55 protein-coding genes (2 of these 55 cut by a window edge) are annotated in these 57,671 nt (G+C 54.1%); all 55 read left to right on the forward strand.

Going from position 1 to position 57,671, the window contains the following annotated elements; genetic code table 11:
* Positions 1–22 carry the 3' end of a flagellar motor switch phosphatase FliY gene (gene fliY / locus ACFPQ4_RS23860; RefSeq protein WP_378114426.1) on the forward strand. It extends 1,220 nt beyond the left edge of the window, so only the last 22 of its 1,242 coding nucleotides appear in the window; its start codon lies off the left edge, out of view; the stop codon is at positions 20–22.
* Between the two features lie 21 nt (positions 23–43).
* The gene (locus ACFPQ4_RS23865) at positions 44–406 is read left to right on the forward strand and encodes a response regulator (RefSeq protein WP_378114427.1); all 363 of its coding nucleotides are present in this window, start codon (positions 44–46) and stop codon (positions 404–406) included.
* A gap of 21 nt (positions 407–427) precedes the next feature.
* On the forward strand, positions 428–961 hold the full coding sequence (locus tag ACFPQ4_RS23870) for a flagellar biosynthetic protein FliO (RefSeq protein WP_378114428.1): 534 nt from the start codon (positions 428–430) through the stop codon (positions 959–961).
* On the forward strand, positions 961–1,710 hold the full coding sequence (fliP, locus tag ACFPQ4_RS23875) for a flagellar type III secretion system pore protein FliP (protein ID WP_378114429.1): 750 nt from the start codon (positions 961–963) through the stop codon (positions 1,708–1,710). Before ACFPQ4_RS23870 ends, fliP begins: the two co-directional genes overlap by 1 nt.
* A 33-nt stretch (positions 1,711–1,743) precedes the next feature.
* Positions 1,744–2,013 (forward strand): flagellar biosynthesis protein FliQ, encoded by a 270-nt coding sequence (gene fliQ / locus ACFPQ4_RS23880; protein WP_378114430.1) that lies wholly within the window; start codon positions 1,744–1,746, stop codon positions 2,011–2,013.
* 6 nt (positions 2,014–2,019) lie between these two features.
* Positions 2,020–2,802: a flagellar biosynthetic protein FliR gene (fliR, locus tag ACFPQ4_RS23885; protein WP_378114431.1), complete on the forward strand. Its 783-nt coding sequence runs from the start codon at positions 2,020–2,022 to the stop codon at positions 2,800–2,802.
* Between the two features lie 24 nt (positions 2,803–2,826).
* Positions 2,827–3,921, forward strand: coding sequence for a flagellar biosynthesis protein FlhB (flhB, locus tag ACFPQ4_RS23890; RefSeq protein ID WP_378114432.1), 1,095 nt, complete (start codon positions 2,827–2,829; stop codon positions 3,919–3,921).
* Positions 3,922–4,255: 334 nt separating this feature from the next.
* Positions 4,256–6,289 (forward strand): flagellar biosynthesis protein FlhA, encoded by a 2,034-nt coding sequence (gene flhA, locus ACFPQ4_RS23895; protein ID WP_378114433.1) that lies wholly within the window; start codon positions 4,256–4,258, stop codon positions 6,287–6,289.
* A complete protein-coding gene (flhF, locus tag ACFPQ4_RS23900; protein WP_378114435.1) occupies positions 6,286–7,716 on the forward strand; it encodes a flagellar biosynthesis protein FlhF in 1,431 nt (476 codons plus the stop codon). The genes flhA and flhF overlap by 4 nt, the downstream gene beginning before the upstream one ends.
* Positions 7,709–8,572, forward strand: coding sequence for a MinD/ParA family protein (locus ACFPQ4_RS23905; protein WP_378114436.1), 864 nt, complete (start codon positions 7,709–7,711; stop codon positions 8,570–8,572). Before flhF ends, ACFPQ4_RS23905 begins: the two co-directional genes overlap by 8 nt.
* Positions 8,573–8,636: 64 nt before the next feature.
* Positions 8,637–10,127, forward strand: coding sequence for a chemotaxis protein CheB (locus tag ACFPQ4_RS23910; RefSeq protein WP_378114437.1), 1,491 nt, complete (start codon positions 8,637–8,639; stop codon positions 10,125–10,127).
* 42 nt (positions 10,128–10,169) lie between these two features.
* Positions 10,170–12,239 (forward strand): chemotaxis protein CheW, encoded by a 2,070-nt coding sequence (locus ACFPQ4_RS23915; protein ID WP_378114438.1) that lies wholly within the window; start codon positions 10,170–10,172, stop codon positions 12,237–12,239.
* Between the two features lie 31 nt (positions 12,240–12,270).
* Positions 12,271–12,732, forward strand: a complete 462-nt coding sequence (locus tag ACFPQ4_RS23920; protein WP_378114439.1) for a chemotaxis protein CheW — start codon at positions 12,271–12,273, stop codon at positions 12,730–12,732.
* A gap of 36 nt (positions 12,733–12,768) precedes the next feature.
* On the forward strand, positions 12,769–13,353 hold the full coding sequence (locus tag ACFPQ4_RS23925; RefSeq protein ID WP_378114530.1) for a chemotaxis protein CheC: 585 nt from the start codon (positions 12,769–12,771) through the stop codon (positions 13,351–13,353).
* Positions 13,353–13,847, forward strand: a complete 495-nt coding sequence (locus tag ACFPQ4_RS23930; RefSeq protein WP_378114440.1) for a chemotaxis protein CheD — start codon at positions 13,353–13,355, stop codon at positions 13,845–13,847. Before ACFPQ4_RS23925 ends, ACFPQ4_RS23930 begins: the two co-directional genes overlap by 1 nt.
* A gap of 3 nt (positions 13,848–13,850) precedes the next feature.
* Positions 13,851–14,276, forward strand: coding sequence for a hypothetical protein (locus ACFPQ4_RS23935; RefSeq protein WP_378114441.1), 426 nt, complete (start codon positions 13,851–13,853; stop codon positions 14,274–14,276).
* Positions 14,277–14,292: 16 nt separating this feature from the next.
* Complete coding sequence (locus tag ACFPQ4_RS23940) at positions 14,293–15,081, forward strand: FliA/WhiG family RNA polymerase sigma factor (protein WP_378114442.1); 789 nt, start codon at positions 14,293–14,295, stop codon at positions 15,079–15,081.
* Between the two features lie 17 nt (positions 15,082–15,098).
* Complete coding sequence (locus tag ACFPQ4_RS23945; protein ID WP_378114443.1) at positions 15,099–16,511, forward strand: DUF342 domain-containing protein; 1,413 nt, start codon at positions 15,099–15,101, stop codon at positions 16,509–16,511.
* Positions 16,512–16,563: 52 nt separating this feature from the next.
* On the forward strand, positions 16,564–16,887 hold the full coding sequence (locus tag ACFPQ4_RS23950) for a hypothetical protein (RefSeq protein WP_378114445.1): 324 nt from the start codon (positions 16,564–16,566) through the stop codon (positions 16,885–16,887).
* A 27-nt stretch (positions 16,888–16,914) separates the two neighbouring features.
* Complete coding sequence (locus ACFPQ4_RS23955) at positions 16,915–17,505, forward strand: hypothetical protein (protein ID WP_378114446.1); 591 nt, start codon at positions 16,915–16,917, stop codon at positions 17,503–17,505.
* Positions 17,498–18,091: a hypothetical protein gene (locus tag ACFPQ4_RS23960; protein ID WP_378114447.1), complete on the forward strand. Its 594-nt coding sequence runs from the start codon at positions 17,498–17,500 to the stop codon at positions 18,089–18,091. The genes ACFPQ4_RS23955 and ACFPQ4_RS23960 overlap by 8 nt, the downstream gene beginning before the upstream one ends.
* Positions 18,092–18,292: 201 nt before the next feature.
* Entirely contained in the window at positions 18,293–18,991 is a 699-nt protein-coding gene (gene rpsB / locus ACFPQ4_RS23965; protein ID WP_378114448.1) for a 30S ribosomal protein S2, read from the forward strand.
* Between the two features lie 137 nt (positions 18,992–19,128).
* A complete protein-coding gene (gene tsf / locus ACFPQ4_RS23970) occupies positions 19,129–19,779 on the forward strand; it encodes a translation elongation factor Ts (RefSeq protein ID WP_378114449.1) in 651 nt (216 codons plus the stop codon).
* 196 nt (positions 19,780–19,975) lie between these two features.
* Positions 19,976–20,704 (forward strand): UMP kinase, encoded by a 729-nt coding sequence (gene pyrH / locus ACFPQ4_RS23975; RefSeq protein ID WP_378114450.1) that lies wholly within the window; start codon positions 19,976–19,978, stop codon positions 20,702–20,704.
* Complete coding sequence (gene frr, locus ACFPQ4_RS23980) at positions 20,704–21,258, forward strand: ribosome recycling factor (RefSeq protein ID WP_378114451.1); 555 nt, start codon at positions 20,704–20,706, stop codon at positions 21,256–21,258. The genes pyrH and frr overlap by 1 nt, the downstream gene beginning before the upstream one ends.
* Positions 21,259–21,344: 86 nt before the next feature.
* Positions 21,345–22,139: an isoprenyl transferase gene (locus tag ACFPQ4_RS23985; RefSeq protein WP_378114452.1), complete on the forward strand. Its 795-nt coding sequence runs from the start codon at positions 21,345–21,347 to the stop codon at positions 22,137–22,139.
* 4 nt (positions 22,140–22,143) lie between these two features.
* Positions 22,144–22,935 (forward strand): phosphatidate cytidylyltransferase, encoded by a 792-nt coding sequence (locus ACFPQ4_RS23990; RefSeq protein ID WP_378114453.1) that lies wholly within the window; start codon positions 22,144–22,146, stop codon positions 22,933–22,935.
* A gap of 68 nt (positions 22,936–23,003) precedes the next feature.
* A complete protein-coding gene (locus ACFPQ4_RS23995) occupies positions 23,004–24,143 on the forward strand; it encodes a 1-deoxy-D-xylulose-5-phosphate reductoisomerase (RefSeq protein ID WP_378114454.1) in 1,140 nt (379 codons plus the stop codon).
* Between the two features lie 90 nt (positions 24,144–24,233).
* On the forward strand, positions 24,234–25,487 hold the full coding sequence (gene rseP, locus ACFPQ4_RS24000) for an RIP metalloprotease RseP (protein WP_378114455.1): 1,254 nt from the start codon (positions 24,234–24,236) through the stop codon (positions 25,485–25,487).
* 64 nt (positions 25,488–25,551) lie between these two features.
* Entirely contained in the window at positions 25,552–27,009 is a 1,458-nt protein-coding gene (gene proS / locus ACFPQ4_RS24005; protein WP_378114456.1) for a proline--tRNA ligase, read from the forward strand.
* Between the two features lie 165 nt (positions 27,010–27,174).
* On the forward strand, positions 27,175–31,506 hold the full coding sequence (locus ACFPQ4_RS24010) for a PolC-type DNA polymerase III (RefSeq protein WP_378114457.1): 4,332 nt from the start codon (positions 27,175–27,177) through the stop codon (positions 31,504–31,506).
* 393 nt (positions 31,507–31,899) lie between these two features.
* Positions 31,900–32,361: a ribosome maturation factor RimP gene (gene rimP, locus ACFPQ4_RS24015; RefSeq protein WP_378114458.1), complete on the forward strand. Its 462-nt coding sequence runs from the start codon at positions 31,900–31,902 to the stop codon at positions 32,359–32,361.
* Positions 32,362–32,444: 83 nt separating this feature from the next.
* Entirely contained in the window at positions 32,445–33,542 is a 1,098-nt protein-coding gene (nusA, locus tag ACFPQ4_RS24020; protein WP_378114459.1) for a transcription termination factor NusA, read from the forward strand.
* 50 nt (positions 33,543–33,592) lie between these two features.
* Entirely contained in the window at positions 33,593–33,913 is a 321-nt protein-coding gene (gene rnpM / locus ACFPQ4_RS24025) for an RNase P modulator RnpM (protein WP_378114460.1), read from the forward strand.
* Complete coding sequence (locus ACFPQ4_RS24030) at positions 33,897–34,229, forward strand: L7Ae/L30e/S12e/Gadd45 family ribosomal protein (RefSeq protein WP_378114461.1); 333 nt, start codon at positions 33,897–33,899, stop codon at positions 34,227–34,229. Before rnpM ends, ACFPQ4_RS24030 begins: the two co-directional genes overlap by 17 nt.
* Positions 34,222–37,263 carry a translation initiation factor IF-2 gene (infB, locus tag ACFPQ4_RS24035; protein WP_378114462.1) on the forward strand — a complete coding sequence of 1,014 codons (3,042 nt, stop codon included), beginning with the start codon at positions 34,222–34,224 and terminating at the stop codon, positions 37,261–37,263. The genes ACFPQ4_RS24030 and infB overlap by 8 nt, the downstream gene beginning before the upstream one ends.
* A gap of 34 nt (positions 37,264–37,297) precedes the next feature.
* Positions 37,298–37,654, forward strand: coding sequence for a 30S ribosome-binding factor RbfA (gene rbfA, locus ACFPQ4_RS24040; RefSeq protein WP_378114463.1), 357 nt, complete (start codon positions 37,298–37,300; stop codon positions 37,652–37,654).
* 17 nt (positions 37,655–37,671) lie between these two features.
* Positions 37,672–38,658, forward strand: a complete 987-nt coding sequence (locus tag ACFPQ4_RS24045; protein WP_378114464.1) for a DHH family phosphoesterase — start codon at positions 37,672–37,674, stop codon at positions 38,656–38,658.
* The gene (truB, locus tag ACFPQ4_RS24050; protein WP_378114465.1) at positions 38,651–39,613 is read left to right on the forward strand and encodes a tRNA pseudouridine(55) synthase TruB; all 963 of its coding nucleotides are present in this window, start codon (positions 38,651–38,653) and stop codon (positions 39,611–39,613) included. Before ACFPQ4_RS24045 ends, truB begins: the two co-directional genes overlap by 8 nt.
* A gap of 15 nt (positions 39,614–39,628) precedes the next feature.
* Complete coding sequence (locus ACFPQ4_RS24055; protein WP_378114466.1) at positions 39,629–40,621, forward strand: bifunctional riboflavin kinase/FAD synthetase; 993 nt, start codon at positions 39,629–39,631, stop codon at positions 40,619–40,621.
* A 175-nt stretch (positions 40,622–40,796) separates the two neighbouring features.
* Positions 40,797–41,066 carry a 30S ribosomal protein S15 gene (gene rpsO / locus ACFPQ4_RS24060; protein WP_378114467.1) on the forward strand — a complete coding sequence of 90 codons (270 nt, stop codon included), beginning with the start codon at positions 40,797–40,799 and terminating at the stop codon, positions 41,064–41,066.
* A gap of 250 nt (positions 41,067–41,316) precedes the next feature.
* A complete protein-coding gene (pnp, locus tag ACFPQ4_RS24065) occupies positions 41,317–43,419 on the forward strand; it encodes a polyribonucleotide nucleotidyltransferase (protein ID WP_378114468.1) in 2,103 nt (700 codons plus the stop codon).
* Between the two features lie 215 nt (positions 43,420–43,634).
* A complete protein-coding gene (locus tag ACFPQ4_RS24070; RefSeq protein ID WP_378114469.1) occupies positions 43,635–44,621 on the forward strand; it encodes a polysaccharide deacetylase family protein in 987 nt (328 codons plus the stop codon).
* Between the two features lie 62 nt (positions 44,622–44,683).
* The gene (locus ACFPQ4_RS24075) at positions 44,684–45,964 is read left to right on the forward strand and encodes a M16 family metallopeptidase (RefSeq protein WP_378114470.1); all 1,281 of its coding nucleotides are present in this window, start codon (positions 44,684–44,686) and stop codon (positions 45,962–45,964) included.
* Entirely contained in the window at positions 45,927–46,370 is a 444-nt protein-coding gene (gene dut, locus ACFPQ4_RS24080) for a dUTP diphosphatase (protein ID WP_378114471.1), read from the forward strand. Before ACFPQ4_RS24075 ends, dut begins: the two co-directional genes overlap by 38 nt.
* A gap of 363 nt (positions 46,371–46,733) precedes the next feature.
* Positions 46,734–47,633 (forward strand): dipicolinate synthase subunit DpsA, encoded by a 900-nt coding sequence (gene dpsA, locus ACFPQ4_RS24085; protein ID WP_378114472.1) that lies wholly within the window; start codon positions 46,734–46,736, stop codon positions 47,631–47,633.
* Positions 47,630–48,226, forward strand: coding sequence for a dipicolinate synthase subunit B (locus ACFPQ4_RS24090; RefSeq protein ID WP_378114473.1), 597 nt, complete (start codon positions 47,630–47,632; stop codon positions 48,224–48,226). The genes dpsA and ACFPQ4_RS24090 overlap by 4 nt, the downstream gene beginning before the upstream one ends.
* A gap of 37 nt (positions 48,227–48,263) precedes the next feature.
* Entirely contained in the window at positions 48,264–49,301 is a 1,038-nt protein-coding gene (locus ACFPQ4_RS24095) for an aspartate-semialdehyde dehydrogenase (protein ID WP_378114474.1), read from the forward strand.
* Between the two features lie 68 nt (positions 49,302–49,369).
* The gene (gene dapG, locus ACFPQ4_RS24100; RefSeq protein ID WP_378114475.1) at positions 49,370–50,587 is read left to right on the forward strand and encodes an aspartate kinase; all 1,218 of its coding nucleotides are present in this window, start codon (positions 49,370–49,372) and stop codon (positions 50,585–50,587) included.
* 28 nt (positions 50,588–50,615) lie between these two features.
* Positions 50,616–51,494 carry a 4-hydroxy-tetrahydrodipicolinate synthase gene (dapA, locus tag ACFPQ4_RS24105; RefSeq protein ID WP_378114476.1) on the forward strand — a complete coding sequence of 293 codons (879 nt, stop codon included), beginning with the start codon at positions 50,616–50,618 and terminating at the stop codon, positions 51,492–51,494.
* Positions 51,495–51,715: 221 nt separating this feature from the next.
* Positions 51,716–53,395, forward strand: coding sequence for a ribonuclease J (locus ACFPQ4_RS24110; RefSeq protein WP_378114477.1), 1,680 nt, complete (start codon positions 51,716–51,718; stop codon positions 53,393–53,395).
* A 185-nt stretch (positions 53,396–53,580) separates the two neighbouring features.
* On the forward strand, positions 53,581–54,339 hold the full coding sequence (locus ACFPQ4_RS24115; protein WP_378114478.1) for a ClpP family protease: 759 nt from the start codon (positions 53,581–53,583) through the stop codon (positions 54,337–54,339).
* Positions 54,336–54,596: a YlzJ-like family protein gene (locus tag ACFPQ4_RS24120; protein ID WP_378114479.1), complete on the forward strand. Its 261-nt coding sequence runs from the start codon at positions 54,336–54,338 to the stop codon at positions 54,594–54,596. Before ACFPQ4_RS24115 ends, ACFPQ4_RS24120 begins: the two co-directional genes overlap by 4 nt.
* Positions 54,597–54,662: 66 nt before the next feature.
* Entirely contained in the window at positions 54,663–57,335 is a 2,673-nt protein-coding gene (locus ACFPQ4_RS24125; protein WP_465251455.1) for a DNA translocase FtsK, read from the forward strand.
* Between the two features lie 165 nt (positions 57,336–57,500).
* Positions 57,501–57,671, forward strand: partial view of a spore cortex-lytic enzyme gene (sleB, locus tag ACFPQ4_RS24130; protein WP_378114481.1) — the 5' end (the start) only. 609 nt of this gene lie beyond the right edge of the window; 171 of the gene's 780 nt are visible here — the first part of the coding sequence; its start codon is at positions 57,501–57,503; its stop codon lies beyond the right edge, outside the window.

Below are 57,671 nucleotides of genomic sequence, written 5' to 3' on the forward strand. Positions count from 1 at the left end.
TCGCGTCCAAAAAATCCAATAAGCACACCGGGAGGAAATTGAAATGGCAAACCGCATTTTAATCGTAGACGACGCAGCATTCATGCGCATGATGATTCGTGACATTTTGACGAAGAATGGATATGAAGTAGTTGGGGAAGCACAAGACGGATCGCAGGCAATCGAGAAATTCAAAGAATTGCATCCGGATTTGATTACGATGGACATTACGATGCCTGAAATGGACGGCATTACCGCGCTTAAAGAAATCCGCAAGCTCGACGCGAACGCAAAAGTCATCATGTGTTCCGCAATGGGTCAACAAGCGATGGTTATCGACGCGATCCAAGCCGGCGCCAAAGACTTCATTGTAAAGCCGTTCCAAGCTGACCGCGTCATCGAAGCGATCAAGAAAACATTGGGTTAAAGTCAGGAGCGTTGAACATCGATGCGTGAAAATCGTCTGTCCGAAGGTTTCCAGTCTGCGGGCTCATCATGGGATTTAATCTGGGTGTTGTTCGTTCTGGGCATCATCGTCGGGCTGATCGTTCTATCGCTGAGATTTCTTGCGAAACGCAATCGCGGGTGGTGGATGAACCGCTCGCTTCGTTCGCTCGGAGGGTTGACGTTAGGCACGAACAAGTCGATGCAGATCGTCGAGTGGAACGGACGGATCTACGTGCTAGGTATAGGAGACGACGTCACGCTGCTGGATTCGATCACCGATACAGATACGGTGGCCTCAATGCTCGCAGAACACGATACCTCTGAGCTCGCGAAGGGGAATCCGCTGCCCGCATGGCTGCGCAAATTCAGTGGGCGCAACAATGCGCAAGGCGAACAAGACCATGGGCCGTCAGCGAACGACTCGAATAGCTTCGAGAAGTCGCTTGAAAGCCGTCTCCGCCAGTTGACGGAGAGAAGGCAGCGAGTGGAGCAGCTGATGGAAGAACGCCGCGCCGAAGATCGGACGGATGAGTAATGAACAAAAAACTGCTATACAGTTTCTTTGCTTTAATGGCGGTATTTCTCGTTGCAGGGAGCACCGCTTACGCCGAAGGCTCGATCATTCAGATCTCAACGGGCGGCACAGACGGGGAAGTCGGAGCATCGGCTTTATCTCTCATGCTGCTTATCACGGTACTTAGTTTAGCGCCTGCTATTCTTGTGTTGATGACAAGCTTTACTCGGATCGTCATCGTGCTCGGCTTCGTGCGCACGTCGCTCGGAACGCAGCAGATGCCTCCGAACCAAGTGTTGATCGGGCTAGCTCTCTTTTTGACGCTGTTCATTATGGCGCCGACGTTCTCGCAAGTGAACGAACAAGCGTTGCAGCCGTATCTCAAACATGAGATCACGCAAACCGAAGCCTTGAATAAGGCAGCCGATCCGATGAAAGCATTCATGTATAAGCATACCCGACCTAAGGACTTGCTCTTGTTCATGGATTACACGAAAACGGAGAAACCAGAAACCTATAAGGATATTCCGATAACGGTACTCGTTCCCGCTTACGCGATCAGCGAGCTTAAGACGGCCTTCCAGATGGGATTCATGATCTTCGTGCCCTTCCTCATCATCGACATGGTTGTCGCGAGTACGCTAATGGCGATGGGGATGATGATGCTTCCGCCCGTTATGATTTCGTTGCCGTTCAAAATCTTGCTCTTCGTGCTCGTCGACGGTTGGTATCTGATCGTGAAGTCGCTGTTGACTAGTTTTAGCGCTTGATAGGCGTCGAGATCATCTCTTAGGAGGGAAATGATGAGCACTGAATTCGTGATCGGACTTGCCGGACAAGCGTTATATACCGTATTGAAAATAAGCGCCCCGATGCTTATGATCGGGTTGATCGTCGGTTTGCTCGTCAGTATTTTTCAGGCGACGACGCAAATCCAAGAACAGACGCTTGCTTTCGTACCCAAAATCGTCGCCGTTTTCGTAGCGATACTGGTATTCGGACCATGGATGTTGAACACCATGATCGATTTCACCAGCAATCTGCTCGGAAACTTGGCGAGCTACATTGGGTGATGCCTAATGGATCTTATCATGCAGGCATTTCCTGCCTTTCTGCTCGTTCTTTGTCGAATTTCAGCGTTTTTTGTAGTCGCGCCGATCTTTTCATCCCGAATGTTTCCGCGGACACTCAAAATCGGATTAGCCTTCTTCGTATCGCTAATTGTGTTCCTGACGATTGGCTTTGATACGAATATCGTGGCGAACGGCGATTTTATACTCGCGATATTCCGCGAGGTGTTTGCTGGACTCATCATAGGCTACGTAACCTATTTGTTTTTCACGATCGTGCAAATTTCCGGGTCGCTGATGGATATGCAAATGGGATTCGGAATAGCCAATATCGTTGATCCGATATCAGGTGTTTCAGCTCCGATAATAGGCAACTTCAAGTATATGTTGATGACGCTCGTTTTCTTTTCGATTAACGGCCATCACTACTTGTTAAAGGCGATCATGAGCAGCTACGAGTGGCTGCCGCTCGATAATAAACTGTTCAAAGTTTATTACGGCGGCAACATCACCGAATTTTTGACGCGAACGTTCGCGGACACGTTCATGCTTGCGTTGCAAATTTCCGCACCGATCGTCGTCGCCATGTTTTTGACGGATTTCGGTCTTGCGTTGCTGACCAGATCGGCACCTCAATATAACGTCTTCGTTATCGGCGTTCCAATCAAAATTTTAGTCGGCCTAGCGATGCTGATCCTGCTATTACCGGGCTTCGGCACGTTATTCCAAATCATTTTCGACCACATGTTCGCCGCGCTCGAAAAGCTTTTCGTAATCATGAAAGCAACATAGGGACTTAGCAAGGAGGAAGAGGACATGCACCGTTATCGCCTAAGGATGAATTTGCAGCTGTTCGCGGGCGAGAAGACGGAAAAAGCAACCCCCAAGAAACGGGGCGAAAGCCGGAAGAAGGGGCAAGTTGCCAAGTCCGCAGAGATTCCAAGCTCTTTGATCTTGTTAGGGGTCGTATGTTGTTTTATCGTGTTCGGGCCGTACTTTCAGAAGCAAATCACAGGCATGTTCAGCGATATCTTCATGTATCGCTTAGACATGAAGATTACGGAAGATAACGTCTTGGGGCTGTTACAATACTATTTACTTGAGATAGTCAAGTTTTTGGCTCCGATCTTCCTGGTCGTTTTACTTATCATTTTCGCGGCTTATTATATTCAGATGGGTTGGCTAGTTACGTTTGAGCCGCTGAAACCGAATCTAGGTAAGCTTAATCCTCTTAAAGGTTTAAAGAACATGTTCGGAATGCGAACAGTCGTCGAGTTTGTCAAAAGCTCTCTGAAGCTAGGTGTAATCAGCATTGCAGTGTTCAGCATCATTTGGTCGGAGAAAAACCGGTTTTTGGAACTGGCTGCGATGCCGATTCCGGATATTTTTGGCTTCGTAGCGGGGTTAACGATCCGTCTGGGCATTTTCGTGGCAGCGCTCTTGTTCATCCTAGCCATCGCGGATTATATGTACCAGAAGTACGAGTTCGAGAAAAATCTTAAAATGAGTAAGCAAGACATTAAAGACGAGCATAAAAACGCAGAGGGCGATCCGTTAATCAAAGGGAAGATCAGGGAACGTCAACGCCGCTTGGCCATTATGAGAATGATGCAGGAAGTGCCTAACGCGGACGTCATTATTACGAACCCGACCCACTTCGCGGTCGCTTTGCAATATGACGGCTCGAAGATGGACGCTCCTAAAGTAATTGCGAAAGGGCAAGACTACATCGCCCTGCGCATACGCGAAATCGCCAAGCAGCATAACGTCATTACGATGGAAAACAAGCCGCTCGCCCGCGCGCTTTACGAACGGACCGAAATCGGGGATAGCGTCCCCGGCGACCTGTTCCAAGCCGTCGCGGAAGTGCTGGCATACGTATATCGGCTTAAAGGCCGGAGGAAAGCCTAAGTACATAAGGATCTATTAGGAAAGCCGGCTCAAGTAAGCCATGAGAAGGCAATGTATAGGGATTAAGCGAAATTCGGTCGGCTCGCGAAGGGCACAGAGGGAAAGATTACGCTATTCTCGCACTAGGCGTAGAAGGAAAGGGTTGCTACGGAGAGTTTACGTCCGCCTTTATAATCGAGTTCCATCATCCAAATCCGATCTAGGGAACTTGATTATAACAGCGGCGGAGTAGCAACCCATTCCTGGCGCGCCGTCCAGAGCGAGAATGACAAGAATAGATCTTTCCCAGAGTTTCCATAAAAGCGAGAGAACGTTATGCAGGGGGTGGAGCGGCATGAAAATTCGGGACTTAAGCATTTTGGTCGGCGTCATCGGCATCGTCCTGATGATGGTCGTTCCGATTCCCAAAGGATTACTAGATATATTACTTGTCATTAATATTTCGATCGCGGTCATGATCCTGCTCATCGCCATGAACACGCAGGACGCGCTTAATTTCTCGATCTTTCCGACGTTATTGCTCATTACGACGATTTTCCGATTAGCGCTAAACATCTCTACCACTCGTTTAATCCTATCTGAAGGTAAAGCCGGGCATGTCGTTCAGACATTCGGGGAATTCGTGGCCGGCGGACAAATCGCCGTTGGTTTCGTCGTATTCCTTATCTTGGTCGTCGTGCAATTCATCGTAATTACGAAAGGCTCGGAACGCGTTGCGGAAGTAGGGGCTCGTTTTACCCTCGATGCGATGCCAGGTAAGCAAATGAGCATCGACGCGGATTTGAACGCCGGGATTATCAATGAACAACAAGCTAAAGAACGTCGCGAGAAAATCGGAAAGGAAGCGGACTTCTACGGGGCGATGGATGGCGCGAGCAAATTCGTCAAAGGGGATGCCGTAGCTTCCATCATTATCGTCTTCATTAACCTGATCGCAGGTTTCATCGTCGGTATGGCCGTTCACGGCATGGATATTAAGCAAGCACTTTCTACATACTCTATCCTTACGATCGGTGACGGTCTTGTCAGCCAAATTCCTGCGCTGTTGATCAGTACGGCAGCCGGTATTATCGTTACTAGAGCGGCTTCCGAAGGTAACCTGGCACATGATCTGACTAAGCAATTGCTAAGATATCCAAACTTGCTCTATATCGTTGCGGGCACGGTTGCATTGCTCGGTATCGCGACTCCGATCCCTTTTATGACCACGATGCCTTATGCCGCCATCCTCGCGATCGCGGGCTATCGCCTTCAAGCGAATATCAATCGGGCGAAGGAAGAAGAGGATCTGCTCGTCGAGGAGAAGCAGATCGAGGAAGTCCGAAGTCCGGAAAGCGTTATCAGCTTGTTGCAGGTCGATCCGATCGAATTCGAATTCGGATATGGACTCATCCCGCTTGCGGACACGCAGCAAGGCGGCGATTTGCTAGACCGGATCATCATGATCAGGCGCCAATGCGCGCTTGAAATGGGACTAATTGTACCGGTTATCCGAATTCGCGACAATATTCAACTAAAACCGAACGAATATATTATCAAAATGAAAGGAAATATGGTGGCTCGTGGCGAATTATTGCTACATCACTATTTGGCCATGAGTCCAGGGTTCGATGACGATTCCATTTCGGGCATCGAGACGCAGGAACCGGCGTTCGGTTTGCCGGCGCTTTGGATCGACGAAGCGATGAAAGAGAGAGCGGAGATGTCCGGTTATACGGTCGTCGATCCTCCTTCAGTCGTTGCGACCCATCTAACCGAGGTGATCAAGAAGTACGCTCACGAGCTTATCGGACGTCAAGAGACGAAGGCGCTTGTCGACAGCGTCAAAGAGACGTATCCTGCGCTTGTCGATGAACTCATTCCGTCCTATATGTCTATCGGCGACGTGCAAAAGGTATTGGCGAAGCTGCTTAAAGAGAAAATTTCGATTCGCGATCTCGTAACGATCTTCGAGACGTTGGCCGATTACGGGAAGTTTACGAAAGATCCGGATGTTTTGACGGAGTACGTACGCCAAAGCTTATCCAGGCAAATTACGCAACAATACGCGAACCCTTCGGAACCTTTGAAAGTCATTACGGTCAGTCCGTCCGTAGAGAAGAAGATCGCGGAATCGGTTCAACAGTCCGATCAAGGCAGTTACCTCGCCATGGATCCGGTATCGTCGCAGACGATCTACCAGAAGCTTACGGAACAGGTCAATCGCCAGATTCAATCCGGACTCCAACCGATCATTCTGACTTCTCCGACGATCCGGATGTATTTGCGCCAGTTGCTTGAGCGGAGTTTGCAAGATATTCCCGTCATCTCTTATAGCGAGTTAGAACCTAGCATTGAAGTGCAGAGCGTCGGGGTGGTGAACGCATGAAGGTAAAACGTTATATCGTAGAAAACTTGCCCGAAGCGGTTCAACTGATCCGCAGCGAACTTGGTTCGGACGCCGTTATTCTTAATACGAAAGAAATCCGCATCGGCGGATTTCTTGGCATGTTCCGCAAGAAACGGGTGGAAGTAACTGCGGCGATCGATGAATCCGCTAAGAAACCTCCCGCACGCAAGCCGGCTACGCCGCAATTTGCTGGACGACCGCAGGAGAGAACGGCTTCGTTTGCTAAGCCTGATACAGCAAGCGAACCTGCTGCGCTAGCCCCCGTGCTACCAGCTAACGCGGTTCGCGACAGATACGCGCAGACGACTTCGACCGATCAGGCTCGTCCGTCGTCTTTCTCCGCTCAAATGAATAACGCTTTTGCCCAAAGCCGCGAACCTAGACCGTTGGCTGAGCCGACGGACGCACAGGCGGATACGCTTGCCGCCGCGGTAAGGGTGTTGGAAGAAAGAGAAAACAAGCAAGCGCGGCAGGTTCCGGAGCCGGTTGCCGTAACGACGCCTGCCAAGACGGAGCAAGTGCAAGCCGTCGACGAATCGACCGCGCTGCTACACGAGCTGCGCTCGATGAAAGATATGATGACGAAGCTGACGAAACAACAAATGTATCGTTCGATGCCGGAGTCGGTAATGAAGTGGAGCAAACGGCTTGCGGAGCAAGGCGTGGAGCCGGCGTACGTCGAGCAGTTCGCCGAAACGGTTAACGAGCGGCTAGGCGAAAGCAACGAAGATCCTTATGCGTGTTACGAGACGGCGAAAAGCGTATTGCGGGAATGGTTGCAACCGTCCCAAAGCTTCGGCTTATCTCCAAGCGCTAGAATCGTTCAGTTCGTCGGCCCGACAGGCGTCGGCAAAACGACGACGATCGCAAAGCTGGCTGCCGAACAAGCGATTAACTACCGTCGCCAAGTCGGATTCATAACGGCGGATACGTATCGGATTGCAGCCGTCGATCAACTTCGGACTTACGCGGATATTTTGAACGTACCGCTGGAAGTCGTATTCTCTCCAAGCGAATTGACCCGAGCTTATAAGAAGCTAGACGATCGAGACCTCGTATTCATGGATACCGCCGGTCGCAACTACCGGAACGAGCTTTTCGTATCCGAAGTCAACAGCTTGCTTGCTCCAGGCGAGGAGAGCGAGACGATTCTCGTCCTCAGCATGACCCATAAATACAGCGACATGAAGCTCGTCGCCTCGCAATTCGCGAAGTACGGCATCGATCAGCTTCTGCTCACGAAGTTCGACGAGACGGACACCTTCGGTTCAGTGCTCAATCTAATCCGAGAGTTCTCGTTCCATATTTCTTATATTACTTGCGGTCAGACCGTACCAGACGACATTCGCGCCTACGATCCCGAAGAACTCGTACGCCGACTGCTGGGGGATTTCGCCCATGAATGATCAAGCGGAAGCGCTTCGTCACCTGGTGCACACCAAAAGCTCCGAAACAGTGAAGACGACCCGGATCATTACGATCACGAGCGGCAAAGGGGGCGTTGGCAAGTCCAACTTCAGCCTGAACTTCGCAATGGCATTGCAAAAACGCGGCTATAGCGTCCTCGTGTTCGATGCGGATATTAGCTTCGCGAATATCGACGTATTGCTCGGAACGCCGGCGCAATACAATCTGATTCACTTGCTCAAAGGCGAGAAGACGATATGGGAAATCATTCAGATCGGGCCGAACGGCCTTCAGTTTATTGCCGGGGGCTCGGGCTTTAAAGACTTGGTGCGGCTAAGCGAAGAACAACTCGAATACTTCGCCCTGCAGATCGGCAAGCTGAACGGCCACGTGGATTTCATCTTGTTCGATACGGGCGCAGGTCTTTCCAAGGAAACCGCGCGATTCATAGCGGTCGCCGACGAGACGATCGTAGTCACGACTCCGGAACCGACTTCGATTACCGATGCTTACGCTTTGATCAAGATGGTGAAGTTGATGGGGCATCAAATCCCGTTCCGCCTAGTCGTTAACCGCGTTATGGACGACCGGGAAGGCAAACAGACCGCCGACAATATGCGGCAGGTCGCGCAACAATATTTGGGGCTTGATTTGCCGGTGCTTGGTTTCATTCCCGACGATTCGAACGTAACGAGAGCGGTTAAACGTCAGACGCCGCTGTCGGTCGCGTTTCCCGATAGCGCGGCAACGAGAGGCATCGATAGGATCGCAGCCAGCTTCTTGTTGGAGCATACGTCGCAACCTACGCGAGGTCTTGCTGGGTTCCTTAACCGGATGAAGAAGCTTTGGAGCTAACATTCACTACGATGATCGTTTACGAGTCTCATAGCAGCTAGATTAACGGGGGGAGGGACGCTAAATGTCGGAATATAACGTTCTGATCGTGGATGATTCGCCGTTTATGCGCAAAGTGTTCAGCGACGTCGTTGACGCGGATGCTTCGTTTAATGTGCTTGCGACTGCCGGCAACGGCAAAGAAGCGGTAGAGCTTGCACTAAAGCTAAAACCGGACATTATCACGATGGATCTGGAAATGCCGCAAATGAACGGAATAGAAGCGCTTAAGCGGATTATGTCCGTACGTCCGACCCCAATCATCATGTTGTCGGCTGTCACTGACAACGGTACGAGAGACACGATTAAGGCGTTGCAATACGGAGCGTTCGACTTTATCCGAAAGCCGGACGGCGCCGTGAGGTTAGACATTCATCAAGTAGGCGAACAGTTGCTCGAGAAGCTGCATATTGCGGTATCCTCGGTAAGCGCCGGCGCGTTAAGAATGCTACCCGCGGTCGAGGAGAAGGCAGAAGCGCCGCCTAAGAAGGAATTGCCCAAACAACCGTCTGCTCCGTCATTGCTGCATTCGGCGCCAACCGAGGATCAGACGACCGTCGCCAAACAAATCGTGCACAAAGACCCGCCTGTAAACGACATAGTCAAAAGAGCAACCGTAAACCTGCCGAAGACGCCTTTGCCTACGATCGAATGGCGAGCGCCGAAGCCGCCAACTGCGAAATCGCCGGCGGATAAACAGGCTCCGGCACAAAAACAGCCTGACGCAGTCAAGGAAAGCGGCTCGGCAAGGTTAAACGGCAATTTGACTCTCGCCGGTAAGGAACAGGTTGTGCTGCCGGAGGCGAAACGCGCGGCGGAGACGACGGCCAAGAAGCAGGTCGAGCCGGCTATGCCACCTCCGGCAATCGAGGAAGTGACGCTCCCGCCTTCGCGCTCCGCAGGGAAGAAGCGAAGTACATCGGGAGCATTCAGCCAAATCGTCGTAATCGGAACGTCTACCGGCGGTCCGCGTGCGTTGCATGAAGTGTTAACCGGCATACCCGCGGGTTTCCCGGCTCCGATCCTCATCGTGCAGCATATGCCGCCGAAGTTCACCCATTCGCTGGCGCAGCGTCTTGACTCTTTTTGCAACATACATGTGCGAGAAGCGTCGGACGGAGAGGTCGTCGAGAACGCAACGGCTTATATCGCGCCCGGCGGCTATCACATGTCGCTCGCCAAGGACGCAAGAGGCGGCTACAAAATCCGCCTATCGGAAGAGCCTCCGCGAAGCGGTCACCGGCCATCCGTCGACGTACTGTTCGAATCGCTCGTGAGTCACGTCGGGTTGAAACGGCACGCGGTGTTGATGACCGGAATGGGCAGCGACGGAGCGAAGGGCATGAAGGCGCTTCAAGCTAGCGGCGTTCTAACGACGATCGCCGAAGCCGAAGAGACATGCGTCGTATACGGCATGCCGCGTTCCGCGATCGAGCTCGGCGCCGCATCGCACGTTTTGCCGCTTCAATCGATCGCGTCTGCTCTCGTAAGGGAAGTACAAGCTCGCAAAACATAAATATGCACCCGTAAGCTCAGCAAACCAGGAGGTGTCCGTCCCGTGGAAATGAATCAGTATTTATCCATCTTCATCGATGAGGCGAACGATCATCTGCAATCGTTAAATGAAAATATGCTTCGGCTCGAGCAACAACCGGAGGATGTTAGCATCGTTCAAGTTATTTTCCGTTCGGCGCATACGCTTAAAGGGATGTCCGCCACGATGGAGTTTAAGGATCTCGCTTCGTTGACGCACGAAATGGAAAACGTGCTTGATCTCGTGCGCAACGGCAAACTCAGCATGAACGGAAATATCTTCGATACGTTGTTCAAATGCTTGGATGAATTGGAAGCGATGGTTCAGGACGTCATTGACGGCGGAACGGGAAGCGGCGACGTAACGGAGCTAGTGGAACGGTTGAAGTCGATCGTTAAAGGCGATTTTGGCGCTGGCGCACCCGCTAAAACGGGAGCGGCAAAAGCCGCGACGCCTTCTTCTTTGATGCTCGATCAATATCAATTGTCCGTGCTTAACCAATCGCTAGATGGCGGTCACCAGGCGTACTACATCGAAGTAAAGGTCCGCGAGGATTGTTTGCTGAAGGCGGCTAGAGCTTACATGGTGTTCGACGTTCTCGAGCGCAACGGGGAAGTCGTCAAGGCTCATCCTTCGGTGCAGGAGATCGAGCAAGAGCAATTCGATCGCAGCTTCGCGGTCTATTATATTTCGCAAGTGGATGAAAGCGTATTGAGAGACGGTGTCTCCCGCGTGTCCGAGATCGAATCCGTATCGATCGCGCCGGTAGATCGGGGCATGTTGTCGGATATGGGTCGCGCATCGCAGGATACGGCATCGGCTGCAGCCGAAGTAATCGCGGCTCAGACGCAAGTCGCGGCAGCAACTGTAGCTGGCCCCGTCGCTGAGCCAAGCGCTCCGCGAGCCGCTCCGCAGTCGGGTAACGTAGCAGGCAGCGCGGCTCCGCGCACGATTCGCGTCGATATCGACCGGTTGGACTCTCTCATGAATTTATTCAGCGAATTGCTGATCGATAGAGTCCGCCTGGAGCAGCTCGCATCCGAAGTGCGCCGCAACGATTTGACGGAGACGGTCGAGCATATGGCGCGAGTGAGCGCGGATTTGCAAAATATCGTGCTTAAGCTGCGCATGGTCCCGGTCGAGAGCGTATTCAACCGCTTTCCGAGGATGGTACGGGATTTGGCGAAGACGCTGGACAAGAAAGTCGACCTTGTTATAACGGGTGCAGAGACGGAGCTGGACCGTACGGTCATCGACGAGATCGGCGACCCGCTCGTGCATCTGATCCGCAACGCGGTCGATCACGGCATCGAGTCGATATCCGATCGCGTCAAAGCAGGCAAACCCGAGATTGGCGTCGTACACTTGCGCGCGTTCCATAGCGGCAACCACGTTTTCATCGAGATCGAAGAAGACGGCAAAGGCATCAATCGTCCGAAAGTACTCGAAACTGCGATTAAACGCGGCGTAGTAACGGCCGAGGACGCTAAGAAGCTGACCGACGACGAAGTGAATATGCTTATATTCGCCGCAGGTTTCAGCACCGCGGATAAAGTATCCGATATTTCCGGCCGCGGCGTCGGCCTCGATGTTGTAAAGTCGAAGATTACTTCGCTCGGCGGTCACGTTTCCGTAACTTCCAAGCTGGGATCCGGCACGAAGTTCTCCATTCAACTGCCGCTGACCCTATCGATTATCGCGGCTATGCTGATCAAGTTAGGTTCGGAGAAGTACGCATTTCCGTTATCCTCCATCGTGGAGACCGGCTCGGTCAAAAAGTCGAGCATTCGCTCCGTGCATGGCACGCCGATGATCGACTACCGCAATGCGATTATCCCGATCGTCTCGTTGTCCTCGCTAGTAGAATCTACCGATTACAGCGAAGAGGAAGAAGAAGAGACGGAAATCATCGTCATTCGCAAAGCGGACAAGCTGGCCGCCGTTATGGTGGATGAATTCATCGGCCAGAGCGAGATCGTACTGAAGCCGCTCGGCAAGTATTTAAGCAGTTCCGTAGGCTTAGTCTCCGGCGCTACTATACTCGGAGACGGCCAAGTAGCTCTTATTATCGATCCTAACGCTCTTATTAAGTAAATATACCGGACTCTATAGGGAGGTTTCATCCATGGCAGAGGAAATGAAGATCATCGTGTTCACTTTGGCGCATGAAGAGTACGGCATCGAGGTTGACAAGGTTCGCACGATCGAACGTTTAATGCCGATTACCCGCGTACCTAAAACCCCTGATTTCGTCAAAGGCGTAATCAATTTGCGCGGCGTCGTCATTCCGGTAATCGATCTTCGCGGAAGATTCAGCTTGCCTGAGTCCGAGCTGGGAGACAACTCCCGGATCATTATCGTCGCGGCTAACGATTTGGAAGTCGGCTTCATCGTCGACTCCGCGAACGACGTCATTGACCTGATGAGCGACGCGATCGAGAACCCGCCGGAAGTCGTTGGCGGCATCAAAGCGAAATATTTGAGCGGCGTTGCCAAAATCGGCGATAATCGTCTGCTTATCTTGCTCAATCTGTCGGAAGTGCTCAATCGCGGAGAGATCATTCAGCTCGAGCAGTTTGGAGAATAAGCCGTGAACCTGTTCAATAGCAACTCGGATTTCAAGATGGACGTTCTCCGGGAAGTCGGCAATATAGGGGCAGGCAATGCTGCAACCGCGCTCTCGCTGCTGCTCGACAAGCCGGTAGACATGGCGGTTCCGACGGTTAGCTTGCTTCCCTTCGAAGCGATCGCGGAGCGGGTCGGCGGCACGGAAGCCGTCGTCATCGCCATCTTCCTGCGCGTCGAGGGCGATGCACCCGGCAATATGTTTTTCATTATTAACCGGGAACCGGCAAGGCGAATTTTGCAAGGGTTGCTTGGATTTGAAGCTGCCGAGAACGACGATTACAGCGAATTGGAGCTATCCGCTCTTAGTGAGATCGGCAACATTTTGGCTGGCTCGTACTTGTCCTCGCTTGCGGACTTCACGGGCTTGCATATGTCGCCGACTGTACCTTCGCTCGCGGTCGATATGGCGGGAGCGATTCTAAGCTACGGCATGCTTCAATTCGGCACGATGGGCGATGACGCTCTGCTGATCGATACGACATTCCTGGAGGGACAACAAGAAGCGGAAGGCCATTTCTTCCTCATACCTGATCCGGAATCGTTCGACAAGCTGTTTCGTGCGTTGGGAGTGCCGATCTAATGATAGAGGTTGTACTCATCAAGGTTGGGATGGCGGACTTGAATATCGCCGAGAACGGCGCGCTTCTTAGAACGACCGGTCTTGGATCTTGCGTTGGCTTAACGTTATACGATACGCAGCTTAAGCTCGCGGGGATGGCGCACATTATGCTTCCCACGTCCGAAATCGCGCGTGAAGGGCAGTTGAATATCGCGAAGTATGCCGACACGGCCGTACCGGAACTGATCGAACGGCTCAAGAACAAAGGTTCCGTCGTGTCTCGTCTAGTAGCTAAGATGGCCGGCGGTGCCCAGATGTTCGCCTTCGCCGGCGGGTCTGATACGATGCGGATCGGTCCGCGGAACGTCGAAGCGACGAAGCTGGCGCTCACGCAATTCGGCATTCCGCTAATCGCGGAAGATACCGGCGGCAATTACGGCCGCACGGTGGAATTGGACAGCCAAACCGGCATATTCAACATCCGGAGCGTGCAGTTCGGAGTAAAGGAGATTTAATCGATGATAGGTTCCTGGCGCTTAAATGTCGGATTTGGCGCATTCGGCGCATTGTTAACCTTGATGTTCTCGTTTTCCAGCAATCCGCTTGGTACGACGCTTGTGCGAGGCTTTTACGCCTTTATCACTTTTGCCATAATCGCGTTCGTCATTAGGCTTGTGTTAGGACAGCTGCTTCAGCCAGCCCATAAGCCGGAGGAGCCAATCTCTAGCTTGCAGGACGTGGTAGATGCGGATCGCGGAGTCAATCTCGATATGGTTACCCCTAACGAAGAGGATCAATTGACGGAAATGATGAAAGAACGTTGGGCGGACGGCAAAGGCGAGGAGCCAGCTTTTCAGCCGCTCGTACCCAAGCGGTTGGTGTCGCTTGACAATCCCAATCCGGAGGAAGTGGTTCAGGCGATACGTCGCCTGACGGACGAATAAGGATGGTGAAGCAAGTATGGTCGAGCAAACACGCTCTAAATTATCGCATCATGGGCTTTGGCTCAGATGGAAAGAAGAAGAAGATTCGGAAGCGCGCAAGTTACTGATCGAACAATACTTGCCGCTGGTCGATTATGTGTCAAGCCGCATGGCGGTAGGATTGCCGAAGAATGTAACCAAAGACGACTTGGCGAGCAACGGAGCCATGGGATTGATCGATGCTATCGAAAAGTTCGATTATACGCGAGGTCTCCAATTCGAGACCTATGCTTCTTGGAGAATTCGCGGTGCCATTCTTGACGGTTTGCGTCAAGGAGATTGGGTGCCCAGGTCCGTACGCGATAAAGCGAAAAAAATGGAGGATGCATATGCCGTTTTGGAGCAAAAGCATTTACGCTCCGCTACGGATGATGAGATATGCGCCTATTTGAATATAAGCGATCGGGAGTTTCAACAAATGTTGCAGGAAGTCGCGGTAGCGGCGGTCTGTTCCTTGGAGGATCCGATCCGCGAAGAAGAATCCGAGACGAGACTGTCTTTGCTCGTAGACGACAAAGCGATCAACCCCGAATATACGGTCCATGAAACCTATCTTAAGGATTCGCTCGTCTACGGCATTCAGAAGCTAACGGAAAAAGAAAGAACCGTTGTTTCCTTATTCTATTACGATGATCTTTCCTTAAGCGAAATTGCGGAAGTCATGTGTTTATCGCCATCCCGGATCTCTCAGCTTCATTCCAAGGCGATTCTTAGGTTAAGAGGCGCTTTAGCTAAACAGAAGGAACAGCTGTTACATAACGGTTAATGAGGAGGGAGAACCCATTGCCTGAAAACGAGACGCAATCACTAGAAGACAGTCTGCAGGTAACGATAAGCGAGGATAAGCTGCAAGCACATCTCGTCTTTCGGCGCGTTGAAGGAAATTTGTCGCTGACGGTAAAGGATTTGGAGCAGTTCTTAAGCGCTCGCGGCATCCGCTTTGGCGTTCAGTCGGATACGCTATATCTGATTTCGCAAAAACCGCAGGAATTTTTCTTCACCCAAAACATCGTCGCGGTAGGTACAGCTCCTAAAAACGGCAAAGACGGTTTCATCCGTTACTTGTTCGATTCCAACGATCAGGGAAGAGGTCCGGCGGAAAGAGAAGACGGCAGCGTCGATTACAAGGATTTAAAGCAGCTCGCGAACGTCAAAGCCGGGCAATTGATTGCCGAACGCATCCCATCCGAGCCAGGCGTTCCCGGCAAAGCTGTCACCGGCGAAGATATCGCGCCGAAAGACGGGAAGGACGCGCTGTTCAAGATCGGCAAAAACGTCGTCGTCAATCCGGAGAAGACGGGCATGTATGCGGCGATCGACGGACTCGTGACGAAGACGGACAAAGAGAAGCTTAACGTTTTCCCGGTATTCGAAGTTAACGGGGACGTCGACTATAAAGTCGGCAATATCGATTTCGTCGGCACGGTCGTTATCCGGGGCAATATTTTAACCGGCTTCCGCGTTAAAGCGTCCGGCGATATCCGCGTAACCGGCGGAATCGAGGGCGCCGAAGTCGAATCCGACGGCTCGATCGAAATCGTAGGCGGCATAATCGGAAGCAACAAAGGCCACGTAAAAGCGGGGCGAAACGTACGTTGCTCGTTCATTCAAGAAGGCAACGTATACGCGGGCGAAGACGTCTTCGTGTCGCAGAGCATTATGCATTCCAACGTGCGCGCAGGACGTTGGGTGAATTGCACCGGATCGAAGGGCCTTATCGTCGGCGGACTCGTGCAAGCGGGCGATCGCGTGACGGCTCGGATGATCGGCAACTCCATGTCTACCGCCACTTCTATCGAAGTCGGCGTAAGACCGGAACTTCGTCAAGAGCTAAGCGAACTGAGGACGACGATCAAGCAATTGGTAGACAGCATCGACAAATCGGAGAAGGCGTTGGCGCTTATTGACCAATTGGCATCGACGAGCCAGCTGTCTCCGGATAAGCTCGCGCTTCGCGTTAAGCTATCGGCAACGAAGCGACAGACTAACGAAGAGCTTAAAGCGGCCAAAGAACGCATACTAGAGATCGAGAAGACGCTCGAAGATGCTTCCACGGCGCGGGTAGACTCCACGCACACGTTGTTCGGCGGCACGAAAATCGTAATCGGACGTTACACGCGTTTCGTTAAAGATAGTTCGCAAAGGGTATCGTTCCGGTTCATGGATGGCGATATCGTCATGGTTCCCTTCTACTAAGCATCCACGATCTGATTCACGGCAATGATATTCGGAGAAGAGGCGGGCTGCCATGAGTTACAAGCCTATCGACATTCAAACTTCGTTGCCGCGTACGATCGAGTTGACTCCGCTGGCGCAACAGCACCAGCAAAGAGCGGTGAACGAGCAGACGGCCCTGGGCCAGCAATCCGTCAAACATGCCGAGCAGGAGTCGAAGCGGAGCCAAAAGACGGAATCGTCGGCCAAAGGGTCGATCAACGATCGCGAAGCTCGCGAACGCGGCAAACGATCCGGATCGGCAAAACCGCGCAAGCCCGACGAACAAGAGCCGGAAGCGAGCGCCAAATCATCGGCGCATCCGTATAAAGGCAAACATATCGATTTCATGGGCTGACCGCACAGCAGAAGAGGGGTTGTTCAATTGACGCAAAGTCCGTGGTTAAGCATCGTACTGTTAGGCGTAGCGATTACGGGGTACGCATGGATGATGCCGAAGCAGGCGAGCAAAGATAAAGGCTCGGAATTTCAAAGCGAGGCTGCTTACGAGCAATTGCTTGAAGATCTGGAAGCCGAAAATCGCGAGTTGGTCGACGCCGTCGCCAAGTTCAAGCGCGAGCAAGACGATACGGTAGACCGGCTTAGCCGCAGAATCGTAGATATGGAGCATCAAATGAAGCTGTGGTCGTTGCAAGCGCAGGCTGCGACGGTACAGGCTGCCGCTACGATGCTTGTCCAGCCTTCCGTTGCCGCGCCATCGAGCGATTCGGAGAAGTCCGCTATCGTAGATTCGGACATCGTTCAAGCTCCTATCGTGCAGACGCCGTTCATTGAGCCTGAAGCAGATCCGATCGTAATCCCGCCGAGTTCGATCAGGGGCAGATACCCGGAACTGCTGGAACTTCATGATAGAGGCCGATCGGTCGAGCAAATCGCCAAAGCGATGAACATGAACAAAGGCGAAGTGCAATTGATTTTGCAGCTCGTGCGCAGAGAGGAAGAGCAGCATGCGTAAATATCGGAGCTGGCTTATGGGACTCGGCATCGGGCTCATCGTGGGCGCTTCGATGCTGCAATTGATACTTGCGGCGAAGGACCAAGCCGGCAATAAATCGGGAATGCCGTTAACGCGAGCGCAATTAGAGGAAGAAGCGAGCAAAGCCGGCTTCGTCGTCTATTCCGCGAACGAGAAAGTATATACCGAAGATGAGCTTCAGGCGAAGCTGGATGAAGCTAAGAAGGCTACGGAGCAACCGGCCGCTACGCCAACAGCGTCGCAGGAAGCACCTTCTACTGATAATGCGAATACCACGCAACAACAGGATCAGACCGGAACGAAAGCTCCGGAGGCTACGCCATCGGCTTCTCCGAGCGCGCCGCCTGCGGAAGATCCGGTTGCCGTCACGTTATACGTTCGTCCAGGGATGAATCTTACCGAAGTTGCCAACAAACTCGAAGAGCTTGGCGTTGTCGAGGACGCAAAGGATTTTATCGATAAATGCTGGTCCATCTCCAAAGACTTGGAGGTCGGGACCGCCGTCTTTACCGGAAAACCGACGTATCGTGATATTATGACTGAACTTACCCGCAGAAAGCCTTAACGATGCGGGTATTTTTTTTGCCTTTTTCGAACATCTCCATTGCACCTAGGCTCGCAATATGCTATATTATTTTTCGGTGTAAAAAACACACGCTTTTCAATTTCGTCAACGGTGCTTATTTTGCAAATTGCAAATGAGTTTTGGCGGAAAACGCGAGAAGCGGCGGAGATTCACCACAAACCACTAGGAGGTGCAGGAAAGATGGCAGTAATTTCCATGAAACAACTGCTTGAAGCAGGGGTACATTTCGGTCACCAAACACGTCGTTGGAACCCGAAGATGGACAAATACATCTTTACCGAGCGTAACGGGATTTACATTATTGACCTGCAAAAAACGGTTAAGAAAGTCGACGAGGCTTACAACTTCGTACGCCAGCTCGCTGAGCAAGGCGGAACGATGCTGTTCGTCGGAACGAAGAAACAAGCTCAAGATTCCGTTAAGGAAGAAGCTGAGCGCAGCGGACAATACTACATCAACCAACGTTGGTTGGGTGGTACGCTGACGAACTTCTCCACGATCCAAAAACGTACCGATCGTTTGCACTTGCTCACGAAATGGGAAAACGATGGAACGTTCGAAGTGTTGCCGAAGAAAGAAGTCATCATTCTCCGCAAAGAGAAAGAGCGTCTTGAGAAGTTCCTCGGCGGCATCAAGAACATGCGCAAACTTCCTGACGCGCTGTTCATCATCGACCCGCGCAAAGAGCGCATCGCTGTAGCGGAAGCTCGCAAGCTCGGTATTCCAATCGTAGGTATCGTCGATACGAACTGCGATCCGGATGAAATCGATTATGTTATCCCAGGTAACGATGACGCGATCCGCGCTGTTAAGCTGCTTACGGCTAAAATGGCTGACGCAATCGTAGAATCCCGCCAAGGCGAAGAAACGACGGCTTAATTGCCTCGTTTATCCATAAGCACACGAAAGGGTGGTCAGAAGAGAACCTTCTCACCGCCCTTTTTGTAAAAACAGAACATAAGAACGTTAGCCCAGCAGGCTGAGCCTAAAGGGATATAAATGAGGAGGATGCTAAGATGGCTATCAATGCAGCTGATGTAAAAACGCTACGCGAAAGAACGGGAGCAGGCATGCTCGATTGCAAAAAAGCGTTGGAGGAAGCGAACGGGGATCTGACGAAAGCCGCTGAGCTTCTTCGCGAGAAAGGCCTTTCCGCAGCAGCCAAAAAAGGCGACCGCGTCGCTACGGAAGGCACTGTTGAATCCTACATTCATGGCGGCGGACGCATCGGCGTTCTCGTCGAAATCAACTGCGAGACGGACTTCGTAGGTAAAACCGAGCAATTCAAATCGTTCGCTCGCGACATCGCGATGCACATCGCAGCAGCTAATCCTAAGTTCTTGGGCCGCGAAGAAGTATCCCAAGCCGAGCTTGACAAAGAGAAAGAAATTCTTCGTAACCAAGCGCTTAACGAAGGCAAGCCTGAGAAAATCGTCGACAAAATGGTTGAAGGCCGTATGAACAAATTCTATGAGGAAAACTGCCTCATGGAGCAAGCTTTCGTTAAAGATCCGGACAAGACGATCACGCAGCTCCTGAACGAAAAAGTTGCCACGATCGGCGAGAAAATTTCGATCCGTCGCTTCGCTCGCTTCGAGCTTGGCGAAGGTCTCGAGAAAAAAGTAGACAACTTCGTCGAGGAAGTTATGGCTCAGGCGAAACTATAAGGAAACCAAGCATAATCGTTTGCCGTCATCCATAGGTGGAAGGCGGCATAACGTTTATGTCGGAGGTATCGGAGAAGCAGGAGTCGATCGAAAACGCTAACTTATCCGATACTACGAAAGTAGGGAACACGCGGTGTTCCCTCTTTTTTGAGCGAGCGCAAGGAAAGATATTACAGAAGACACGATGGAGGTACAAATGGAGCGTCCCGTATATAAACGCGTGGTATTAAAGGTGAGCGGCGAATCGCTATCCGGCAACAACGGATACGGTATCGAAGCGTCGACCATCCTGTCGATCGCCGAACAAGTGAAGGAAGTCGTCGAGCTTGGCGTAGAAGTGGCTATCGTATGCGGAGGCGGCAACATCTGGCGCGGCATCGCCGGCAGCCAGAAGGGGATCGATCGCGCTACGGCCGACTATATGGGCATGCTGGCTACGGTCATGAATTCCCTCGCCCTGCAAGATGCGCTTGAACAGATCGACGTGCCTACGCGGGTGCAAACTTCCATCGCCATGCAACAAATCGCAGAACCTTACATTCGCCGCAGAGCGATCCGTCATTTGGAAAAAGGCCGCGTCGTTATCTTCGCAGCCGGCACGGGCAATCCGTTCTTCTCCACCGACACGACCGCAGCGTTACGCGCGGCCGAGATCGAAGCGGAAATCATTCTGATGGCGAAGAACAAAGTAGACGGCGTCTACAGCGCCGATCCTTTCAAAGATTCAAGCGCGGAGAAGTTCGATCAATTGACGTACATGGACGTGCTTGCCAAAAACCTTGGCGTCATGGATTCAACCGCATCTTCGCTCTGTATGGACAACAATATCCCGCTTCTCGTGTTTGCGATAACCGAGAAAGGAAACATTAAGCGTGCCATCCTCGGTGAGAAGATCGGCACCATTGTGAAGGGGAGTCTCGACTAATGCCTCAAGCGATTAAGAAAAACGCCGAAGACCGCATGGAAAAAGCGCTAGGCGCGCTGAAACGCGATTTGCAGACGCTTCGCGCAGGACGCGCGTCGGCTGCGATGCTGGATAGAGTGGAAGCCGATTATTACGGCACGCCGACGCCGATCAACCAGATGGGCTCGATCAGCACGCCGGATTCCCGTACGCTGATCATTCAGCCATGGGACAAAAGCGCTTTGGCGCTTATCGAGAAGGCGATCTTGAAATCGGATCTCGGCCTTTCGCCGGCGAACGACGGAACAATCATTCGACTCAATATCCCGCCGCTAACGCAAGAGCGCCGCGCCGATCTCGCCAAATCGACGAAGAAATTCGGAGAAGAAGCGAAAGTCGCGATCCGCAACATTCGCCGCGATGCGAACGACGACATCAAGAAGAAGGAAAAGGGCGATATTTCGGAAGACGAATCTCGTCGCCATCAAGAAGACGTACAGAAAATCACGGACCGTTACGTCGCCGAGGTGGACAAAATTTTGCTCGCCAAAGAGAAAGAGATCATGGAAGTGTAAATCGATTCCGTCTAACCCCTCCGACAGGTGGGGTTTATTCTCTTTTGTTCACGAGCAGAATCAAAGCGCTCTTAGGAGGAAAAACGATGGGCAGCTTCATCAAGTGGCTCCGAAAGCTTCGAAATGGCGATTCAGCATCGAAAGGTATCGTTTCGGCCGAGGCGAACAGCGCCCCGATCGGAGACAATATCCCGCAGCATGTCGCCATCATCATGGACGGCAACGGCCGCTGGGCGAAAGCGCGCGGACTTCCGCGGATCGCAGGACATCATAACGGTATGAAAGCCGTCAAGACGGTGACGAAAGCTGCCGACCGCATTGGCGTGAAAGTGTTGACCTTATACGCTTTTTCCACGGAGAACTGGAAACGTCCTAAAGCGGAAGTCGAATTCCTGATGAAGCTGCCGCAGGAGTTTCTATCGCTCGAGCTGGGCGAGCTTATCGAGAACAACGTGCAAGTTCGCATGATGGGCAAGCGCGAGCTGTTGCCGAGTTATACGGTAGCCGCGCTTGAGGAAGCCGTGCGTCGTACGAAGGACAATACCGGCCTTATTCTTAATTTCGCGCTTAATTACGGCAGTCGGGATGAGATGGTCGAAGCGTCGCGCGAGCTTGCCCGTCAAGCTGCTTCGGGGCAATTGGATCCCGAGGCGATCGACGAGGCGATGTTCTCAAGCAAGCTGCTGTCGGACGGTCTGCCCGATCCGGATTTGCTTATCCGTACGAGCGGCGAGCTAAGGCTAAGCAACTTCATGCTCTGGCAATTGGCGTACAGCGAATTTTGGTTCACGGACGTCTATTGGCCGTCATTCGGCGAGGAGCAACTATTCGAAGCGATACGCGAGTATCAGCGGCGGGCGCGCCGCTACGGGGGGCTATAACATCATGAAACAGAGGATCATCAGCGGGGTTATCGCGGCGGTATTATTCGTCCTTTTGCTGTGGGCAGGCGGATGGTATTACTCCGCGTTTCTCGCGGCGCTCGCTCTCGTCGGCTTCTGGGAATTCGTAAAGTTGAACGGACAGTCTTGGCTGCGTGCGGACGTGCTCATCGGATTTGCGTCCGTAGCCATACTCGCGTTACCGGAATTTCCTTTTGACTGGGACATGCCTTCGTTCAAAGTAATGGCATGGTTGCTCATGTTCGTATTAATGACCGGAACCGTATTCAGCAAAAACCGTATTCAATTAGAGCACGTTAGCGTATTGTTCCTTGGCGTTATATACGTCGGGATCGGGTTTCACTATATGGCGGTCACGCGAGAAATGGAGCACGGCATTTTATGGTCGGTGCTGACGTTTTTCTGCATTTGGGCTTCGGACGCGGGCGCGTATTTCGTCGGCAAGGCGATCGGACGCACGAAGCTATGGCCGGCGATCAGTCCGAACAAGACGATCGAAGGCGCGATCGGCGGACTGATCATCGCGATGATCACGGCAGGCATATTCGCTTATTGCCGTCCGGAGCTGCTGACTTACGGACAAGCCGCTCTGATCGGTCTGGCTGCCGCGGTTGCAGGTCAGTTAGGCGACCTTGTGCAATCGGCATACAAACGTTTCAGGGGCGTCAAAGATTCGGGCAATTTGCTGCCGGGCCACGGAGGCGTGCTTGACCGTACGGATAGCTGGCTCATCGTGTTCCCGCTCGTTCACCTGCTCGGTTTGTTGCCGCACTAATGAGAACGGTTTGGCTAACGTGTAAATCACGTACTACATATAAGAAGTCGGTAAGCGGAGGATAGGCGATGAAAAAAATAGCGGTACTCGGCAGCACCGGTTCTATCGGCACGCAGACGCTTGACGTAATCTCCCGGGAGCCGGACAGCTATGAAGTGGTTGGACTGGCGGCCGGCAACAACGTGGATCTATTGCTGGAGCAAGTTCGCGCTTTCCGCCCGAAGCTTGTCTCCGTCGGAACTAAGGAAGCCGCGGAAGCATTAAAGCTTCAAGTGCCATCCGGCGTGAAAGTCGTTCACGGAGAAGAAGGATTGATCGAAGTCGCAGCGGGATCCGGCGCCACGTACGTCGTGTGCGCCCTCATCGGCAGCATCGGCCTTCGGTCCACCCTCGCGGCGATCGATGCCGGCGCAGACATCGGCCTCGCCAACAAGGAGACGCTCGTAACGGCGGGCCATATCGTCATGCAGCGGGCGAAGGAGATGGGCGTAGCCCTTCTGCCTGTCGATAGCGAGCATTCGGCGATATTCCAATGTTTGAACGGGGAAAATACGAAAGCGATCAAGCGTCTCGTGCTTACGGCATCGGGCGGAAGCTTCCGGAATCGTACGCGCGAGGAGCTTCGAGGCGTTACGGTCGAGGATGCGCTCAAGCACCCGAATTGGCGGATGGGCGCGAAGATCACGATCGATTCCGCGACTATGGTCAACAAGGGACTCGAAGTGATGGAAGCCCATTGGTTGTTCGGGCTACCCTATGATCGGATCGACGTCGTCTTGCATCCCGAAAGCATTATCCACTCGATGGTCGAGTTCGTCGATACTAGCGTAATGGCGCAGCTCGGCAATCCGGATATGCGCGTTCCGATCCAATACGCGCTTACGTATCCGGAGCGGAAACCATCTCCGGCTACGCCGCTTGACCTCCTTGCGGCAGGTTCGCTGAATTTCCGTCCAATGGACTTCGAGCGGTTCCCGTGCTTGAGAATGGCGTACGAGGCGGGACGCGCGGGCGGTACGGCGACGACCGTATTCAATGCCGCCAACGAGATCGCCGTAGCTCGGTTCCTGAAGGGCGAGATCGCATTCCTCGCGATAGAAGACATCATCTCCGAAGTGCTGTCGCGCCACGATGCGATCGCGACTCCTGACCTAGAGACGATTCTCGAAGCGGACAGATGGGCTCGTCTCGAAGCGTTTTCGCGATAAATATCGCGCCGTCGGTATTCTCTTGTATCGCTTGGGAGAATAATGTTAATCTAAGGACAGCCGTTCGGGCATCGGTAAGGAGCTGAATAGATGGGGAATTTCCAGGTCGCTTTATTGACCGTATTAATGTTCTTTTTACTCGTATCGCTGCATGAATGGGGCCATTTCTATTTTGCCCGCAGGGCTGGCATATTGGTTCGCGAATTCGCGATCGGCTTCGGACCGAAGCTGTTCTCGATCAAACGCGGCGAGACGCGCTACACGCTTAGATTGCTGCCGATCGGCGGTTTCGTCCGCATGGCCGGAGAAGATCCGGAAGTCGTGGACGTTCAGGCGGGGCAGACGATCGCCGTCCGCTTGAAGGATAATCGCGTAACGCGTCTGTACCTCGACAGATTGGACGAACGTTCGGACGTGCTTCGCGGCGAGATTAAAGCCGTTGATCTGGAGAAGCACTTGTACGTAACGCTTGACGTCGACGGCGACGTCGAACGCTTCGACGTACATCCGGCGGCGCTTATTATCGCAAGAGGGCAAGAGACGCAGATCGCTCCGCTCGATCGCCAATTCGGCCAGAAGCCGGTGCGCAAGCGGGCGCTGGCGATTTTCGCGGGTCCGGTCATGAATTTCCTGCTCGCGTTCGTTTTGTTCGGCTTGTACTTGGTGCTCCAAGGCACGCCGCAAAAAGTGTTCATCAACGAAGTGGAGCAAGGTTCCCCGGCAGCCGCCGCCGGATTGTCCGCTGGCGATCACGTGAAATCGATCAACGGATATACCGTTAACGGCGACGTACAATTGTTCATCGATCAAATTAGCGGTTCCGCCGGCGTTCCGATGAAATGGGTCGTCGACCGCGACGGCAAAGACGTCGACATTACCGTGACGCCGAATCCGGAGACGGGCAAAGTAGGCATCTATCCCGCCCAAGGCGACTTCAAGAAGCCGGGAGCCGGGGAGACGATCAAGTACGCCGGAACGACGATGGTCGATATGACGCAGCGCATATTCGAAGGGTTCCGCAAGCTAATATTCGGAGAATTCAAGTTGGACGATCTCGGCGGTCCGGTCAAGACGACTCAGATGACGGTGGAGATCGCCAAGCAAGGCATTGCGCAGCTGACGATGTGGGCAGGCATATTGAGCCTGTACTTAGGCATTTTCAACTTGCTGCCGATACCGGCGCTCGACGGAAGCCGACTGCTGTTCCTCGGCATCGAAGCGATCCGCGGCAAGCCGATCGATCCGAACAGGGAGAGCATGGTGCATTTCATCGGATTCGCGATGTTAATGCTTCTAATGGTCGTCGTAACTTATAACGATATCGTAGGGCTAGTGAGACGTTAAACATCAATGGCGTTTCGCAGGAAACGCATTTCGTAAGCATTTATCGTGGAGCTGGGGGAGCGTCATGTCGAAGGATTCGAAGGCACAAGGTTTCGTAACGGAAATTACGCCTCAGGGCGAAGATTTCTCGCGTTGGTATTTGGACGTCATTAAGAAAGCTGAATTGATGGATTACTCGCCGGTTCGCGGATGCATCGTGTTCCGTCCGGAAGGGTATGAAATTTGGGAGAACATACAGAAGGAGCTCGATCAGCGCTTCAAGGCGACGGGCCACCGCAACGCTTACTTCCCGTTGTTCATTCCGGAGAGCTTCTTCCAGAAGGAAAAGGAACACGTCGAAGGGTTTAATCCGGAGCTGCCGTGGGTGACCGAAGCGGCAGGCGAGAAGCTGGAAGAGCGGCTCGCGATCCGTCCGACGTCGGAGACGATGTTCGGCCACATGTACAGCAAGTGGATCAACTCGTACCGCGATCTGCCTTTGCTCATCAACCAATGGGCGAACGTCGTCCGTTGGGAGAAGCGGACGATGCCGTTCCTGCGCACGAGCGAATTCCTGTGGCAGGAAGGCCATACGGCTCACGAGGACGAAGCGGACGCGCGCAAAGAAACGATGACGATGCTCGACGTCTATACGGACTTCGTGGAAAACGTCTTGGCGATTCCGGTCATCAAAGGCGAGAAGACGCCTTCCGAACGGTTCGCGGGCGCGGTCGATACGTATTCGATCGAAGCGATGATGAAGGACGGACGCGCGGTGCAAGCCGGTACGTCCCATTATCTCGGCACGAAGTTCGCCGTCGCGTTCGATATTAAGTATCTCGATCGCGAGAACACGCAACAATTTTGCCATACGACTTCTTGGGGCGTCAGCACCCGTCTCATCGGCGCTCTTATTATGGTGCACGGAGACGACCGCGGTCTCGTAATGCCGCCGAAAGTCGCGCCAACGCAAGTCGTCATGATTCCGATCGGCCCGCCGAAGACGCGCGAAGTCGTACTCGGCAAGACGGACGAGCTATACGCGCAATTGAAAGCCGCCGGAATCCGCGTACGCGTGGACGATCGCGCGGACGTATCGCCGGGCTGGAAGTTCAACGAATACGAAATGCGCGGCATTCCGATTCGTCTGGAGCTCGGACCGCGCGATCTGGAAAACGGCCAATGCGTGCTCGTCTCCCGGGTTTCCGGAGAGAAGAAGTCGGTCGCTTTGGACAACCTCGTCGCGGAAGTCGAGGCGCTGCTCGGACAAATTCACGTCGCTATGTTCGCGAAAGCTCAATCGTTCCGCGAGGAGCATTCGTTCTCCGTGGATACGCTGGACGAATTCAAGTCGGCGATGGAAGAGAGCCGCGGATTCGGTCTTGCCGGTTGGTGCGGATCGGACGCTTGCGAGAAGCAAGTTAAGGAAGAGACCGGCGCGACGAGCCGGAACATTCCGTTCGAGCCTGCGGAGCGCAAGTCGACGTGTCTCGTTTGCGGAGACGCCGCCAAGCATACGGTCGTATTCGCAAGAGCTTACTAATTAGTACCAAACGGGTTGATTTCTCGGCTTCGACCAGCGAGGATCAACCCTTTTTTTATTGCCAAACCGTTCGCGAGCGGGCGTCGGAATCTGCTTCCATTCTATTGATGGGGGCAACCGGTTCAGGTAGAATAAGCAGAGAGTAAGTGGGAGAGGAAAGTGAAGATGCAGCCGACGGATAAACAACGACACGGATTCGAAGTGCTTTTGCAGCAAGCGGCGCTTCCTGTCGAATGGAAACGGGAATATTATTCTAACGGCTATCTAGATCGTTTGGAAATCAGTCCATCCCGCAAGGAATGGACGTTCTATATTGGATTGGATCAATTGTTGCCCGCCGTCGTGTACGTCGAGATGGCGGAACGGATGCGAGCCAAGCTCGGCCACCATGCCGACATCCGCAGCGTACTGCTGTATGCGCCGAGCGTGCCGACCGGTCAAATCGTACAAGCCTACTGGGGCATGTTCGTGGAATGGATGCAGCAATCGGCCGTATCGGTTCACGGCTGGTTAGCCAAAGCCGCCGTGGACTTCGACAATGACGTCGTAACCGTATCGCTGTTGAATGAGACGAATTTGGAGCTAGCCAAGAAGAAGGAAATCGACGTAAACGCGGTTCGGTATTTCGAAGAGCGTTTCCAGCGCACTTGCCGAATCAAGCTGACGGTCGGCGAGTCGAGACCGGAGATGTACACGGAATTCACGCAGAAGATCCAGCAGGAAAATCGCGACGCGATCGATCAACTGATGGCCGATTCCAAGGAAGCGGCGGCAGCCGCCGAAGGCGAACCGCCGCAAGTGCTGCAACACGGGTACGAGATCAAGGACGAGCCGGTGCCGATCTCGCAAGTGCAAGAGGAAGAGAAGCGGGTTACGCTGCAAGGCGCGATCTTCGGGCTCGAAGTGAAAGAACTGCGTACCGGCAGTACCCTGTTCACGTTTAACGTGACCGATTTTTCCGACTCGCTTAACGTGAAGATGTTCGCCAAAAACAAAGAAGACGCGAAGATGCTCAGCCTGCTCGCCAACGGCAAATGGGTGAAGCTGCGCGGTAAAGTCGAATACGACCGGTTCATGAACCCGCCGGAGCTCGTTATTTTCCCGAACGATATTCGCGAAGTCGTAGCCCCGCCGGAACGCAAAGACGACGCCGAGCACAAGCGCGTAGAATTCCACGTTCATACGACGATGAGTACGATGGATGGGATTACGCCGGTCGATGCGTACATCAAAACCGCGGCGAAATGGGGACATCAAGCGATCGCCATTTCGGACCACGCCAACGTGCAATGTTTCCCCGATGCGGCGAAGGCGGGCAAGAAGCACGGCATCAAGGTCATGTTCGGCGTCGAAGCCAACGTCGTCAACGATGCGGTGCCAATGGTACTTAACCCGCGCGAGCAGAGCTTGGAAGACGCCGTGTACGTCGTGTTCGATATCGAGACGACGGGCTTGTCGGTAACGAACAACAAGATTATCGAGCTTGCGGGCGTCAAGATGCACAAAGGACAAGAGATCGACCGGTTCGCGACGTTCATTAATCCGCACGAGCCGATTCCTTATAACATACAGCAGCTGACGAACATTACGGACGACATGGTCAAGGACGCGCCGGAGCTCGAACCGAAGCTTCGCGAATTTATCGCGTTTATCGAAGACGCGGTGCTGGTCGCGCATAACGCGCGGTTCGACGTCGGCTTCATGCAGGAAGCGTGCAAGAAGCACGGTTTGCCGCCGATCGCGAATCCCGCGCTCGATACGCTCGAGCTTGCGCGGTTCCTCCATCCGAACATGAAAAACCATCGGCTCAATACGCTCTCGGACCTTTACAAAGTGTCGCTAGAGAGCCATCACCGCGCTATCGACGATACGCTCGCGCTCGCCGGCGTATTGAACGGCTTGCTCAAAGATGCGGCCACTCGCGGCGTAACCGCGCTGCACACACTCAATGAAGTGAACGAGAATAGCTGGAAGACGACGCGCCCGTTCCATTGCGGCGTTTATGCGCTTAACGCAGTCGGCAAAAAGAACTTATTCAAATTGATTTCGATGTCCCATACCGATTATATAAACCGCGTCGCCTGCATGCCGAAAAGCAAGCTCGTGGAGCTGCGCGAAGGGTTGCTCGTCATTTCGGGTTGCGAGAAAGGCGAACTGTTCGAGACGGTGCTCAATAAGTCGCAGGAAGAAGCGGAAGAAGTAGCGGCTTTCTACGACGTGCTCGAAGTCCAGCCGCTCGACTTCTACATGCATTTGCTCGACAAGGGACTGGTCGGCAGTCGCGCCGATCTGGAAGAGGCGCTCCGCCGAATCGTTCGCATCGGCGACAAGCTCGGCAAACCTGTAATTGCTACAGGGAACGTTCATTACTTAACGCCGAGAGAGAAGCTGTTCCGCGACATTACGATCCATGGCATTACCGGCTTCAGCCCGCTTAAGGACCAGCGGAAGCCGGACGCGCATTTCCGTACGACGGGGGAGATGCTCGAGGCGTTCGAGTTTCTCGGCAAAGACAAAGCGTTCGAAGTCGTCGTGCGTAACACGAACGAATTAGCCGACCGGTTCGAGACGTACGAGATGTTCCCTAAGAAGGGCGGACCTACCGACAACGGCTTGTTCTCGCCGATCTTCGAAGGCGCGGACGAAGAAATTCGCGACACGTGCTACGCGACGGCTAAGTCCATGTACGGCGAACAGCTTCCCGAAGTCGTAGTGGCGCGTCTGGAGAAAGAACTCGTACCGATCATTAAATACGGTTTCTCGGCGAACTATTTAATCTCCGAGAAGCTAGTTAAGAAATCGAACGCCGACGGTTATTTGGTCGGTTCGCGGGGATCGGTAGGTTCATCCGTCGTCGCGATGTTCCTTGGTATATCCGAGGTTAATCCGCTACCCGCGCATTACTTGTGCAAAAACTCGGAATGCAAACATAGCGAGTGGATACTCGATGGCAGCATACCGAGCGGATTCGACTTGCCGGACAAGGCTTGCCCGGATTGCGGTACGATCATGAAAGGCGACGGCCAGGACATTCCGTTCGAGACGTTCCTCGGATTCAAAGGCGATAAAGTTCCCGATATCGACCTCAACTTCTCCGGCGAATATCAACCGCACGCCCATAACTACACGAAGGTGTTGTTCGGCGAGAAAAGCGTTTTCCGGGCAGGTACCATAGGTACGGTCGCGGAGAAGACGGCATACGGTTTCGCGAAAAAATACGAAGAAGATCACGGGAAAAGCTGGCGGGGCGCCGAGCTTAACCGGCTAGCGGCAGGCTGTACGGGCGTCAAGCGCAGCACCGGACAGCATCCGGGCGGCATCGTCGTCGTTCCGGACTATATCGAAGTGGAAGACATTACGCCGGTTCAATTTCCCGCGGACGACAAAAACTCCGAGTGGAAGACGACCCACTTCGATTATCACGCGTTCGACGAAAACTTGCTTAAGCTCGATATTCTCGGTCACGACGATCCGACGATGATGCGGATGCTTCAGGATTTGACCGGCGTCGACCCGACGACGATTCCGATGAACGATCCGAAGGTCATGAGCCTGTTCAACTCCGTGGACGCGCTCGGCGTATCGCCGCAGCAAATCCGTTCGCCGGTCGCGACGTTCGGCGTTCCGGAGATGGGTACGCGGTTCGTTCGCCAGATGCTAGAGGAGACGAAGCCGTCTTCGTTCGCCGACTTGCTGCAAATTTCGGGTTTGTCTCACGGAACGGGCGTATGGCTTGGCAACGCGCAAGAGCTGATCAAGAATGGCACGTGTACGATCAAGACGGTAATCGGTTGCCGCGACGATATCATGTTATTCCTCATTTATAAAGCAGGGATGGATGCCTCTCTCGCGTTCAAGATCACGGAGAGCGTACGTAAAGGCAAAGGCCTAACGCCGGAGTGGATCGACGAAATGAAACGGTGCAAAGTGCCGCAATGGTACATCGATTCGTGCCTGCGCATCGAGTACATGTTCCCTAAAGCGCATGCCTCGGCATACGTAATATCCGCGGTTCGCACGGCGTACTTCAAGCTCTACTATCCGATAGAGTATTACGCTACGTATTATTCGGTTCGCGCGGCGGACTTCGACGTGGAGTTGTTCTGTCAAGGCTACGACGCCATCTTGAAAATGCTCGTCGAGATCGAAGCGAAAGGCTTCCAAGCTACGACGAAGGAGAAGAACATGATCTCCATTCTCGAGATGGGGCTCGAAATGACGGCCAGAGGGCTGAAGTTCAAGCCGATCGATTTGTACCGTTCGGATGCGACGCGGTTTATCGTGGACGGAGACAGTCTCATTCCGCCGTTCGGCGCGATCGCCGGCGTCGGAGAGAATGCGGCGCGTAACATCGCGGCTTCCCGAGAGGATGGAGATTTCCTGTCCGTGGAAGATTTCCAACAACGTTCCAAGGCGAGTAAGACGATCGTCGAGGTGCTTAGCAGCATGGGCGTGTTCCGCGGATTACCGGAATCGAACCAGCTCATGCTGTTTTAAAAGCCCCACAAAGTGAAGCTTCGCTCTGAACAATATTCCGTCCGAACCGAGCAAAGGCTCGGTACGCATCTAAACCTTCCGCTAAACGCGGTCGCACATCTTCGAGTTGCTGCGATGAAAGTTTATATATTACTTTGCGGGGACCCCGGATTATCCAACCCCCGCAAAGCGGTGCGTGGCTCCGAAGCCTATTGCGTTAACCTTGCGGGTGCGCGGGCCATTGATCTTTCTGTTGCCACTCCCTTACGGATTATGGTATATTAATTTTGGTAATCATGTGGATATCACTGTCTGCAGAAGAGTGGGGAAACCCACTCTTTAAGTTTTGTCAACGGCTTTTTAAGGTTGTGACCCCTGCAGATATCCATTTGAAGCATCGGGAGGTATACCCATTTGAGCGCATCGAAAATCAAATCCATCGTGGAAGAGTTCGCGACTTCGTACTTGACGGAGAACGGCTTCCAGCTGGTGGACGTGGAATATGTGAAGGAAGGCAGCAACTGGTTCCTGCGAATTTATGTGGACAAGGACGGCGGCATCGACATCGACGATTGCGGTCGCGTTTCCGAGTTCGTAAGCGCGAAGCTGGATGAGCTCGATCCGATCTCCGAAGCGTATTTCCTCGAGGTTAGCTCGCCAGGCGCGGAAAGACCGCTGAAAAAAGCGGAAGACGTAGCCGGCGCGGTAGGTAAGCATGTGTTCGTTACGACGTACGAGCAGATCGACGGTGCCAAGGAATTCGAAGGCAAGCTAGACGGCTTCGACGGCACTACGCTGACGATCATCATCGGAAAGCGCAAGCATGCGATTCCATATAGCAAGGTGGCCACGGCAAGACTCGCCATCGCGTTCTAACCGACTTTCTAATTAATGACGACCACGGCAGCCGTAACCAACGTTACGGATATAGCCGTATTATGAGGAGGAATGATCTTGACATGAGCATGGAGTTTATTGAGGCGCTGACCGAAATCGAGCGAGATAAGGGCATAAGCAAAGATGTCCTGATCGAGGCTATCGAAGCGGCACTGATCTCCAGCTACAAACGTAACTTTAATACGGCTCAAAACGTTCGCGTGGACATCAACCGGACAACTGGGCAAATTAAAGTATACGCTCGCAAAACGGTAACTGAAGAAGTGCTCGACCCGCGTTTGGAAATTTCGGTCGAAGCTTCCAGATCGATCAACCCGCATTACCAACTCGAGGACATCGCGGAGATCGAGGTTACGCCGCGCGATTTCGGCCGTATCGCGGCTCAAACTGCCAAGCAAGTCGTGACGCAGCGTATCCGCGAAGCGGAACGCGGTCTGATCTATCATGCTTTCGTCGATAAAGAGCAAGATATCGTTACGGGTATCATTCAGCGAATGGATCTTCGCAACTTGTACGTCGATCTCGGCAAAGTCGAAGCGGCGCTCCCGCTTACCGAACTGATGCCTACCGATAAGTTCAAGCAAGGCGACCGCGTCAAGTCTTATATCACGAAAGTGGAGAACACGAGCAAGGGCCCCCAAATCATTCTCTCCCGTACGCATCCGGGGTTGCTCAAGCGACTGTTCGAGCTGGAAGTGCCGGAAATTTTCGACGGCACGGTCGAGATTCGTTCGGTCGCGCGCGAAGCGGGTTTCCGCTCCAAGATCGCCGTTCATTCCCGTAACGACGAAGTCGATCCGGTAGGTTCTTGCGTCGGCCAAAAAGGCATTCGCGTGCAATCGATCGTAACCGAGCTCAAAGGCGAGAAGATCGATATCGTGAGATGGTCCGAGTCCGTCGACGAGTACGTTGCCAACGCGCTTAGCCCGTCCAAGGTGCTCGAAGTGATTGTGTTCGAAGCCGAGAAGATGGCGCGCGTCATCGTGCCGGACTATCAGTTGTCGCTCGCGATCGGCATCAAAGGGCAGAACGCGCGTCTTGCGGCGAAGCTGACCGGATGGAAAATCGATATCAAGAGCGAGACGCAAGCCGAGCAGGAATACGGACGTCCGAAATCGACCGGCGCGACGATGCATCAGGATAGCGTATCGATCGATTGATCTAACGTTAGACGAGGTGCGTTTCTCGCGAAACGCTGGGAGGAATCGCCTTGAGACCGAGGAAAATACCGCAACGCAAATGCGTCGCCTGCCAACAGATGATGGCGAAGAAGGAATTAATCCGGATCGTGCGTTCTCCCGCTGGGGAAATCGCAATCGACTTGACCGGCAAAAAACCAGGTCGAGGCGCATATCTGTGCGGCAAAGTATCATGCTTTAAGCTAGCCAAGAAGTCCAAAGCGTTCGAGCGTGCGCTTGCAACGCCGGTGGAAGCGGAAATATACGACCGTCTGGAAGCAGAGTTCATTCGCGTGGAGGATGAGTTCCAGGCAGCGAAGGAGCTCGAAGACGCCGATGACGGCATCGAATAAAGTTTTGTCCCGTCTGGGACTTGCCATGAGGGCAGGCAAGCTCGCGAGCGGCGAGGAAATCGTCTTGAAGGCGATTCGCTCGGGCGAAGCGAAGCTGGTACTGCTTGCGCAAGACGCTTCCGATAATACAAGCAAGAAATTCGCGGACAAATGCAAGAGCTACGGCGTGCCGTTGCTCGTGGGTTATACGCGATTTGAATTGGGAGCTGCCGTAGGAAAGCCGGAACGCGTTATTTTCGCGGTTACGGATCGTGGTTTTGCCGACATGCTTAAGGTCGGTTGGGTTCATCATTCGGAGGTGGAGAATATTGAGTAAACAAGACGATAACAAAGATAAGCTGAGGGTGTATGAATACGCCAAGCAGCTCAATATGAGCAGTAAAGAAATCATTACGATTCTCAAAAGACAGAACATGCCAGTCAACAACCATATGAGCGTTATGGAAGACGGCATGACCGGTGCGGTCGAGAAGTTCTTCCGCGACGTTAAAGCGAATGCGGCAGCAAAAATGGCGTCGCAATCTTCGGCGAAGCCAGCTCAAGGTCAAAGCAGCGGAGACAATCGTCGTCCAGCGGCACCTGCGGCTACTAGCTCGGTTGCTTCCACGCCGGCGGCACCTGCAGCTCCGCAACAAGCGGCACCTGCTCCAGCTCCTGCTCCGACGCAACCGTCCGCACCTGCACAACCTGCTGCTCCAACTGCTTCCGCTGGTTCTGCTGCGCCATCGCAAGGCCAACAAGCTCCTCGCGAAGGCGGCTACAACCGCGACGGCAATCGTCCGCAAGGTCAAGGCAGCTACAACCGCGACGGCAATCGCCCGCAAGGTCAAGGCGGCAATCGTCCGCAAGGTCAAGGCAGCTACAACCGCGACGGCAATCGTCCGCAAGGTCAAGGCGGCGGTCAAGGCGGATATAGCCAACGTCCTGCTGGTCAAGGCGGTCAAGGTGGTCAAGGCGGCTACAGCCAACGTCCGCAAGGTCAAGGCGGTCAAGGCGGCAGTAGCTATGGCAGCCGTCCGCAAGGCCAAGGCGGTCAAGGCGGATATAGCCAACGTCCTGCAGGTCAAGGTGGTCAAGGCGGTCAAGGCGGTTACAGCCGTCCGCAAGGTCAAGGCGGTCAAGGCGGCGGTAGCTACGGCAACCGTCCACAAGGTCAAGGCGGCTACGGCAGTCGTCCTCCGGGTCAAGGCGGTGGCGGCGGTCAAGGCGGCGGTAGCTACGGCAACCGTCCACAAGGTCAAGGCGGCTACGGCAGTCGTCCTCCGGGTCAAGGCGGCGGTGGCGGATTTAGCGGCGGCGGCAATCGCGGCCCAAGCAGCGCGCCAAGCACTAGCACGGCATTCGGCGCGCGCGGCGGAGCTCCGGTCGCATCTGCGGGCCAACGCGGTACCGGCGGACGTACGGACAGTCGTCCGGCAGGACGCGGCGACGCTAAGCGTACGGACAGCGATTTCAATCGCAACAATCCGAACGCGGCCGGCAAACGCAAAGACCAGAACAGCCGGTTCGACGACGGAAGAACGAATTTCCGCAGTCCGAGAGGCAAAGGCGGCAAAAACGGACGCAAAGGCTCTATGCCTCCGCGCGAGAAAATCGACAACACGCCTAAGAAAGTTATCGTTCGCGGTAGCATGACGGTCGGCGAAGTGGCGAAGCTGCTTCATAAGGATGCTTCCGAAGTTATCAAAAAATTGCTCATGATGGGCGTTATGGCGACCATCAACCAAGAGCTTGATCTAGATACGGTTCTGCTTGTAGCCGGCGAGTACGGCGTCGAGACGGAAGTGAAAATCGTCGTCGAGGATATGCAGTTCGAGACGATCGAAGAGAACGACGAAGAAGGAACGCTCGTATCCCGTCCTCCGGTCGTTACGATCATGGGTCACGTTGACCATGGTAAGACGACGTTGCTCGACGCGATCCGCGAGACGAAAGTCGCAAGCGGCGAAGCGGGCGGCATTACGCAGCACATCGGCGCTTATCAAGTCGAGATCAACGGCAAGAAGATCTCGTTCCTCGATACGCCTGGTCACGAAGCGTTCACGACGATGCGTGCCCGCGGCGCGCAAGTCACGGACATTACGATTCTCGTAGTCGCTGCGGATGACGGCGTCATGCCGCAAACGGTCGAGGCGATCGCCCATGCGAAAGCGGCGAACGTTCCGATTATCGTTGCCGTGAACAAAATCGACAAGCCGGACGCCAATCCGGATAAAGTAAAACAAGAACTGACCGAATACGGTCTCGTTCAAGAGGCGTGGGGTGGCGATACGATCTTCGTCGAAGTATCCGCTAAGCAACGCATTAACTTGGACGGCCTGCTCGAGATGATCCTGCTCGTAGCTGAAATGAACGACTACAAGGCAAACCCTGACAAACGCGCGCGCGGTACCGTCATGGAAGCCGAGCTCGACAAGGGCAAAGGTCCTGTAGCTCGCGTGCTCGTACAGAACGGCACGCTCAAAGTCGGCGACGCATTCGTTGCCGGAGACTGCTTCGGACGCATTCGCGCAATGACGAACGATCGCGGCCGTCGCATTAAAGAAGCGGGACCTTCCACGCCGGTCGAGATTACCGGTTTGACGGAAGTGCCGCAAGCCGGCGATCCGTTCATGGTGTTCGAAGACGAACGCAAAGCTCGCGAAATCGCTGACAAGCGTTCGATCAAGACGCGTCAAGCGAACATTAAAGCGAACCAAACCGTTACGCTCGAAGATCTGTTCAGCAAAATCAAAGAAGGCGACATCAAAGAGCTAAACGTTATCCTCAAAGCGGACGTTCAAGGCTCGCTCGAAGCGCTTAAAGGCTCCTTGGAGAAAATAGAGATCGAGGGCGTACGCGTCAGAACGATCCACAGCGGCGTAGGCGCGATTACGGAATCCGATGTTATTTTGGCATCCGCATCGTCTGCAATTGTCATCGGCTTTAACGTATCCCCGGATTCCGGCGCGGCGACGACGGCCGAGCAAGAGAAAGTGGACGTTCGTCTGCACTCGATCATCTACAAAGTGATCGAAGAGATCGAGCAAGCGATGAAAGGCATGCTGGATCCGGTGTTCAAAGAAAAAATCATCGGCCATGCGGAAGTACGCAACATTTTCAAAATCAACAAAGGTACGATCGCCGGCTGTATGGTCACGGACGGCAAAATGCAGCGCAACGTTCAGGTACGTTTGCTGCGCGAAGGCAAAGTCGTGTTCGAGGGCAAACTCGATTCCCTCAAACGCTTCAAGGACGATGCCAAGGAAGTATCCGAAGGATACGAGTGCGGCATAACGCTCGAGAAGTTCAGCGACCTGAAGGAACTAGACGTCATCGAAGCGTACATCATGGAGTCCGTCGAGCGCTAATATCCGCACGAACGCATTAACGAGGTGAGCATGTATGCCCAAATTCCGCGTAGGACGGGTCGGCGAACAGATTAAGAAGGAGATCAGCTCCATCATCCAGACGGAGCTGAAAGATCCTCGCATCGGTTTCATTACCGTTACCGGTGTCGACATTACGAACGACTTGTCCCTGGCCAGAGTGTATATAAGCATTCTGGGCAGCGATGAACAAAAAGAAGAGACGCTTAAAGCGATCGGCCGGGCGAACGGATTTCTCCGTTCGGAGCTCGGTCGGCGCGTGAAGCTTCGCCATACGCCGGTCATGGAGTTCAAGTTCGACAGCTCCATCGCTTATGGCAGCCGAATCGAAGCGTTGCTACAGAAGATAAACCAAGAATCACTGCAGTCGTAGGTTAAGGGGGAAAAGGCATGTGGGCTAACACTTTACAGGAAGCCGCCGCTTTTATTCGCGAAAGGGACGATTTCCTGGTCGTGTCTCATGTGCAGCCCGACGGGGACGCAATCAGTTCGACGGTTGCTATCGGATGGTTGCTTGCGAAGCTGGGCAAGACGTTTACGATGCTTAACGAAGGCCCTGTGCCTTCGAGGCTTCAATACTTATGGCGTAGCGAAGACATCGTCACCATCCGGAACGATGAGGAGCCGAAGCGGCAATATCGACTAGTTATTTGCGTCGATTGCGCTGACTACGCTCGCATCGGTCGAGGGAAGGCATGGGTCGCCGAAGGCGCCGAAATCCTTAACATCGACCATCATCCGACCAATGACGGTTATGGTCTCGTTAACGTTCTGAAGTTCCATGCGGCCGCTACGGCGGAAATCATCATCGAATTGATCGACGCGATGTCGTTCCCGTTGGACAAAGACGTTGCGACCGCGATTTATACGGGGTTATTGACGGATACCGGCGGGTTTAGATACTCGAGCACGAGTCCCGAAGTGATGGCGATCGCCTCGCGTCTGCTTACGGCTGGCGTTAACGGCCCGGAGCTTGCGGAGTTGCTCCTAGAGCGCATGTCGATCGGTCAAATGCAAATGATTCAGCGCGGACTATCGCGTCTAGCCTTTACCCCCGACCAGAAGATCGGATGGATATGGGTAACCTCGGAAGATTTGGCCGAGACGGGCGCCACGAACGAAGACTTGGAGGGACTCGTCAACTACCCGCGCAACATCGAAGGCGTGGAAGTCGGCCTGCTATTCAAGGTGAACGGGGAAACGTCCGTGAAAGTAAGTTTGCGATCGGCCGGCAAAGTGAACGTAGCAGCCGTGGCGCAGCATTTCGGCGGCGGCGGTCACGTTCGCGCGGCCGGATGCCGGCTAACGGAGCCGTTAGACGAAGTCATCTCGCAGGTCGTTTCGGTCGTGCGGAAAGCGTTGGACGAGCATGAGTAACGGGACGAAGCCATCGATCGATGGCGTACTTGCGATATGGAAGCCTACCGGGTTCACCTCGCACGATGTGGTTGCGAAAGCCCGCGGTATTTTGCGAGAGCGGCGGATCGGACATACCGGGACGCTCGATCCCGCCGTTACGGGCGTGCTTCCGTTATGTATTGGGAAAGCAACGCGGTTCGTCGAATATTTGCAGGAGCTGCCTAAGACGTACGAGGCGACTTTGCGTTTCGGCATGGCGACCGACACCGAAGATTTAAGCGGCAACGTTACGGAGGAGATGGACGCTTCTTTCCTTACGGAAGAAGCGATTATGTCGGCCGCCCGATCGTTCATCGGAGAAATCGATCAGATTCCTCCGATGGTATCCGCGGTCAAGATGAACGGCAAGCGACTTTACGAGCTCGCGCGCGAAGGCATCGTTGTCGAACGTCCTTCGAGGCGCGTTCATATTTACGAGCTTGACGTTCTACGCGTATCAACGGAAGCGCCTAATCCGACTGTTACGTTCTCCGTGACATGCTCGAAAGGGACGTACATCCGGACGCTTTGCGTCGATATCGGCCGCAAGCTCGGAGTACCGGCCGTTATGGCTGAGCTCATTCGTACGGAGAGCGCCGGCTTAAACCGTTCGCATTGCGTCACGCTCGAGCAGCTTGCGGAGCTAAAAGAGCAAGGTCGCCTACGCGAGAAGCTTCTTGCCGCGGACGCTTTGGTCGATATGCCGAGAACGACCGTATCGGAGCCGGAATCGACATACGTGCTGCAAGGGAAAACGATCGAAGCCGGACGGCTGCAACCGCCGCCGGATCGAGAAGGACTTTGGAAGCTGTATCGTTCCGATGGCGCGTTTCTCGGACTGTTCGTGGTCGACGAGAGCATGCGATCGGTACGGCCGGTGAAGGTGTTCCACCCTTCAGACAATCAGGGGCCCGGGAACATAGAGTCCGATTAAGCAGGGGGACATCAGGTGGAACGATACGATTTATACGTGAACAACGTTATGGAAGCAGGCCGATTGCCTGCCGGAGCTTGCAAACCGAAAGGGATTTCGCTTGCGATCGGATTTTTCGACGGCGTGCATCTCGGCCATCAAGAAGTGATCCGTCAAGCTGTCGCGCTTGCGAAGCAGCAAGGTCTCGTACCTGCGGTCATGACGTTCGATCCTCATCCGAGAGTCGTGCTGGGCCATGGTTCGCAATATACGACCGTGCTGACGCCGGTTGAAGACAAGCTTGCGCTGTTCGCCGGACTAGGCGTCGAGGCTGCTTACGTTATTCATTTCGACAGACCGTTCTCCGAAGTGACGGCGGAGCAATTCGTCCGGTCGTTAATTGCGCCGATTGGCGTTCGGACGGCCGTCGTCGGATTCGATTTTAAGTTCGGCCATCGCGGCGAAGGCAACGCGGAGTCGCTTCAATCGTTCGGAGACGGCAACATCCAAGTACATGTCGTCTCGCCGGTATTTGCAGACGGGGGCAAGGTCAGCAGCACGCGCATTCGCGAGAAGCTTGCTGCCGGCGAACCGCGCGATGCTTCGCAATTGATCGGCAGACCTTACGTCATTCAAGGCATCGTCGTTCATGGCGATGCACGCGGGCGCCTGCTGGGCTTTCCGACCGCGAACGTCATGCCGGAGCAACCTTACGTCATTCCGCAGAACGGCGTGTACGCGATCGAGATCGACGTATTGCCTAAGCCGGGAACAACGGAGACGGCAACGCGCTATCAAGGCGTGCTGAACGTCGGCGTGAGGCCTACTTTCGAAGCGCCCGGCGGACAATTGAAGTTGGAAGCTCATCTGTTCGATTATTCCGGAGACTTGTACGGCCGCGAAATCGCGCTCGTTTTTCATTCCTTCATACGGCCGGAGCGCAAGTTCGAATCGATCGATCAGCTCGTCGCTCAAATTTCGCAGGATGCCGAACGATCGCGAGAGCTTTTAACCGAACAATTACGTTAGCTGTCTGAACATGGACATTGTATATGCCTATGTTCATGTGCTATACTATACAACGTTGCTGAAATGCGACCGACTAGGTCGTAACGGTAAGCAAACATAACCTTAGCTTGGCTGCGCGCCTCACACCGACGCCAGCGAGGCTAATGGCGATTCTATTGAAGGAGGTGTACCCAGGATGGCATTGACACAAGAACGTAAACAAGAATTGATCGAGACGCATCGTACGCATGCTTCGGATACCGGATCCCCGGAAGTCCAGATCGCTATCCTTACGGAGAACATCAACAATTTGACGAACCATTTCCGGTCGCACAAGAAAGATCACCACTCGCGCCGCGGTTTGCTCAAGATGGTTGGTCAACGTCGTAAGCTGCTCGTTTACCTGAAGAACAAAGACGTTTCCCGTTACAGCGCGCTTATCGCGAAGCTCGGACTACGTCGCTAATTTTAACCCGCACGAAAGCAACCTGGCTCAGCCGATTTGGACTTTTGGTCCAGAGCGGCACCGGGTTGCTTTTTTCCCATGTTGGGACCGACTTGTCATCCGAGTCTATGCCTAAGCGGCCATAAAGCAGGAAATAATGGGAAGAGTGTCGAATGTACATAAAGTTGTTTAGGCATGGACGAGCGCGAGAACGCTTATTCGTCCTTGCCGGCGTGACGAGCGTAGCTCGCACTTAGAGGAGGGAATTGTTTTGGAACAACGTGTGGAGATGTTGCTTGGCGGACGTCCGTTTGCTTTGGAGACAGGACGTTTGGCTAAGCAAGCGAACGGCGCGGTAGTCGTTCGTTATGGAGATACGGTGGTACTATCCACTGTAACGGCTTCGACGGAGCCTAAAGATCTAGATTTTTTCCCGCTTACGGTCAACTATGAAGAAAAGCTGTACGCGGTAGGTAAAATTCCGGGCGGATTCATTAAACGCGAAGGCCGTCCAAGCGAAAAAGCGATTTTGGCGAGCCGTTTGACGGACCGTCCGATTCGTCCGCTCTTCTCCGAAGGATTCCGTAACGACGTACAGATCGTAAACCTGGTGCTCAGCGTCGATCAAGATTGCTCGCCTGAAATCGCGGCTATGATCGGTACTTCCGCTGCGCTGGCGATTTCCAACGTTCCGTTCAACGGACCAATCGGCGGCGTTATCGTCGGACGCGTAGACGGACAATTCATCGTGAATCCGACCGTCGACCAAGAAGCGAAAAGCGATCTTTACGTCGTCGTCGCCGGTACGCGCGATGCGATCATGATGGTCGAAGCGGAAGCGGACGAAGTATCCGAACAGGATATGCTGGAAGCGATCATGTTCGGTCATGACGAGATCAAGAAGATCGTGGACACGATCGACGGGCTCGTCGCCAAAGCCGGACAACCGAAGATGGCGGTTAAGCTGCATGCGGTCGACGCTCAAGTGGAAGCCGATGTACAAGCTTACGCGCAGGCTCGCCTAGTAGAAGCGGTACGCATTTCCGAGAAGCATGCTCGCCAAGAAGCGATCGACGCGATCAACGCGGAAACCGTAGCGCATTTCGCGATCCAATACGCGGATACGCCAAGCAAGCTCAAAGACGTCAAAGAAGTGCTGTACGATATCGTTAAGAACGAAGTTCGTCGTCTCATCACGCACGATAAAGTGCGTCCGGACGGTCGCGGACTTGCCGAAATCCGTCCGATCGACAGCGACGTATCGATCTTGCCGCGCACGCACGGCTCCGGCTTGTTCACGCGCGGTCAGACGCAGGCGCTCAGCATTTGTACGCTCGGTCCGCTCGGAGAAGTTCAAATTCTCGACGGCATCGGCCTAGAAGAGTCCAAGCGTTTCATGCACCATTACAACTTCCCGCCATTCTCGGTCGGCGAAGCTCGTCCGCTCCGTCCGCCGGGACGCCGCGAAATCGGTCACGGCGCGCTCGGCGAACGCGCATTGCTGAAAGTCATTCCTTCGGAAGCCGACTTCCCGTATACGATCCGCCTCGTCTCCGAAGTGCTAGAGTCGAACGGTTCGACTTCCCAAGCGAGCATTTGCGCGAGCACGCTCGCGATGATGGATGCGGGCGTTCCGATCAAGGCTCCGGTTGCGGGCGTTGCGATGGGACTCATTAAAGACGGCGATCATACTTCGATTTTGACGGACATTCAAGGGATGGAAGACCATCTCGGCGACATGGACTTCAAAGTTGCGGGTACGGCTGCCGGTATTACCGCTATCCAGATGGATATCAAGATCGACGGCATCGACCGTCAGATTCTAACCGATGCGTTAGCGCAAGCGAAAGAAGGCCGCTTGTTCATCCTCGGCAAAATGCTCGAGACGATGCAAGAGCCGCGCAAGTCGCTTAGCCCTTACGCGCCGAAGATCATTACGCTTAAAATCAATCCGGACAAAATCCGCGACGTTATCGGCTCCGGCGGTAAAATCATCAACAAAATCATCGAAGAAACCGGCGTTAAAATCGATATCGAGCAAGACGGCACCGTCTACATCGCTTCGACGAACGAAGCTGCGAACCAACGCGCGCGCAGCATTATCGAAGGCATCGTCAAAGAAGTCGTCGTCGGCGAAGTATACACCGGTACCGTTAAACGGATCGAGAAGTTCGGCTGCTTCGTTGAGATTTTGCCTAATAAGGATGGTCTCATCCACATTAGCCAGGTCGCCAACGAGCGCATCAATAAAGTCGAAGACGTCTTGAACATCGGCGACGTCGTCGAAGTCAAAGTAACGGAGATCGACAACATGGGCCGGATCAACCTGTCCCGCAAAGCGTTGCTCAGCCCTGAGCAGCCATCCTCCGTATAACCGAATCAACAATCTCATATCGCATGGACAAATGAGACGAGCTAGTGAACTGCACGCTATTGTTAGACACATCTAACAGTCGGAGGTGCGGTTCATCTGCGGGTCTCTTTTTGTTTGCATAAATCGGCGGTTTCTATGGGATGCTCACTCATATTCGCCGTTATCCGGGCATAGGATTGAGGCAGGGTAACGGGACAAGATCGGGAGTGACGTCGATGAAGCATGCCAATCTGTCTGCCAAAGCACTCGCCATGCTTGTTTGCTTATCGCTTGTATTGCTCGCAGGCACTTACGGGCCGCTTCATGCCTACTTGTCGGCCGTCAAGCGGACGGATGCCGTCCAAGCTGCGTTCAAACCGGACGAGACGAATAAACCATTGCTGCAATGGATCGAGCAACAGGCGCCAGGCAAAGCTATGACGGCTATCGATGCGGTGAACGACCGCGTATGGAAAGCGATTCCCGGCTACGATGGCCGAGAGGTCGATGTTCAGGCCACCTATCGCAAAGCGATGGAGGCAGGCATTCAAGTGCCGATCGCCACCGCGAAGTTCCCATGGGTGTATCGGGAGATCAAACCGGCGATCAACTTGTCGGACTTGCCTATGCTGCCGACTTATCGCGGAAATCCGGCTAAGCCGATGGTCGCCCTCATGATCAACGTAGCATGGGGGGACGAGTACTTGATGCCGATGCTCGATACGTTAAAAGCCGCTAACGTTCACGCGACTTTTTTCATGGACGGAATGTGGCTTTCCAAGCATATGGACGTGGCGAAAGAAATTATAGCGAGCGGACACGAATTGTCTAACCATGCGTACTCGCATCCGAATATGAGTCAGTTGGGGGCCGGTAAGCAACGCGAGGAAATCGGGAAAACGGAAAAACTGCTGGACGAACTCGGCGTAGACAATAAGTGGTTCGCGCCTCCATCGGGCGACTATAACAGCCAAACGGTTAAAGTAGCCGCCGAATTCGGACTTCGCACCGTATTATGGACGCTCGACACGCTCGATTGGAGAAAACCGCCGTCATGGTCGATCGTCGCCAAAGTGACATCCAGAGTCGGCCCGGGCACGCTTATTTTGATGCATCCAACGGAATCCTCCAAGGGCGCGCTTTCGGGAATCATCAAAGCGGTGCGAGCTAAAGGCTATTCGCTCGGAACGGTGTCCGAGACTCTGTCCACGGACCGGATTTAGGGTTTGTTGTGGCACATGTCGGAATTTGGTATAGTGGAATCATTCTCAAAGGGGGAGATCTGGTGAAAAAGGTTCAACTAGGCAACGGACTGCGCGTGATGATCGAATCGATTCCCGGCGTCAGATCGGTATCGTTCGGCATCTGGGTCAAAACCGGTTCCCGCTACGAAGACTTGGGCAATAACGGGATTTCCCATTTCATTGAACATATGTTGTTCAAAGGGACGAATCGCCATAGCGCCAAAGATATCGCCGACCGCTTCGACGGAATAGGCGGCAACGTTAACGCCTTCACTTCCAAGGAATACACTTGTTATTACGCGAAGGTGCTTGACGAGCATTTGCCGATCGCCGTCGATATCCTATCGGATATGTTCTTCAACTCCCAGCTGGCGGACGAAGAGCTGGCCAAAGAGAAGAACGTCATTTTGGAAGAAATCTCGATGTACGAAGACACGCCGGACGATACGGTACACGATCTGGCTTCCAGCGCGGCGTACGGCGATCATCCGCTCGCGTATTCGATTTTGGGCACGGCGGAACGTCTGAACGCGATGGGCTCCGCGGACTTGCGCGGCTATATGGGCGAGCGTTACCGGATAGACAACACGGTCATCAGCATCGCCGGCAACATAACCGAAGACGTGCTTGCGTTGTTGGAAGCGCATTTCGGCCATTTCGACGTCAGAGGCTCCGATCCGGCTATTAGCGCGGCTACTTTCCAACCGAACGCGTTGTTCCATCGGAAAAAGACGGAGCAGAACCATCTGTGCCTTACGTTCCCGGGTTGTTCGATTCAAGAGCCGAATTTGTACGCGATGATTTTGCTGAATAACACGATCGGCGGAGGCATGAGCTCCCGTCTGTTCCAAGAAATCCGCGAGAAGCGGGGGCTGGCGTATTCCGTCTACTCCTACCATACTTCGTACGCGGACAGCGGGTTGTTCACCGTGTATGCCGGCACCGCTCCTAAGCAGACGCAGGACGTATACGACTTGACGATGGAGCTGCTTAACGACGTCGCCGCCAAAGGGCTCAGCGAGTCGGAAATTTCACGCGGCAAAGAGCAGTTGAAGGGCAACCTCATCTTAAGCCTTGAAAGCACGAGCAGCCGGATGAACCGTCAAGGCAAAAACGAATTAATGCTCGGCAAGCATTATTCGCTCGACGATATGCTGACTCGGATCGATCGCGTCACGCTGTCGGACGTTAACGATATGATCACGCGGATGATGGAGCAACCGTGCGCGGTCGCTTTGGTCGGCGCGAACGAGAAAGTGTTGTCGGGAATCGGGAGGGAATTCGTTGTATCCAATTCAGTTGAAGCGGCTGCAGGGGAATGAAGACGTTCCGTTGCCGCAGCAAATGTCGGAGTGGGCGGCCGGATTCGACGTTCATGCCGCGGTAAGCGAACCGTTCATTCTCGCGCCGGGCGAGCGGGCGTTAATTCCGACGGGCTTCGCGATGGCGATGCCAAGAGAGCTTGAAGCGCAGGTCAGACCGCGCAGCGGTCTCGCCTATAAGCATGGCATTACCTGCTTGAATACGCCCGGAACGATCGACGCCGATTATCGGGGCGAAGTGAAGGTGCTGCTCATTAACTTGGGCCAGGAGCCGTTCACGATCAACCGCGGCGAGCGCATCGCGCAAATCGTGTTCCAACGCGTCCCGCAAGTGAGTCTGCAAGAAGTTTCCGAGCTTTCGGAAACGGTTCGCGGTGAAGGCGGCTTTGGACATACGGGTAAATAATAAAATAAAGAAGGGGCTGCCCGGAAGCGGGCGGCTCCTTTTTGTATGCACTGCATCTATGAATGGAAGAGTGGGATATATGTCCTGAAGAGCGGAGCGCCTGCCTTTACGGTCGTGAAATCACTATGAACTTCCCATTCAAATTTCACGACCAGAGTTCGGGGTCCCCGCAAAGTATTCGGTATATGCTGGGCAGAGTTACTTCACTTTGCGGGGTGAAGCCGCAGCGGAAGGATATATATCCCACGGCAACCTTCAATCGAGACAATCCACATATAGCTCCCGCGCTGTCCCTTCACCCCTGACTGGGCGAATGCATACGATGTGCTATGCATAAGCAAGCAAACGAAGGGAGGGGACACGATGCTCACGGGAGCGCAGATCGTTCTCGCCGGCGGCGACGCTAGGCAGCTTGAAGTGATCCGCCGATTGACAGAGCTCGACGCGATCGTAACGTTATGCGGCTTCGATCGGCTCGATACGCCGTTCAGCGGCGTCGTTAAGGCGGATTGGACGCCGGATATTTTGCAAAACGCGGATGCGTTGGTGCTTCCTGCGGTCGGCACCGACGATGACGGAACGATCTCCACTATATTTACCGATCTTGAGCTTAAGCTGACGGATGCCCATCTGTCGGTAGCCCCCAAGACGTGCAAAATCATTACGGGCATGGCCAAACCTTATTTAAGGAAGCTATGCGAGAAACACTTGCTCGCGCTGGTCGAATTGTTCGAGCGCGACGACGTTGCCATTTACAACTCGATCCCGACGGCTGAAGGCGCGCTTATGATGGCGATTCAGAATACGGATATTACGATTCATAACTCGAATTGCATGGTGCTCGGTCTCGGCCGCACCGGCTTCACGATGGCTCGTACGCTGCAAGCTTTGGGTGCGCGCGTCAAGGTCGGAGTACGCCGCGACGAATCGTTCGCGCGTGCTTTCGAGGTCGGTTTCGAGCCGTTTTATATGCCTGAAATCGCGCGTCTGGCGGGGAATATCGACTTGATTTTTAATACAATTCCGACTATGATAGTCACAGCACAAGTGATCGCACAACTTCCCCTGCGCGCATGCATTATCGACCTCGCCTCCAAGCCTGGCGGCACTGATTTTCGGTTTGCCGAGAAGAGAGGGATCAAGGCGCTTTTGGCGCCCGGATTACCCGGAATCGTGGCACCGAAGACAGCCGGTCGTATCATCGCGAACAGTCTGATCCAGATCATTCTGGAAGACTTCCGACTACGGGGGAATCAACCATGAATTGGCAAGGTAAAACGGTAGGATACGCCTTATCCGGCTCGCATTGCACGCTAGCCGAGATCATGCCGCAAATTCAACGATTCGTCGACGCGGGAGCATCCGTCGTGCCGATCGTCTCTCATACTATTATGACGACGGATACGAGATTCGGCGCATCCGATGACTGGCAGAAGGCGTTAAGAGATATTACCGGCAACGACATTATATCCACCATCGTGGATGCCGAACCGCTCGGTCCTTCCAAGAGGCTCGACGTATTGGCTATCGCGCCGTGCACCGGCAACACGACGAGCAAGCTCGCGAACGCGATGACGGACGGTCCCGTGCTGATGGCCGCCAAGTCGCAAATGCGCAATCAACGTCCGCTAGTCATCGCGATATCCACGAACGACGGTCTCGGCTTGAACGCGGCCAACATCGCGAAGCTGCTCGTGACGAAGAACATCTATTTCGTTCCGTTCGGCCAAGATAACCCGCAAGCGAAACCGAATTCTCTCGTCGCCCGTATGGACCTGGTAATGGAAACTTGCGAAGCGGCGTTACAAGGCAAACAGCTACAACCTTTGCTCATTGAGCGGTTCCTATACGCTTGAGATATATTCGCTGCACCCGAGGGGAGAAGGATCTAGTATGTCTACGCAAACGTTGTTTAACGTCGCCGTCGTGGGAGCGACCGGCGCCGTTGGGGAACAAATCCTCAAATTACTCGAAGAACGCAACTTCCCGCTTGCCAGCTTGAAGCTGCTCTCTTCCGCGCGCTCCGCAGGCACGAAGATCGCCTTCAAAGGCAAGGAATTAACCGTAGAAGAAGCGAAGCCCGAAAGCTTCAAGGGTGTAGATATCGCGTTGTTCAGCGCCGGCGGCGACGTCAGCAAAGCTCTTATTCCGCATGCCGTCGAACATGGCGCGGTATGTATCGATAACACGAACGCTTATCGGATGGATCCTGAAACTCCGCTTGTCGTTCCGGAAGTGAATATCGATAAGATCAGCGATCATAAGGGCATCATCGCTAACCCGAACTGTTCGACGATCCAGATGGTCGCGGCGCTTAAGCCGCTCTACGATCGTTACGGCATGAGCCGCATCATCGTTTCCACCTACCAAGCGGTATCCGGCGCAGGCGCGAAAGCGATCAACGAGATGCTTCGCCAATCCCGCGAAGTATTGGCCGGTAACGACGCGAACCCGGACATTTTGCCTTCCGCCTCGCTGCCAGTGAAACATCAGATCGCCTTTAACGTCATTCCGCAAATCGACAAGTTCACCGACAACGGCTTCACGCTCGAAGAGATGAAGATGATCCGCGAGACGAAGAAAATTATGGGAGACGATACGCTCGAAGTTACGGCGACTTGCGTTCGCGTCCCTGTCGTATACGGTCATTCCGAATCGGTCTATGTCGAGCTCAAATCCGATTTCGAAATCGAAGACGTGAAGAACTTGCTGTCCGATGCGCCAGGTATCGTATTGCTTGACGATCCCGCAGGACAACAATATCCGATGCCGGTGTTCGCCGCAGGCAAAAACGAGACTTTCGTAGGCCGCGTGCGCCGCGACATCTCCAATCCTCGCGGATTGAACCTGTGGATCGTATCCGACAATCTGCTCAAAGGCGCAGCATGGAACGCGGTACAAATCGCGGAGTATATCGCAATTCCGCAATAAAACTTGAAGCAGCAACGATCCTACCTTCTTCCCGCTAATGGTGCTAATCCCGAGTGGAGGAAGCGAAGATGGACCTTATCGTGCAAAAATTCGGTGGGACGTCGCTGTCCGACGAACAAAGTCGGCGCCACGTCCTCCGTCATATTGTTAGGGAGTTGGATGCGGGTCGCACGCTCGTCATCGTCGTATCGGCGATGGGGAGGCGCGGCGAGCCGTACGCGACCGATTCTTTGCTAGAATTGATCAGACTTAACGGTAACGCTTTGCCTGCTAGGGAAAGAGATTTGCTGCTATCGTGCGGGGAACTGATCTCCGCGGCGACGCTATGCAGCTTGTTGATCGCGGAAGGTATTCCGGCGGTCGCTTTGACCGGAGGACAGGCAGGCATTATGACGGATGCGCGTTACGGCGCGGCTAGAATCGTCCGCATTCAGACGGAAGCGATTCAACAGCATATAGCCGACGGCCGCGTCGTCATTGTCGCCGGGTTCCAGGGCATGACCGATCGCGGCGAGATTACGACGCTTGGCCGCGGCGGAAGCGATACGTCCGCAACGGCGCTAGGCGCTGCGCTAGGCGCAAAGATTGTCGACATCTATACGGATGTCGACGGTATTCTAACCGCGGACCCGAGATGGGTTCCGGGCGCTCGCCAGTTACCGGTCGTCAGCTATGAAGAAATCAGCAATATGGCTCACAACGGCGCTAAAGTCATCCATCCAAGAGCGGTGGAAATCGCCATGAAAGCCGGAGTTCCCGTTCGCGTACGATCGACGTTCTCGGACGGGGAAGGCACGCTCGTTACCCGTTCGGAGACGATGCGGGAGAGTGGGGTATGGATCGATCGCACCGTTACGGGGCTTGCTCACGTAAGCGGAGTGACGCAACTTGCGGTCAACAGCGATAACGGTCCGTCTGAGCTGCAGTTGCGCGTCTTTCGAGCGATGGCTACGCATGGGATAAGCGTCGACTTTATTAACGTTATGCCGACAGGCGTTCACTACACCGTCTCGGAATCGGACGCGGACACCGCGGTACGCCTGCTGAGGGAGCTTGAATTCGAACCGATCGTACGCCGCGGCTGCGCCAAAGTATCGATGATCGGCGGCGGAATGAACGGCGAGCCTGGCGTCATGGCGGTTATAGTTGAAGCGTTAACGACTGCCGGAATTTCGATCTTGCAATCCGCGGATTCCAATACGACTATATGGGTGCTAATCGCGGAAACGGATTTAGCGGCGGCGCTGCAAGCTTTGCATACGTCGTTCGGGCTGCATCTGGCATGAGGCGATGAGGAATAAGGGGGATAAGCGAATGAGTTTCGGGCGTCTGATTACGGCAATGGTAACGCCATTCGACGAGCAGTTGAATATCGATTGGGATACGACCGGCCGATTAATCGATTATTTAATCGAAGAGCAACATGCTGAAAGCCTTGTCGTTAGCGGCACGACCGGTGAGTCGCCGACGTTGACCGACGAGGAGAAGGTCGAGCTGTTCCGCTTCGCGGTGAAGAGAGCGGCAGGCCGTTGCAAAATCATCGCCGGAACGGGGAGCAACGAAACGGCCCATTCCGTGAAATTGACGATTAAGGCGGAACAAGTCGGCGTCGACGGGATTTTGCTCGTCGCTCCGTACTACAACAAGCCTAACCAAGAAGGCATTTACCAGCACTTCCGCGTCATCGCGGAAGCGACGAAGCTGCCGATCATGATCTATAACGTACCGTCTCGTACGGTCGCTTCGATCTCGGTAGCTACAACGCTTCGCCTCGCTCAAATTCCGAACATTTTCGCTACCAAAGAATGCGCGGGATTGGAACAAGTAACCGAAATTCTGGCCGGCGCGCCTGAAGGTTTCAAAGTCTATAGCGGCGACGACGCGGTTACGCTTCCGGTGTTGTCCGTCGGCGGATACGGCATCGTCAGCGTCGCCAGCCATATGATCGGCGCCAAGATGAAGCAGCTCATCGACACCTTCCTGAGCGGGAAAGTTCAAGAGGCGATGGCTTTGAATCAAGAATGCTATCCTTACTTCAAGGGCTTGTTCAATTGTCCGAACCCGGTTCCGAATCCGGTGGCGGTCAAGTATGCCCTCGGTCTGCGCGGACTGCCCGTCGGCGGCGTCAGATTGCCGCTCGTTGACGTAAGCGAGGCGGAAGCGGAATTCCTGCAAGCGTTAATCAAAGCTTAACCATCGGATATCCGTCCTTCGCCGCTAAGTCTCCCTTTCATGCGAAACCGATATCCGCCGGATATCGGTTTTTTGCACTGGGAAACCTAATTTTGCGAACTTGTTTTTGTTGAATTGCTTCATGTATAATGATTGAGAGTGATTGGGTGCGGCCAATATTTTGCAAATTGATAATTTCATATCGAACGGGATCGTCGAGATGATTTGGGAGGTAGCTAGACTTGTCTAAGAAAAACAACCAAGATAAATTGCTCATTTTCGCGCTCGGCGGCGTAGGTGAGATCGGCAAAAACATGTATTGCATTCAGTACGCGAACGATATTATCGTCGTGGATGCCGGTCTTAAGTTTCCGGAGGAAGAGATGCTCGGCATCGATGTCGTCATCCCGGATATTACCTATTTAATCGAGAACCGCGATAAAGTACGGGGGATTCTGCTTACGCACGGCCACGAAGACCACATCGGCGGTCTTCCGTACATTTTGAAACAACTGAACGTTCCGATCTACGGAACGAAGCTTACGCTCGGACTCGTCGAGAACAAGCTGAAAGAAGCTGGGTTGCTCGGCGACACGAAACGCCATCTGATCAACGAAGGCACCGAGCTTCAGCTTGGCGCGATCAAAGCTTCGTTCTTCCGTACGAACCACAGTATTCCGGACTCCGTCGGCGTATGCTTGGACACGCCGGAAGGCATCGTCGTTCATACGGGCGACTTCAAGTTCGACCATACGCCGGTTAACGAGCAGTATGCGGACTTGCAACGGATGGCCGGTATCGGCAGCCGCGGCGTATTGGCGCTTTTGTCCGATAGCACGAACGCGGAACGCGCCGGATTTACGCCATCGGAAAGCAACATCGGCAAAGAATTCGAAGAAATTTTCCGCAGTTCCAAGCAACGCGTCGTTGTGGCGACGTTCGCTTCGAACGTGCATCGGATTCAACAGGTCATTAACGCAGCGATGGAAACGCGTCGCAAGATGACCGTCATCGGACGCAGCATGGTTAATGTCGTAACGATCGCGTCCGAACTGGGCTACTTGAACATTCCGGAAGGCATGTTGATCGAGCCCGAAGAAGTGAACAAGCTGCCGGCGGATCGCGTCGTCATCTTGTCGACCGGTTCCCAAGGCGAACCAATGTCTGCGCTTACGCGGATGGCAAGATCGACACACCGCAAAGTCGACATCCTGCCTGGCGATACCGTCGTCATCGCCGCTACCCCGATCCCGGGTAACGAGCGTTACGTCGGCCGTACGGTAGACGAACTGATGCGTCTCGGCGCGCATGTTATTTACGGTCCGGGTTCGATTTCCGGCGTACACGTTTCCGGTCACGGAAGCCAAGAAGAACTGAAGCTTATGCTGAACCTCATTCGCCCGCAATATTTCATTCCGATTCACGGCGAATACCGGATGTTGCGCCACCACGGCTTGCTAGGCGAAGCGGTGGGCATTCCGAAGGAAAATATTTTCTTGATCGACAACGGTGACACGGTCGAATTCCAGAACGGATCGGCTCGCAAAGCAGGCAAAATCCCTGCGGGCAACGTGCTAATCGACGGTCTTGGCGTAGGCGACGTAGGCAATATCGTGCTTCGCGACCGTAAACTCCTGTCTCAAGACGGTATTCTTGTCGTTGTCGTTACGCTAAGCAAGCAAGACGGCACGATTTTGTCCGGACCGGACATCATTTCGCGCGGTTTCGTGTACGTACGCGAATCCGAAGGATTGCTCGAGGAAGCTAACCGTATCGTTACGGGCACCTTGCACAAGCTTATGAACGAGAATGTCAACGAGTGGGCTTCGCTGAAGACGAACGTCAAAGACGCGCTCGGCCGATTCTTGTATGAACAGACGAGACGCAGACCGATGATCTTGCCGATCATCATGGAAGTGTAATAACGTTAACCCCACACTCATTATAAAACCGTTCATCCTTCGCGGCCTGCGAGAGGTGAGCGGTTTTTGTTATGCCCTAAGGCGTAGCGAAAGCCGGAAACGTAACACCGACGCAAACCGTATAAATGCTCCCTCAGCGCCCATACTATGTCAAGCCATGCGACCGTAATGATGGAGGGATTGACTTGAGCGACAAGGACAAGAATGGGGCTAGCGGGGAAGTGCCCAACCCTAACCCAAATACGGGGGACGAAGGGCGGAAAGCAGCTACGACGGAGTCGATCATACAGCTCGGAAATACGCCGTTACCGCCGGGTGAATCCAATATTTTTTGTTTGACGATTATCGGTCAGGTGGAAGGTCATCTCATGCTGCCTCCGCAAAATAAAACGACGAAGTACGAGCATGTCATTCCACAGCTCGTCGCCGCCGAGCAAAATTCGAAAATCGAAGGCTTGCTGATCATGCTGAATACGGTGGGAGGCGACGTCGAAGCGGGCTTGGCCATCGCCGAAATGATCGCTTCCCTCAGCAAGCCGACCGTGACCGTCGTCCTAGGCGGAGGCCACTCGATCGGCGTGCCGATCGCCGTATCGGCGAACTATACGTTCATCGCGGAAACCGCGACGATGACGATTCATCCGATTCGGATGAACGGGCTAGTCATCGGGGTACCCCAGACGTTCGAGTATTTGGAAAAGATGCAGGAGCGCGTCACGCGTTTCGTTACGCGGCATTCCAGCGTAACCGAGGAGACGTTCAAGCAGCTCATGTTCAAGACCGGAGAGCTGACGCGCGATATCGGCACGACGGTCATCGGCGCCGATGCGGTTAAGCACGGGCTCATTCATGCGGTCGGAGGGCTTGGCGACGCGCTTAGGGAGCTGAATCGGCGCATCGCCGAGCGCAAAGCGCCTAAGCCGGAAGGAGCGACCGCAGGATGATGTTGTATACGACGATGCCGCTCGAACTCGTGATGGACGGATTTCAGACGGAGCCGGGGCCTTTTCTCGAAATCGAGCACGAGGGGATGACGATGCAAGTGCTTCCGACCGCGCCAGGCGTCGGTACGATCGTTCGATTGTTGTCCGCGCCTTTGGACCGATATCTCAGCCCGGAGTACAGTCCGGGACGAACGATCTATTTCGCCCGGCAAGCAAAGCCTGTAAGCGATACCGAGCAAGCAGGACTAGGGATGTAAAGCGTCGGGAACTTCTGCCAACCGCCCTTCAACTGTGATATAATGTTGAACCGGGAGGTGGCAATTTTGGCCAAGCGCAAAAAAAAGCGGGCTTCGTTCGGAGCCGGTTTAAAGTATGAAGTGTACGGCATTTTGTTGATTACGTTATCGATTATCGCCATCTCCGGGGAAGCCGCCGTCGGCAGATCGCTCTCCAAGCTATTTGGCTTCCTGCTTGGCATTCATTATTATATGCTTGCCTTGGCCGGCATTTGGGTCGGCTTATACGTCATGATCAAGCGAAGCTGGCCGCGCGGCTGGACTTCTAGAAGGTCCGGATTCGTTATCATCGCGCTCGGCTTTACGTTATGGAGCTCGATGGCCGCCATCGATAACAGCCTTGGCGAGATCGGCGTTACTTCGCCATCCGGTATCGTCAGCCAGACGATGGATCAGTTGAAGCAGCAGCTGTGGTCGGTGCCTCCGGAAGAAGACGTGGCGATTACCGAGAAGGATATCGGCGGCGGGATGACCGGCGCCCTGCAATATTCGGTGCTATTCTGGTTATTCGGATATTACGGCGCCAAATTCGTGCTCATAATCGAATTCGCGATCGCTTTGCTGTTAATTACGAATCGCTCCTACGTCGAGATGGGCCGTTCGGTCCGTCTATTCCTCATGCGCGTCATGCCGCTTTTGGCTGCCCGGTTTTCCTCGGGTCGCAAATTGCTGCGGGCTAAGGCGATTCCGGTTAAAGGCAAGGGCAAGCCCGCGACGATACCGTCCATCCCGCTCGAGCCGGATGACGTTGCGATGGACGAGCAGCCGCTCATGCCGAAGCAACGCAAGACGCCGCTCTTCTTCCAGTTGTTCCACGGTAAGCCCGAGCGCGAGCCAAACTTGCCGCATGACGATCAGTGGGACGACGAAGAGCCTGTCGAGGCGGCGCAGCCTGCTAAGAAGCCGGAGTCTTCGATCTTCGGGCGCCGCGGGAAGCCTGCGCCTGTGGATGTGCCGGCCGAGCAGCCGAAGAAGCCGTTCAACGTGCTGCTGCACGGAGACGACGAAGGCGAGCAGGACGAGCCGGCGCAGCCGATCGTGACGCCGCAGCCTAGGTTTACGGACTTTGCGGCGCAAGCTTATTCCGGCGATGACTTGGACGACGAAGAGGAAACCCTTAACGTCGATATGCCGTTCTTGCCGCCGAATCTGGTGCAAACCGAAATGGACCTTAACGACGAACCGCTACCGGGACTGGACGGGCAGCAACCGATCGCCGCGGAGCCGCCCGCGAAAGCGGAAGTTCCTAAGCCTGTTCGCAAAATACCCAAGCCGTATCGCCTCCCCGGTCTCGGATTGCTTGATAAACCGACGGCTTCCGGGAAAACCGGCAACGCCGCGGATTACATGAGCACCGCCCGCAAGCTGGAGGCAACGCTCGAGAGCTTCGGCGTGCGCGCCAAAGTGTTGGACGTGGCGAGAGGTCCCGCGGTTACGAGATACGAGCTACAGCCCGACGTAGGGGTGAAAGTCAGCCGGATCGTCAGCTTAACGGACGACATCGCGCTGGCGCTAGCCGCCAAAGACATACGGATGGAAGCGCCGATTCCCGGCAAAGCCGCTATCGGCATCGAGGTGCCGAATAACGAGGTCAGCGTCGTCACGCTGCGCGAAGTGCTGGAGACGCAGCCGTTCACGGAGTCGACGGCGAAGCTCACGATCGCGTTCGGCCGTGACATCTCCGGACAGCCGATCGTCGGCAACTTGGCGAAGATGCCTCACTTGCTCGTCGCCGGAGCGACCGGTTCGGGTAAATCGGTGTGCATTAACGGCATCATTACGAGTTTGCTGTATAAAGCGAAGCCGGATGAAGTGAAGTTCCTTATGATCGACCCGAAGATGGTCGAGCTTAACGTCTATAACGGCATTCCGCATTTGCTCGCGCCGGTCGTTACCGATCCGCGCAGAGCTTCGCTAGCTTTGAAGAAAATCGTCGTCGAGATGGAGAAGCGTTACGAGAAGTTTTCCAAATCCGGCACGCGAAACATCGAAGGCTATAACTCGCTCATGATGAGCGGGGACAAACCCGACGGCGTTCTCCCGTATATCGTCGTCATCGTCGACGAGCTTGCCGACTTGATGATGGTGGCCGCGGGAGACGTCGAGGACGCGATCACCCGACTCGCCCAAATGGCGCGCGCCGCAGGTATCCACTTGATCATCGCAACGCAGCGTCCGTCCGTCGACGTCATTACCGGCGTTATCAAGGCGAACATCCCGAGCCGGATCGCGTTCGGCGTATCGTCCCAAGTCGATTCCCGCACGATACTCGATATGGTAGGCGCGGAGAAGCTGCTTGGCCGCGGGGACATGCTGTTCCTGCCGATGGGCGCTTCAAAGCCGATCCGCGTGCAAGGGGCGTTTTTGTCGGATAACGAAGTCGAGCAGGTCGTCGCTTACGCGCGCGGCCAAGCCGAAGCCGAGTATAACGAAGATCTCGTACCGGAACTCGACGACACGGAATCGGATTCGCCCGACGAAATACTGGACGAGCTGTTCGATCAAGCGGTTCAAATCATTATCGAAGCGAAGCAGGCGTCCGTCTCGTTATTGCAACGGCGCATGAGAGTCGGCTACACGCGCGCGGCGAGACTGATCGACTCGATGGAAGCCAAAGGCATCGTCGGTCCGTACGAAGGCAGCAAGCCGCGCGAGGTGTTGATGACGATGGAGCAATACCAGCAACGCATTCCTTCTTAGCGCGGATCTATCGCCATATCAGCTCGAAAGCCCGCGATTCCATTAACGGAGTCGCGGGCTTTTTTTGCATGCGCGATGAAATGGGTATAAGAGGGATTGTCCTATCTCATACTAACGGGCGAACGAACACCTATGCATGACACAACAAGAAAGGCGTGAACGCTAGTGAGCTATCGTCTGGTCATTCTGACCGTCTGTTTGATGTTCGGCTTGCTCGGCCTCTATACGTTGCAAAACCACGGCCACGGGCTAAGCCGAGAAACATTCGGGACGACGACATTGAAGCAAGGGTCGACGGGCAAAGACATTTACGAGCTGCAAGGTCGTCTTAAGGCG

The organism is Cohnella yongneupensis (assembly GCF_042655785.1).
Classification (GTDB): domain Bacteria; phylum Bacillota; class Bacilli; order Paenibacillales; family Paenibacillaceae; genus Cohnella; species Cohnella yongneupensis.

Excerpts from the sequence above, each read along its gene's own strand:
- ACFPQ4_RS23865 (WP_378114427.1), top strand. The coding sequence starts at position 44 with ATGGCAAACCGCATTTTAATCGTAGACGACGCAGCATTCATGCGCATG.
- ACFPQ4_RS23870 (WP_378114428.1), top strand. The coding sequence starts at position 428 with ATGCGTGAAAATCGTCTGTCCGAAGGTTTCCAGTCTGCGGGCTCATCA.
- fliP (WP_378114429.1), top strand. The coding sequence starts at position 961 with ATGAACAAAAAACTGCTATACAGTTTCTTTGCTTTAATGGCGGTATTT.
- fliQ (WP_378114430.1), top strand. The coding sequence starts at position 1,744 with ATGAGCACTGAATTCGTGATCGGACTTGCCGGACAAGCGTTATATACC.
- fliR (WP_378114431.1), top strand. The coding sequence starts at position 2,020 with ATGGATCTTATCATGCAGGCATTTCCTGCCTTTCTGCTCGTTCTTTGT.
- flhB (WP_378114432.1), top strand. The coding sequence starts at position 2,827 with ATGCACCGTTATCGCCTAAGGATGAATTTGCAGCTGTTCGCGGGCGAG.
- flhA (WP_378114433.1), top strand. The coding sequence starts at position 4,256 with ATGAAAATTCGGGACTTAAGCATTTTGGTCGGCGTCATCGGCATCGTC.
- flhF (WP_378114435.1), top strand. The coding sequence starts at position 6,286 with ATGAAGGTAAAACGTTATATCGTAGAAAACTTGCCCGAAGCGGTTCAA.
- ACFPQ4_RS23905 (WP_378114436.1), top strand. The coding sequence starts at position 7,709 with ATGAATGATCAAGCGGAAGCGCTTCGTCACCTGGTGCACACCAAAAGC.
- ACFPQ4_RS23910 (WP_378114437.1), top strand. The coding sequence starts at position 8,637 with ATGTCGGAATATAACGTTCTGATCGTGGATGATTCGCCGTTTATGCGC.
- ACFPQ4_RS23920 (WP_378114439.1), top strand. The coding sequence starts at position 12,271 with ATGGCAGAGGAAATGAAGATCATCGTGTTCACTTTGGCGCATGAAGAG.
- ACFPQ4_RS23925 (WP_378114530.1), top strand. The coding sequence starts at position 12,769 with ATGGACGTTCTCCGGGAAGTCGGCAATATAGGGGCAGGCAATGCTGCA.
- ACFPQ4_RS23930 (WP_378114440.1), top strand. The coding sequence starts at position 13,353 with ATGATAGAGGTTGTACTCATCAAGGTTGGGATGGCGGACTTGAATATC.
- ACFPQ4_RS23935 (WP_378114441.1), top strand. The coding sequence starts at position 13,851 with ATGATAGGTTCCTGGCGCTTAAATGTCGGATTTGGCGCATTCGGCGCA.
- ACFPQ4_RS23940 (WP_378114442.1), top strand. The coding sequence starts at position 14,293 with ATGGTCGAGCAAACACGCTCTAAATTATCGCATCATGGGCTTTGGCTC.
- ACFPQ4_RS23950 (WP_378114445.1), top strand. The coding sequence starts at position 16,564 with ATGAGTTACAAGCCTATCGACATTCAAACTTCGTTGCCGCGTACGATC.
- ACFPQ4_RS23960 (WP_378114447.1), top strand. The coding sequence starts at position 17,498 with ATGCGTAAATATCGGAGCTGGCTTATGGGACTCGGCATCGGGCTCATC.
- rpsB (WP_378114448.1), top strand. The coding sequence starts at position 18,293 with ATGGCAGTAATTTCCATGAAACAACTGCTTGAAGCAGGGGTACATTTC.
- tsf (WP_378114449.1), top strand. The coding sequence starts at position 19,129 with ATGGCTATCAATGCAGCTGATGTAAAAACGCTACGCGAAAGAACGGGA.
- pyrH (WP_378114450.1), top strand. The coding sequence starts at position 19,976 with ATGGAGCGTCCCGTATATAAACGCGTGGTATTAAAGGTGAGCGGCGAA.
- frr (WP_378114451.1), top strand. The coding sequence starts at position 20,704 with ATGCCTCAAGCGATTAAGAAAAACGCCGAAGACCGCATGGAAAAAGCG.
- ACFPQ4_RS23985 (WP_378114452.1), top strand. The coding sequence starts at position 21,345 with ATGGGCAGCTTCATCAAGTGGCTCCGAAAGCTTCGAAATGGCGATTCA.
- ACFPQ4_RS23990 (WP_378114453.1), top strand. The coding sequence starts at position 22,144 with ATGAAACAGAGGATCATCAGCGGGGTTATCGCGGCGGTATTATTCGTC.
- ACFPQ4_RS23995 (WP_378114454.1), top strand. The coding sequence starts at position 23,004 with ATGAAAAAAATAGCGGTACTCGGCAGCACCGGTTCTATCGGCACGCAG.
- rseP (WP_378114455.1), top strand. The coding sequence starts at position 24,234 with ATGGGGAATTTCCAGGTCGCTTTATTGACCGTATTAATGTTCTTTTTA.
- proS (WP_378114456.1), top strand. The coding sequence starts at position 25,552 with ATGTCGAAGGATTCGAAGGCACAAGGTTTCGTAACGGAAATTACGCCT.
- ACFPQ4_RS24010 (WP_378114457.1), top strand. The coding sequence starts at position 27,175 with ATGCAGCCGACGGATAAACAACGACACGGATTCGAAGTGCTTTTGCAG.
- nusA (WP_378114459.1), top strand. The coding sequence starts at position 32,445 with ATGAGCATGGAGTTTATTGAGGCGCTGACCGAAATCGAGCGAGATAAG.
- ACFPQ4_RS24030 (WP_378114461.1), top strand. The coding sequence starts at position 33,897 with ATGACGGCATCGAATAAAGTTTTGTCCCGTCTGGGACTTGCCATGAGG.
- rbfA (WP_378114463.1), top strand. The coding sequence starts at position 37,298 with ATGCCCAAATTCCGCGTAGGACGGGTCGGCGAACAGATTAAGAAGGAG.
- ACFPQ4_RS24045 (WP_378114464.1), top strand. The coding sequence starts at position 37,672 with ATGTGGGCTAACACTTTACAGGAAGCCGCCGCTTTTATTCGCGAAAGG.
- truB (WP_378114465.1), top strand. The coding sequence starts at position 38,651 with ATGAGTAACGGGACGAAGCCATCGATCGATGGCGTACTTGCGATATGG.
- rpsO (WP_378114467.1), top strand. The coding sequence starts at position 40,797 with ATGGCATTGACACAAGAACGTAAACAAGAATTGATCGAGACGCATCGT.
- ACFPQ4_RS24070 (WP_378114469.1), top strand. The coding sequence starts at position 43,635 with ATGAAGCATGCCAATCTGTCTGCCAAAGCACTCGCCATGCTTGTTTGC.
- dpsA (WP_378114472.1), top strand. The coding sequence starts at position 46,734 with ATGCTCACGGGAGCGCAGATCGTTCTCGCCGGCGGCGACGCTAGGCAG.
- ACFPQ4_RS24090 (WP_378114473.1), top strand. The coding sequence starts at position 47,630 with ATGAATTGGCAAGGTAAAACGGTAGGATACGCCTTATCCGGCTCGCAT.
- ACFPQ4_RS24095 (WP_378114474.1), top strand. The coding sequence starts at position 48,264 with ATGTCTACGCAAACGTTGTTTAACGTCGCCGTCGTGGGAGCGACCGGC.
- dapG (WP_378114475.1), top strand. The coding sequence starts at position 49,370 with ATGGACCTTATCGTGCAAAAATTCGGTGGGACGTCGCTGTCCGACGAA.
- dapA (WP_378114476.1), top strand. The coding sequence starts at position 50,616 with ATGAGTTTCGGGCGTCTGATTACGGCAATGGTAACGCCATTCGACGAG.
- ACFPQ4_RS24120 (WP_378114479.1), top strand. The coding sequence starts at position 54,336 with ATGATGTTGTATACGACGATGCCGCTCGAACTCGTGATGGACGGATTT.